The 42,911-nt window shown below is 58.8% G+C and carries 40 protein-coding genes, 1 pseudogene and 1 riboswitch (1 of these 42 only partly in view); of the genes and pseudogenes, 30 read left to right on the top strand and 11 right to left on the bottom strand.

All coding sequences use genetic code 11. The features are described 5' to 3' along the window. Positions 1-95 precede the first annotated feature (95 nt). From PHU01S_RS11790 to PHU01S_RS11780, 3 genes and pseudogenes are all read left to right on the top strand, one after another. Entirely contained in the window at positions 96-476 is a 381-nt protein-coding gene (locus PHU01S_RS11790; RefSeq protein ID WP_048747660.1) for a phBC6A51 family helix-turn-helix protein, read from the top strand. Between the two features lie 774 nt (positions 477-1,250). Further along, positions 1,251-1,361: pseudogene (locus PHU01S_RS11785) on the top strand (iron-sulfur cluster assembly accessory protein); the annotation flags it as partial. 407 nt (positions 1,362-1,768) lie between these two features. Continuing rightward, the gene (locus tag PHU01S_RS11780) at positions 1,769-2,200 is read left to right on the top strand and encodes a hypothetical protein (RefSeq protein WP_164763057.1); all 432 of its coding nucleotides are present in this window, start codon (positions 1,769-1,771) and stop codon (positions 2,198-2,200) included. A 150-nt stretch (positions 2,201-2,350) separates the two neighbouring features. Here the strand turns inward: PHU01S_RS11780 and PHU01S_RS11775 are convergent, their stop codons facing one another. The 3 genes from PHU01S_RS11775 to PHU01S_RS11765 all read right to left on the bottom strand — a co-directional run bounded on the left by PHU01S_RS11775 (position 2,351) and on the right by PHU01S_RS11765 (position 3,842). Then, a complete protein-coding gene (locus PHU01S_RS11775; RefSeq protein ID WP_048747654.1) occupies positions 2,351-2,665 on the bottom strand; it encodes a DMT family transporter in 315 nt (104 codons plus the stop codon). Between the two features lie 66 nt (positions 2,666-2,731). Further along, positions 2,732-3,106: a DMT family transporter gene (locus tag PHU01S_RS11770; protein ID WP_049867949.1), complete on the bottom strand. Its 375-nt coding sequence runs from the start codon at positions 3,104-3,106 to the stop codon at positions 2,732-2,734. 166 nt (positions 3,107-3,272) lie between these two features. Continuing rightward, complete coding sequence (locus PHU01S_RS11765; RefSeq protein WP_049867948.1) at positions 3,273-3,842, bottom strand: TetR/AcrR family transcriptional regulator; 570 nt, start codon at positions 3,840-3,842, stop codon at positions 3,273-3,275. A gap of 198 nt (positions 3,843-4,040) precedes the next feature. Here PHU01S_RS11765 and PHU01S_RS11760 point away from each other — a divergent pair, with 198 nt between their 5' ends. After that, positions 4,041-4,499, top strand: coding sequence for a DinB family protein (locus PHU01S_RS11760; protein ID WP_049867947.1), 459 nt, complete (start codon positions 4,041-4,043; stop codon positions 4,497-4,499). Between the two features lie 294 nt (positions 4,500-4,793). Here the strand turns inward: PHU01S_RS11760 and PHU01S_RS11755 are convergent, their stop codons facing one another. After that, positions 4,794-6,449 (bottom strand): FAD-binding dehydrogenase, encoded by a 1,656-nt coding sequence (locus PHU01S_RS11755; protein WP_127507721.1) that lies wholly within the window; start codon positions 6,447-6,449, stop codon positions 4,794-4,796. Positions 6,450-6,658: 209 nt separating this feature from the next. On the opposite strand from PHU01S_RS11755, the gene PHU01S_RS11750 reads away from it, so the two are divergent. The 4 genes from PHU01S_RS11750 to PHU01S_RS11735 all read left to right on the top strand — a co-directional run bounded on the left by PHU01S_RS11750 (position 6,659) and on the right by PHU01S_RS11735 (position 11,299). After that, a complete protein-coding gene (locus tag PHU01S_RS11750; protein WP_048747645.1) occupies positions 6,659-7,414 on the top strand; it encodes a response regulator transcription factor in 756 nt (251 codons plus the stop codon). Then, the gene (locus PHU01S_RS11745) at positions 7,411-8,487 is read left to right on the top strand and encodes a sensor histidine kinase (protein WP_049867945.1); all 1,077 of its coding nucleotides are present in this window, start codon (positions 7,411-7,413) and stop codon (positions 8,485-8,487) included. The genes PHU01S_RS11750 and PHU01S_RS11745 overlap by 4 nt, the downstream gene beginning before the upstream one ends. 114 nt (positions 8,488-8,601) lie before the next feature. Next, a complete protein-coding gene (locus PHU01S_RS11740; protein WP_021880094.1) occupies positions 8,602-9,378 on the top strand; it encodes an ABC transporter ATP-binding protein in 777 nt (258 codons plus the stop codon). Beyond that, positions 9,353-11,299 (top strand): ABC transporter permease, encoded by a 1,947-nt coding sequence (locus PHU01S_RS11735; protein WP_127507719.1) that lies wholly within the window; start codon positions 9,353-9,355, stop codon positions 11,297-11,299. Before PHU01S_RS11740 ends, PHU01S_RS11735 begins: the two co-directional genes overlap by 26 nt. Before the next feature lie 193 nt (positions 11,300-11,492). Here PHU01S_RS11735 and PHU01S_RS11730 read toward each other — a convergent pair whose 3' ends face one another. After that, a complete protein-coding gene (locus PHU01S_RS11730) occupies positions 11,493-11,999 on the bottom strand; it encodes a hypothetical protein (RefSeq protein ID WP_048748687.1) in 507 nt (168 codons plus the stop codon). 464 nt (positions 12,000-12,463) lie between these two features. Between PHU01S_RS11730 and PHU01S_RS11725 the strand changes: the two genes are divergently transcribed. Continuing rightward, positions 12,464-13,114 (top strand): YheC/YheD family protein, encoded by a 651-nt coding sequence (locus PHU01S_RS11725; protein ID WP_048748686.1) that lies wholly within the window; start codon positions 12,464-12,466, stop codon positions 13,112-13,114. Positions 13,115-13,415: 301 nt separating this feature from the next. Further along, complete coding sequence (locus PHU01S_RS11720) at positions 13,416-13,559, top strand: sporulation histidine kinase inhibitor Sda (protein WP_021880090.1); 144 nt, start codon at positions 13,416-13,418, stop codon at positions 13,557-13,559. Positions 13,560-13,975: 416 nt separating this feature from the next. Here the strand turns inward: PHU01S_RS11720 and PHU01S_RS11715 are convergent, their stop codons facing one another. Next, positions 13,976-14,977, bottom strand: coding sequence for an NAD(P)/FAD-dependent oxidoreductase (locus PHU01S_RS11715; RefSeq protein ID WP_021880088.1), 1,002 nt, complete (start codon positions 14,975-14,977; stop codon positions 13,976-13,978). A 203-nt stretch (positions 14,978-15,180) separates the two neighbouring features. On the opposite strand from PHU01S_RS11715, the gene PHU01S_RS11710 reads away from it, so the two are divergent. Both PHU01S_RS11710 and PHU01S_RS11705 read left to right on the top strand, forming a co-directional pair. Further along, positions 15,181-16,374: an NAD(P)/FAD-dependent oxidoreductase gene (locus PHU01S_RS11710; RefSeq protein WP_048748684.1), complete on the top strand. Its 1,194-nt coding sequence runs from the start codon at positions 15,181-15,183 to the stop codon at positions 16,372-16,374. Continuing rightward, positions 16,374-16,646, top strand: a complete 273-nt coding sequence (locus PHU01S_RS11705) for a hypothetical protein (RefSeq protein WP_021880086.1) — start codon at positions 16,374-16,376, stop codon at positions 16,644-16,646. Before PHU01S_RS11710 ends, PHU01S_RS11705 begins: the two co-directional genes overlap by 1 nt. Before the next feature lie 113 nt (positions 16,647-16,759). Here PHU01S_RS11705 and hemQ read toward each other — a convergent pair whose 3' ends face one another. Next, on the bottom strand, positions 16,760-17,506 hold the full coding sequence (gene hemQ / locus PHU01S_RS11700) for a hydrogen peroxide-dependent heme synthase (protein ID WP_049869691.1): 747 nt from the start codon (positions 17,504-17,506) through the stop codon (positions 16,760-16,762). Between the two features lie 185 nt (positions 17,507-17,691). On the opposite strand from hemQ, the gene PHU01S_RS11695 reads away from it, so the two are divergent. From PHU01S_RS11695 to PHU01S_RS11645, 11 genes are all read left to right on the top strand, one after another. Further along, on the top strand, positions 17,692-17,979 hold the full coding sequence (locus PHU01S_RS11695; RefSeq protein WP_083436575.1) for a YuiB family protein: 288 nt from the start codon (positions 17,692-17,694) through the stop codon (positions 17,977-17,979). A gap of 265 nt (positions 17,980-18,244) precedes the next feature. Beyond that, positions 18,245-19,762: a replication initiation and membrane attachment family protein gene (locus tag PHU01S_RS11690; RefSeq protein WP_127507717.1), complete on the top strand. Its 1,518-nt coding sequence runs from the start codon at positions 18,245-18,247 to the stop codon at positions 19,760-19,762. 63 nt (positions 19,763-19,825) lie between these two features. Beyond that, positions 19,826-20,806: a primosomal protein DnaI gene (gene dnaI, locus PHU01S_RS11685; RefSeq protein ID WP_021878071.1), complete on the top strand. Its 981-nt coding sequence runs from the start codon at positions 19,826-19,828 to the stop codon at positions 20,804-20,806. A gap of 298 nt (positions 20,807-21,104) precedes the next feature. Further along, complete coding sequence (locus PHU01S_RS11680) at positions 21,105-23,171, top strand: Ig-like domain-containing protein (RefSeq protein WP_164763056.1); 2,067 nt, start codon at positions 21,105-21,107, stop codon at positions 23,169-23,171. 159 nt (positions 23,172-23,330) lie between these two features. Further along, a complete protein-coding gene (locus PHU01S_RS11675; protein ID WP_048744697.1) occupies positions 23,331-23,660 on the top strand; it encodes an ArsR/SmtB family transcription factor in 330 nt (109 codons plus the stop codon). Continuing rightward, positions 23,657-24,079 (top strand): SRPBCC family protein, encoded by a 423-nt coding sequence (locus PHU01S_RS11670; RefSeq protein WP_021878068.1) that lies wholly within the window; start codon positions 23,657-23,659, stop codon positions 24,077-24,079. The genes PHU01S_RS11675 and PHU01S_RS11670 overlap by 4 nt, the downstream gene beginning before the upstream one ends. A gap of 230 nt (positions 24,080-24,309) precedes the next feature. Continuing rightward, entirely contained in the window at positions 24,310-26,565 is a 2,256-nt protein-coding gene (locus tag PHU01S_RS11665; RefSeq protein WP_127507713.1) for an ATP-binding cassette domain-containing protein, read from the top strand. A gap of 409 nt (positions 26,566-26,974) precedes the next feature. Continuing rightward, complete coding sequence (locus PHU01S_RS11660; RefSeq protein ID WP_048744693.1) at positions 26,975-28,090, top strand: sulfate ABC transporter substrate-binding protein; 1,116 nt, start codon at positions 26,975-26,977, stop codon at positions 28,088-28,090. 32 nt (positions 28,091-28,122) lie between these two features. Further along, complete coding sequence (gene cysT / locus PHU01S_RS11655) at positions 28,123-28,956, top strand: sulfate ABC transporter permease subunit CysT (protein ID WP_021878064.1); 834 nt, start codon at positions 28,123-28,125, stop codon at positions 28,954-28,956. A gap of 12 nt (positions 28,957-28,968) precedes the next feature. After that, positions 28,969-29,853 carry a sulfate ABC transporter permease subunit CysW gene (gene cysW, locus PHU01S_RS11650; RefSeq protein ID WP_127507710.1) on the top strand — a complete coding sequence of 295 codons (885 nt, stop codon included), beginning with the start codon at positions 28,969-28,971 and terminating at the stop codon, positions 29,851-29,853. Positions 29,854-29,856: 3 nt separating this feature from the next. Beyond that, on the top strand, positions 29,857-30,045 hold the full coding sequence (locus PHU01S_RS11645; RefSeq protein WP_021878062.1) for a YezD family protein: 189 nt from the start codon (positions 29,857-29,859) through the stop codon (positions 30,043-30,045). A gap of 358 nt (positions 30,046-30,403) precedes the next feature. Here PHU01S_RS11645 and PHU01S_RS11635 read toward each other — a convergent pair whose 3' ends face one another. Next, positions 30,404-30,556: a hypothetical protein gene (locus PHU01S_RS11635; RefSeq protein WP_021878061.1), complete on the bottom strand. Its 153-nt coding sequence runs from the start codon at positions 30,554-30,556 to the stop codon at positions 30,404-30,406. A gap of 256 nt (positions 30,557-30,812) precedes the next feature. Here PHU01S_RS11635 and uvrC point away from each other — a divergent pair, with 256 nt between their 5' ends. Together uvrC and PHU01S_RS11625 are read left to right on the top strand one after the other, a co-directional pair. Next, entirely contained in the window at positions 30,813-32,783 is a 1,971-nt protein-coding gene (gene uvrC / locus PHU01S_RS11630; protein WP_048744690.1) for an excinuclease ABC subunit UvrC, read from the top strand. A gap of 247 nt (positions 32,784-33,030) precedes the next feature. Beyond that, the gene (locus PHU01S_RS11625; RefSeq protein ID WP_164763055.1) at positions 33,031-33,549 is read left to right on the top strand and encodes a VanZ family protein; all 519 of its coding nucleotides are present in this window, start codon (positions 33,031-33,033) and stop codon (positions 33,547-33,549) included. 67 nt (positions 33,550-33,616) lie between these two features. Here the strand turns inward: PHU01S_RS11625 and PHU01S_RS11620 are convergent, their stop codons facing one another. Further along, positions 33,617-35,257, bottom strand: coding sequence for a CPBP family intramembrane glutamic endopeptidase (locus PHU01S_RS11620; protein ID WP_049867943.1), 1,641 nt, complete (start codon positions 35,255-35,257; stop codon positions 33,617-33,619). Between the two features lie 237 nt (positions 35,258-35,494). Beyond that, positions 35,495-35,662, top strand: a riboswitch (cyclic di-AMP (ydaO/yuaA leader). 117 nt (positions 35,663-35,779) lie between these two features. On the opposite strand from PHU01S_RS11620, the gene PHU01S_RS11615 reads away from it, so the two are divergent. Further along, positions 35,780-37,132: a TrkH family potassium uptake protein gene (locus PHU01S_RS11615; RefSeq protein WP_048744688.1), complete on the top strand. Its 1,353-nt coding sequence runs from the start codon at positions 35,780-35,782 to the stop codon at positions 37,130-37,132. A 21-nt stretch (positions 37,133-37,153) separates the two neighbouring features. Further along, complete coding sequence (locus PHU01S_RS11610) at positions 37,154-37,831, top strand: potassium channel family protein (protein WP_021878056.1); 678 nt, start codon at positions 37,154-37,156, stop codon at positions 37,829-37,831. Between the two features lie 92 nt (positions 37,832-37,923). Here PHU01S_RS11610 and PHU01S_RS11605 read toward each other — a convergent pair whose 3' ends face one another. Then, the gene (locus PHU01S_RS11605) at positions 37,924-38,898 is read right to left on the bottom strand and encodes a LysR family transcriptional regulator (protein ID WP_048744687.1); all 975 of its coding nucleotides are present in this window, start codon (positions 38,896-38,898) and stop codon (positions 37,924-37,926) included. A 334-nt stretch (positions 38,899-39,232) separates the two neighbouring features. On the opposite strand from PHU01S_RS11605, the gene PHU01S_RS11600 reads away from it, so the two are divergent. From PHU01S_RS11600 to sdhB, 3 genes are read left to right on the top strand one after another with little or no spacing between them, the layout of a single operon-like run. After that, positions 39,233-39,898, top strand: coding sequence for a succinate dehydrogenase cytochrome b558 subunit (locus PHU01S_RS11600; RefSeq protein ID WP_048744686.1), 666 nt, complete (start codon positions 39,233-39,235; stop codon positions 39,896-39,898). A 28-nt stretch (positions 39,899-39,926) separates the two neighbouring features. Next, positions 39,927-41,675: a succinate dehydrogenase flavoprotein subunit gene (gene sdhA, locus PHU01S_RS11595; protein WP_048744685.1), complete on the top strand. Its 1,749-nt coding sequence runs from the start codon at positions 39,927-39,929 to the stop codon at positions 41,673-41,675. Between the two features lie 18 nt (positions 41,676-41,693). After that, positions 41,694-42,464 carry a succinate dehydrogenase iron-sulfur subunit gene (sdhB, locus tag PHU01S_RS11590; RefSeq protein ID WP_021878053.1) on the top strand — a complete coding sequence of 257 codons (771 nt, stop codon included), beginning with the start codon at positions 41,694-41,696 and terminating at the stop codon, positions 42,462-42,464. A gap of 216 nt (positions 42,465-42,680) precedes the next feature. Here the strand turns inward: sdhB and PHU01S_RS11585 are convergent, their stop codons facing one another. Further along, positions 42,681-42,911, bottom strand: partial view of a glutathione peroxidase gene (locus tag PHU01S_RS11585; protein ID WP_127507706.1) — the 3' end only. Its footprint extends 264 nt past the window's final position; 231 of the gene's 495 nt are visible here — the last part of the coding sequence; its start codon lies off the right edge, out of view; it ends in the stop codon at positions 42,681-42,683.

Genomic DNA, 42,911 nt, shown 5'->3' with positions numbered 1-42,911 from the left:
GAAAAAGAAAAAAGGCGGCGCTGAGGATCAGCAGTACGTAGATGTTATGAACGGGAAAACTCCTGTAAGAGATTAAACGAAGGGGGAACGAGCATATGGCATTGAAGCCGGAACAATACGTAGCTATCGAATGGCTCGCGCAAGTAAAGAACGGCGGTAAGACGCTGGAGGAGGTCGCAGCCGAGGCGGGAGTATCGCGTAAATGTTTATGGCAATGGCGCCGCGATGACGAGTTTCAACAGGAGCTCAGGCGCGAGATGGTCCGTCATACGATGAACCGGATGCCCGAAGTAATGGCGGCTATGGTAGATAGCGCGGTTACGCTCAAATCCGCAGCGGCCGCGAAGCTGCTCATGCAGGCTAACGATATGATCGTCGATCAGGTCCGTATCGAGCGCAAGATTAGCGAACAGGATTCGGTTGATATCGAAGGATTGAAAGCGCGATTAGATGCGCTGAGAAAAAGAGAGGCGTAACCTTAACGCGCAGGTTCCGGTGTTACCACGCTAGCTAATTCGTTAATCCTACGATTATCTAACGCGTGCTCATCCGGAGCCTGCGTTTTCTTTCGTTTATATAGCGCAGGGCAAGGTAACGAACGGTTACATACGAATACATACGAAGGGTTACGCAAGGATTCCGCCAGTGCGAACGTAAGGGGATCGGAAATTACGAGTTCTTACGACTATTACGCGAAAAGTCTGCACGAGGCGCGGGATGCGAAGGGGTCCGAAAACTCAGGGGGGTCTACCGAATACTTCCGATTTCACGCTGCATAAACGCCTGCATAACCGCCGTCCGTCCGGACTTCATCGCGATAAAGCGGATGGCGTAACGGTGCGGTTTTCTCGCGTTGCATAATCATACATAATCGTACACTGGCGCCTATGTCGCAGGAATGGCGTAGTGGCGCGGATTATCCGTATGCTGGAGGGATTGCGGATCACATATCATCAATCCTCGCGTATGCAGTCGGGTGCATAAACGTCAGGACGATTTAGTACGGTAAAGCGTCGACCCCCCATGGCGGCCCCCTCGAACCCCCTTGACAGCCCCTCGGAGTTTCCACGCAACAAAAATATATCGGGGTGTTTGTCCGCTGGATTGCGGATACGCGTTCAATTGGATACAATAGTATCAGCGGCTATTAACGTATCCTTTACCGAGGACACCGCAATCCATACGGCATGTCCGCAATCCACGGACGCGCTATAAAACGTTGATCTGACGGGGTTTTAACCTTGCGCAGGCTTAACGATAGCTTCACGATCCACAACCCCAACGCCACCGTTACCTGCGGCTGCGGATCAAGCTTCCGCACGGCGAGCGACGCCGGCAAGCCGAAGCCGGACGAGTGCTGAGGCCAGCGCCTCTGAGAAGGTTTTAAGGCGGCGCAGAGTCGGGAGTTTACCTTAGGGTCCAATTCGGAATTCTTACAACCGAAATACAAGGGCTGTGAATTGGGATTAGAAAATACACAATCGTCGAATTGATTATGATCAACCGGCAATACGGCAGTTATGGGTTGTAAATCCGACCTTCCGAACGTTGTATGTTGACATACAACGTTCGGAAGGTTTTTTTGTGTTGAACAGGAAACAGCGAAAAGTTCCAACCCGAAGATGAGCTTATAGCTGCAAGTTAGATTCCGAAAAAGGAAATCCTCCGGCGTAGAATATTTTATTGTTCTTTCCAAGAATCCATTAATGGATATATTTATATCATTCATATATATGCTGTATACTCTTTAGGCAAAAGGGAAAGGAAGATGCGCTTGAAGAGAAAAGGAATAAATGCTCTGCTTGCTCTGCTGCTCCTGGTTGCTTTTACCGCCCAACCGCTATTGGCGGCCCCCAAAGCCACAAGCGTCAAAGTCACCTTCGTAAGCGCGAAGCTGGTCGAGAACAATCATGTCGGCAACGAGTGGCGGTATGAAGCACGGGCTGGCAGCAAGGAGATTGAGGAGGGCCATTCGGTCACGCTGACAGTAAAGGGCAGCGAAACCATCAAGCTGGAAGTGGACGTCGAGGAACAGGACAAGATTCCTGACATCGGAAAAGGAAGCTCAACAATCAAGTTGTCCGCTATCAAGGGCACCGTGACGAAAAAAATGAAAGTGACCGTCGTCGAGAATCGTGGCCGCTATTCCGGAAATACTGCAACATGGGAGTTCGCTTTTAAAATCTCGAAAGCTTCATAAAATCGCATTCAAGCTTTGAGTCCCGCAACTCCGAAGTCGAATAAAAATAGGATGTTCAACCTTGATGGTAAGTAATCAGACCAGCACGGTCTCGAGAACAATTGGAGCCCCCGGAACGAGTCCTCTCGTTCCCGGTTTTTTCAATCGGTTTCAAGATACGGCCTTCAGTCCGCTCACGCCGATTACGATCAGCAGCAGGCTGAGCATCCGCATCCTGCTTTTCGATTCGCCGAAAAAGATCATGTTCGTCACGACGGCAAGAGAGGTTCCGAGACCGATCCATACCGTGTAGGCAATGCTAAGCTGGAGATATTGGAACGAAGCGTAAAGCAGGATGAACGACGCCGCGAAGCCGCCGGCGAACAGCAGGGCGTTCAGCCAGCTTTTGCGCCTGGAGAAGCGGCTGAGTCCTACGACTCCGGTCACTTCGCAGACCGCTGCGGAGAAAACAAAGATCCAACCCATGATGATAACCTCCATGTTGTCTTTCTAAATTGGTTGAACCGGCCATTGGCTGCTTGCCGGTTTATTTCAGCTGTTAGGCGAGGAATCGGCGCTTTTGCCGTCCGCCAGCTTCAGCATGACGATCCCGATCAGCAGCAGAATCATGAACAGGCTTTTGGCGATGCTGAAGGTGCCCCCGAACAGGGTGGCGTCCATCAGAGCGGTGCCGATGGTTCCCGCTGCCGCGAACAGGGCGTAGACGGTGCCGGTAGGGATGGACTGGCAGGCCCGATAAAGGAAGTAGAAGTCGATGACGATGAGAACGGCGATCAGGACGAAGTGCCAAGGGAGATTCGCGGTATGGAAGCCATACACCCAGATCCATTCCATAAGGCAGGTCAGTCCGACGAACAGCCAGCCTAATTGCGGTTTGGCGGGTTTGTTCTTTTGTTGCGCATGCATGAGAGACACACCTTTCGAGATGAAGGAAATCATATAGGAATGAAACGGTTAAACGAAAAAAGGTTAAAACGAATGAATCGTCCTATGAAATGAAGTCCTGCTAATGAATAAAATCACCTTATGAATGAACGTCAGTCATAATTAGCTGTAAAAAGACGGACAGCCGTCATTTCAATCCAAGCCCGGCGACAAGAAACGCTTTAAGCTCCGCGACATGCTCCTCCACGACTGCGCTGTCCGAAGCGGCGTACAAATAATTCTGCTCGGCGGCGGTTTCGATAAGCCCGAGCACCAGCTTGGCTGCGTAAGCGGTCGCGATGGACGGGCGTATTTCGCCGCGTTCCTGGAACTGGACCAGCCTTCCGTTGATCCACTTGTAAATCGGGTCGTAGATCGCTTCCCATTCCCGGACATGCTCCGTCTGGGTGATGCCGGAGTAGATCAGCGCGGACAAATCCCGATGCTGCTCGGTGACCTCGAAGATCGCTTCGACCATGCCGTCCAGCTGCTCTCTGGCGCTGCCGCCGTCATCGATCGCATGCAGCCGGACGAGAATGTTCTGGACCATGACTTCCGCGATCGCCGGCATGACGGACAGCTTTGAAGGGAAATACAGATAGAAGGTGCCTTGGGCGATTCCCGCCTCTTTCACGATGTCGGAGATTTTGGTTTTTTCCATGCCCTTCTCCTGCAAGACCGCAATGGCGGCATTGATAATCAGCTGTCGTTTATCCATGGGAAGCACGATCCTTTTCGCATATGAATGAATGTCAGTCATTTATCTTCAGTTTAATTGTTCCCTTGCAGGATGTCAAGATGCAGAGCCGGTGCCGCTCTGTCTGGCTCCAAGATGAAATGCCCCCTGCTGTCCGATATAATGAGGGATGCCGTTATACCTATCGGCCCATCCCATCCACCAAAGGAGAACCATGAGATGACTGACATCAATGGATTTATCGCCGAGTGGCGCAGCCACCGCAACGTTTTGCCTCAAATGCTGGAACAGGTAACAGATGAGCAGCTGGGCATGAAGCCTTGGGAGAAGGCCATGTCATTGTCCGAGCTCGTCGTCCACATCGCCGGCTCGATGGTCATGTTTGCCGCGACGGTTGCAAACGGCGCCTACATGCCGGGAGGCAAGCCGGCTTCGGTCCATACGGCCGATGAGCTCCGGGCTTTTGTCGCTTCCACGACCGAGCGGGCGGAGGAGCTGCTTCGCTCGATCGGCGGGGAGCAATTGGAGCGGCAGATCGATTTCTTTGGAAATGCGATGCCGGGTCATGTCCTGCTTCAGAATGCGAAGGACCACGAGATCCACCATAAAGGCCAGCTGTTCGTCTACTTGCGTCTGGCAGGCATCGAGCAGCTGCCTTTCTTCGTCAGCCGCGGCTAAGAGCGGACGTTCAATTGACGTTCAATGAATGAGGCTGAGGCATCCGGCTCGAGGCCGTCTGCGTGCAAGAGCACAGCAGCCTGGGCGGATTTGCAGGTTGTCCGGAAGCATAGGGAAGCCCGGTGTCGGACTCGACAGCCGGGGCTTTCTGCTTTCAGGAGGACGAATGGGAAGCCCCGGCGTCGACTTCGATCGCCGGGGCATTTTTATATTCAAGAGGATAACGGGAAATGCCAAGCCAGAGCACTGTCAGCTGAAATCCGTGCGCCAGCTTGATCTGGAGCTGCGGCTCTGTTAATGGAGCTGCTCGGAGAGCGCCCGCCCCGCCTGACGTCCGGTGAACAGGCAGCCGCCGAGGAAGGTGCCCTCCAGCGCGCGGTAGCCGTGCACGCCGCCGCCTCCGAAGCCGGCCGCTTCGCCCGCTGCGTACAGGCCGGGAACGGGAGCTCCCTCGGTGCCGAGCACCCGCCCGGAAAGATCCGTCTGGAGGCCTCCCAGCGTCTTGCGGCTGACGATCCGCAGCCGGACGGCGATGAGAGGACCATGGGCCGGGTCGAGGAATTTATGGGGAGCCGCGGTGCGGATGAGCTTGTCGCCGAGATAGCTTCTCGCTCCGCGGAGAGCTACGATCTGCAGGTCTTTGGAGAATTTGTTGTCCATTTCGCGGTCTCTGGTCAGCAGCTGCCGCTCCAGCTCGGCCGCTTGGATAAGGGAGCTGCCGGCGATCCGGTTCATGCCTGCAGCCAGCTCGGCTGCGCTGCCGGCCGTGACGAAGTCCTCGCCGCGGTCCAGGAACGCCTGGACCGGACCTGGTACGGAAGAGAAGGCCCGTCCCAGGACGCCACGGATGCTCTTGCCCGTCAGGTCCGGATTCTGCTCCGAGCCGGAGAGGGCGAATTCCTTGCCGATGACCTTACGGGTGAGAATGAACCAGGAGTAATCATAACCTGTATCCTGGATGGCCTTCAGCGTGCCCAGCGTATCGAAGCCGGGAAAGTTCGGAGCGGGAAAACGCCTGCCTTCGGCATCCAGCCATATCGAGGAAGGGCCGGGCAGAATCCGGATGCCATGGCGGTCCCAGACAGGGCTCCAGTTGCGGATGCCCTCGGTATAATGCCACATCCGGTCCCGGTTGACGATGCGGCCGCCGGCTTGCTCCGCGATGCCGAGCATCCGTCCGTCGACATGGGCCGGGACGCCGGACAGCATCGTCGCGGGCGGCCGTCCGAGCCGCTCCGGCCAGTTTTGCCGGACCAGCTCGTGGTTTGCTCCAATGCCTCCGCTGGCCACGAGCACGGCTGAGGCATGGAATTCGAACTCGCCGACCGGCTCCCGCGAGCTTGCTTCGCCGCGTCCTGCACGGCTGGGCTCGAGCACGACGCCATGCACCCCGGCGATGGAGGCGCCTTGCGTGATGAAGCCGTCGACCCGGTGGCGGGGACGATAGTCGACGAGCCCCGAGTCTATTGCAGCCCGGACGCGGGCCTCGAACGGCTTCACGATGCCAGGTCCGGTGCCCCAGACGATATGGAACCTCGGCACGGAGTTGCCGTGGCCTTCAGCCAGATAACCGCCGCGCTCGGCCCAGCCGACAACGGGAAAGAAGGAGATGCCGAGGGAGCGCAGCCATGCCCGCTTCTCTCCGGCGGCGAAGTCGACGTAGGCTTCCGCCCATCGGCGGCCCCAGCGGTCTTCGTCCTCCGCACGGTCGAAGCCGGCGGACCCGAGCCAGTCCTGCCAGGCGAGCTCGCGGGAGTCCTTGATGCCCATCCTCCGCTGCTCCGGAGAATCGACCAGAAACAGCCCTCCGAACGACCACCAGGCTTGACCGCCCAGCGACGCTTCCGGCTCTTGATCGACAAGCAGCACCTTCTTGCCGGCTGCGGCCAGCTCGCATATGGCCGTGAGTCCAGCGAGCCCGGCTCCGACCACGATGACGTCGTAATTCATGGATGGCCTCCTTTTATCGGCATAATATGAACATAAAAGCGTTTTCAACAACTTGGGCGGAAAGAAGGCCTGAACACGATTCGGATGCAAAATGATCTTAAATCACCAGGGGGCAAGGGTCAATCGCTAGTGGAGGTTTCTCCCGACCTAAGCCCGGCTCATGGTTTTTCCCCTTTGTGGTAAACTTTCCTTATATGGAGGGGAATTCTATGTACCGAATCACGATCGTCGAGGACGATGACAAGATCGCCGAGCAGCTGGCGGGGGCGCTGGAGCGCTACGGCTTCCAGCCGCAGCGGGCGGCCAGGTTCAAGGAGCTGAACGAGGATTTCCGCGAGCATGCGCCTCATCTGGTGCTGATGGACATCAATCTGCCGTATTTCGACGGCTTCTACTGGTGCCGCCAGTTCCGCCAGCATTCCAAAGCTCCCGTCCTGTTCATCTCCGCTCGATCGGGCGAGATGGATCAGGTGATGGCGATTGAAAACGGCGGGGACGACTATATTACGAAGCCGATCCATCTGGATCTGCTCATGGCCAAAATCAAAAGCGCGCTGCGCCGCGCTTACGGTGAGTACGCGTCCACTGCGGGTTCTGCATCCCACGCTGCCGATCAAGCCGTCGCCATGGGAGCTCTCCGCCTGGATGCGAGCCGCAGCCTGCTGGAATGGCGGGGAGGCTCCGTCGAGCTGACCAAAAACGAGCGGCTGCTCGCGCAAAGCCTGCTTGAGTCGGGGGGCCGGATCGTTTCCCGGGACAACCTGCTTGAAAGCCTGTGGGACGACACGAGCTTTGTCGATGACAATACGCTCACGGTCAATGTGACCCGGCTCCGGCGCAAGCTGGAGGAGATCGGACTAAGAGGCGTGCTGGAAACGGTGCGCGGCCAGGGCTACAGGCTGAATGAAGCTCAACTGGCCGAAGAAGGGGGCGGCCGTTCTTCGGCGCCGGAGAGCCGGGCATGAAGCGGCACTCGGCTCTGCTGCTTTATTTGCGCGGGCAGCTGTTCAGCCTTTCCGTCGTGGCTTCCTCCCTTCTGACCGGAGCGGCGATCTGGTACCTGGAAAGGGTGATGTCTTCCGCCGGCGTCGATTGGGCGGTTCTGGGCTATTTCCTGCTCTTGTCGCTCTGCATGACGGTTGCCGGATTGATGCTCGGCTACTTGCGCCAGAGGGCTTACCTGAAGCAGCTGCTCCGCATGACCGGGCAGCCGGCCGGCTGGAAGCCGCTGCTGTCGCCGGTAACGGCCGAACAGAAAAAAACGGCCGAGCTGATCTCGGTGCTCGGCCATCAGAGCCAGGACCGGCTCGAGCAGCATAACCGCGAGCGGGAGCTGCACCGGCATTTCGTGTTCCAATGGGTGCACCATATGAAGACGCCGGTATCCGTCATCGATCTGATCGCGCAGAACGCGGCCAGCAAGCCGGGCCTTGTCGGCCAGGAGCTTCAGGATGCCTCGGCCAGCCTCCGGGAGGAAACGGACAAGCTGGCCCGCGGCCTCGAGCAGATGATGCACACCGCCCGCCTGGACGAGTTCGCGATGGACTTCCATCCAAGGCGCGTCTCTCTTCACGAGGCCGCCCGCACGGCGGTCAACGCGCACAAGAGGCTCATCATCGCCGCCGGCGTCTATCCCCGCATAACGGGGGAGGGCTGGGTAGAGACCGATGAGAAATGGCTTCATTTCCTGCTTGGGCAGCTGGTGGCCAATGCCGTGAAATATTCTCGTCCCAAGCCCGGCAGCAAACAGCTGGCCATCGCGATCGTCAGCCAGACCGGCGGAGGGACAAGCATCTCCGTCCGGGATGAAGGCATCGGCATTCCGGCGCAGGATATTCCCCGAGTGTTCGATCCGTTCTTCACCGGAGAGAACGGACGCAAGACGGAGGAGTCGACGGGCATGGGCCTCTATCTGGCCCGGGAGGTCGCCTCGCGCATGGGCGTCGGCCTGGAGCTGGAATCCGCGGCGGGAGAGGGGACGACCGCGACACTGTCTTTCCACGGGAAAGCCATCCATAAGGATCTCCAAGTCAGGTGACAATGTTGTAAGGCGGGCTGTAAGCTGAATCAATGGGCCGGCCGCGGCCTCCCGGCTATACTTGGAACCAAGCCAGACAGAGAAACAAGATAGAATCGGGAGGATCCAAACGACATGAACATTCTGGAAGTCAACTCGCTGGGCAAAATCTACAGCACCAAAGGCGAGGTCAGCTATAAAGCGCTGGAAAGCATCGATCTCAACGTCGGCGCCGGAGAATTCGTCGGCATCATGGGCCCGTCGGGCAGCGGCAAGACGACCCTGCTCAATCTGCTGTCGACGATCGACAAGCCGACATCCGGCACGATCCAGGTGCGCGGCATCAATCCGGCCGGCCTGTCCGAACGCAAGCTGGCGCTGTTCCGGCGCCGCGAGCTCGGATTCGTGTTCCAGGATTTCAACCTGCTCGACACGCTCAGCCTGAAGGAGAACATCGCGCTGCCGCTCGTGCTCGACGGCGCATCCCCGTCCAAGATCGAAGCGGCGCTGGAGCCGGTGGCGGCTCTGCTCGGCATCGCTCCGATATTGGCGAAGCGCCCTTACGAAGTATCGGGCGGCCAGAAGCAGCGCGCCGCCATCGCGCGCGCCATCATCCACCAGCCGTCGCTGCTGCTGGCCGACGAGCTGACGGGCAATCTCGATTCCAAGTCGGCCAAGGACGTCATGGAGTCGCTGAAGGACCTCAATGAACGGCTCGGCGCGACCGTGCTCATGGTGACGCATGACCCGTTCAGCGCCAGCTACTGCCAGCGGATCATTTTCATCAAGGACGGCCGCTTCTTCTCGGAGATCCGCCGCGGGGACAACCGGCAGGCGTTCTTCCAGCAGATTCTGGACTCGCTCAGCGTGTTGGGAGGGAATTTCGATGACGTTCCGTTCGCTCGCGCTTAACAACATCCGGGGCAGCTGGCGCTCCTACGCCGCTTTTTTCCTCAGCAGCGTGTTCTCCGTCATGATTTTCTATTTGTACGCCTCCTTCCTCATGCATCCCGATGTGGCCAGCGGCCATATCGTCCATGCCAACGAGGTCAAGCCGATGATGAAATTCTGCGAATATCTGATCGTCATCTTCTCGTTCTTCTTCGTCCTGTACTCCAGCTCGGCCTTCCTCAAGACGAGGAAGAAGGAGTTCGGCCTGCTGTCGCTGTTCGGCACGACACGAGGCCAGCTCCGCAAGATGGTCGTCTACGAAAGCATGGCCATCGCGGTGCTCTCCATCGGGGCGGGACTCGGTCTGGGCATCCTGCTCAGCAAGCTGTTCCTGATGGCGCTGGAGGTGCTGCTGCAGAGCGATGTGCCGATCCGCTTCGCCATTCCCGGCCAGGCGGTGCTGCTCACCGGCGGAGGCTTCCTGCTGCTGTTCCTCGCGATCGCCCTCATTACGGCGATGACCGTAGGGAGGCAGCAGATCGTCGAGCTGCTCGGCGGTGCGAGGCGTCCCAAAAAAGCGCCTGCCGCATCGCCCTGGCTGTCCATTCTCGCTGCGGCATCCCTCGTGGCGGGTTATGGGCTGGCCTGCTGGATGACGCCGATGAACTTTCTGATTTTCGCGCTTCCGGTCATCGGACTGACGACGCTCGGAACGTATTTCCTTTACACGCAGCTGAGCGTGGCCGTGCTGAATCGGCTCAAGCGGAGCAAGGGCATTTTCTACAAGCGCACGAACATGCTCGTCATCTCCCAGATGTCTTACCGGATCAAGGACAACGCTCGGGTGCTGTTCGTCGTCACGATTCTGAGCGCGGTCGTCATGAGCGCGGCCAGCACGGTGTATGTGTTCCAGAAGCTGCAGCGCGATCAGATCCTGGAGCATACTCCGTTCACGGTCGGATATGTGGAGCGCGGCGACGGCCATCCGGTCATGGACCCGGCGCAGGCCCGCAAGCTGCTCGAAGACGGAGGAGGCCGCATCGCCGAGCAGGCGGAGCTCCAGGGCGTCGTGGCGAAGGGGCTAACTTCGGCGGCGGCGGGCTGGAAGCCCGAAGATTCCCGCAAGGCGATGGCGGTGTCGGCTTCCGACTACAACCTGCTGGCCAAGCGGGCCGGGCTCGATGCGGTCAATCCTGCCGAGGGCGAGGCCGTCATCAGCTTTCCTTATAAGGAAATGAAGGGAAGCAAAACGAAGCCGAACGAAACCGTCTCGGGCAAGGCTGGCGGAGCGAGCTTCGAGCTGAAGCTGCAGAAGCTCGTGTACGGCAGCGTCTTCAGCCCCGTAAATGACGCGACCTATCTGCTGGTCGTTCCCGATTCCACGCTGCAAGCATGGAAGGACGGGGCTCCATCGGCGGAGCGCCTGCGTGCGTACGGCTTCGAGCTTAGCGATTGGGAGCGTGCGCTGCCTGCCGTCCAAACTTTCGAAAAGGCGCTCGCCAAAGAGCAGAAGAGCTTTGTCCAGAGCTACAGGGTCGAGAGCTACCGCGACATGAAGCAGTCGATCGGCCTGACCATTTTCGTCGGCCTCTTCATCAGCGTCCTGTTCTTCGTCGCTGCTGGCAGCCTGCTTTACTTCAAGCAGTTCACCGAGCTGCAGGAGGATCAGAGCCAGTTCCAGGCGCTGCGCAAAATCGGCCTCACCGCCGGCGAGCTGCGCCGCACGGTAGCGGCTCAAGTCGGCATCCTGTACCTTGCGCCCTGCCTGCTCGGCATCGTCCACAGCGTATTCGCGATGTTCGCCTTGGGGACGCTGATCGGAACGCCGGTCTGGATGTACGGCCTGATCATCATGGGCATCTACATTCTGCTCCAGGGCGTGTATTTCCTGATCTCCTGCACGGCATACACGAGAAGCATTCTGAAGCTGCCTGCAAGCTGAACCCGATAGTCTATTGATCGGGAAGGGAAGGGCTGATAGGCCTTGCACGCCTTCGCAAGAATCAATAGAAGGGCGAGTGATCCCGTACGGGCAGCAGGAATCGTGCGAGGGGCAATGGAGCCATAAACTCGTCAAAAAGAGCGGACCCCCGGAAAAAGTTCCGGAGGTCCGCTTTTTTTGGATTCGGCTTTTCTCAAGCGCGGCTTCGCGAGAGCAGCAGGAACGAGCCGCCGATAATGAACAGCAAAGCAAGGAACGGGAATACGGAGGCGAAGCCGCTGAGCAGCGCGCTGATCGAGAAGACGGCGCTGAACAGCAGGCCGATCACGAGCAGGATATTGATCGGGATAAGCAGCCAGCGGTTCCGGTTTCCGAACCAATAGAATTCCCACAGGCCGAACGGAACGGCCAGGATGAAGCCGGGCCAGATCGAGCCCCAGTTGTCCAGCAGCATGGCGAACTGGCAGACGAGGCCGGCCGCCAGCAAAATCCCGCCGGGAATGAGAAGTCCAGGAGCGCGGCGTCCGAGCAAGGAGAAGTACATCCAATGGAAGAAGATGCCGAGCGGGATCACGAACAGGCTTGGCCAGAAATGGCCGAAGATGAATCCGGGACCGACGCTGCGGCCTTGCTGCAGCATCATATAGACCCCGAGGAGGATGAGCGCCGCTCCGAGGACGGCTTTTGCTTGGCGAGTCATGATTCCACCCTTTCGGCTGTAGGCCACCTGCAGAACGCGGTTGATGGCCGTTTTTTTCCACTATACCAAGGCTGCGGCCTGCTGTCCTCCTGCCGGAGGGAAATCAGATCCCGGACTTAAGTCCAGGTCGAGGCTGTCTCAGGCTCTCATCCTTCCCCGGCGTCTGCCTGGAAGGCTGCAGCGGGCAATAGAGGCCATAAGCCTCGGACAATCATCCAAGAGAACGAACGCCTGAAAGCATAGAATAGAAGAGAAAGAGGAAAGGAGAACCGATCCAAATGGAAGAATTCGCAGCAGATTCGGCCTTCCCGGCGGATGAAGTGCCTGCGGCTGCCGTTGCGGCTGCCCAGGACGCTCCCGTTCAAGGAGAGGCAGTCCCCGAGACGGCGAATGCCGAGGATGAGCTGGCCTATGTGCAGAAGGCGCTGTCGCTGCCGCTTCATGCGGGGAAGGGCGGCGGACGCATGCTCTCGAGCAAGATGGCCAAAACCGCCGCGCTTCTCTCCCATCCGTCCATCGCTCCCCATATTCCCCCGACCCGGCCTTACACGGAAGCCAATCTGAAGAGCATGCTGGAGCAGCACGGGATGGTCGTCATCAAGCCGGTTCGCGGGACCGGGGGAATCGGAGTCATCAAGATCGAGCGCAGCGGAAGCGGATACAGCTATACGCACAGCTCGAGGACCCGCTCGGCCTCGTCGGTCCCATCCCTCCACAGGGCTCTGAAGCCGCTGCAGAAGGGGCGCGCCTACATGATCCAGAAAGGCATCCAACTGGCGACAGTTGGAGGAAGGCCGATCGACTATCGGGTCAAATACGTGAAAAACGGAAGCCGCTGGGAATTCCGCTCGATGGTCGGGCGCGTCGCCAGGCCGGGATTGTTCGTCACGAATCTGTGCCGGGGCGGCAGCCAGCTGACGGCGGCCCAAGGAATAAGCCGCTCGCTGTCCTCGAAGCTGGTGAGGAGCAAAAAGCAGGAAATGCGCAGCCTGACCCGAATTTCAGCGTCGGCGCTGGAAGCCCGCTTTCCCGGCATCGGCCAGCTCGGCTTTGATTACGGCCTCGACAAAAGCGGGAAGATATGGATTTTCGAGGTCAACACCCGTCCTAAATAGGCATGCAGCCGAGCATTATCATTACCCTCCCCATCTCCCGCTCAACCTTGCTGGAGCCTGCAAAATCTTTATCGGAAATAAAGTATTCATCAAACTTTTTTATTGAATTTCCCTCCCCTCCGGTTGTGTATAACTCTGTCCACAGTAAGCATGAAGAGTTTCCTCAAGATTTTCCAAATACCCACAATTTGTGCACATCTTGTACACCGTTCCATGTGGATAACGGAACGCTTGTTCCTTGAAAACAGCCCATGCTAAGATTGGGAAGAAATAGAAATTCAATTCGAAAGGAGGCTGAAATATGGAGTTGTTGTCTGATGAGCTGCTGATCGAGACTTACTTCAGCGCGGTCCAGTTCAATCTGGATTACGATTTCATCAAGCTTTTGAAGGGTGAGCTGAAGCGCAGACAACTGAGTCCCGAATCCATACTTTTAGGCGCTTGATGACTTCTTGGCCGCGCTTGTTGTTCCACGGCCATCCGGATGGAAATCAGGGATGGACGATCACAGCTCAATGCGGACGCTGACTCCGCAGCTGCTGGAGCAGGCGGGACAATACACCATATGATAACAAGCCTGTTCCAATCCGCCGGACAGATCGTCGGTCTGTACTGGCGAGTACGGCGAATACGGGCCTGCATAATCCGCCGCGGGACCGCAGTCTTCGGCCGGTCCTGCGCAGTGCGGGCATGCCGCATAGAGAAGCCGGATTCCATTGCATACGGGACACATAAAATAGGGTACCCTCCCAAGACATCGTTTGCTGCCGCTCAATCGGAAGCATGGCGCATGTCGAGGTAGGATACCCTTATTTTTTCGGTTCTAACGGGTCTGATTCGAGGATCTTCTTCCGTTATGGCCTACAGCTTGAGATTGCTGCTATGTCCAGGCGAGAGCTTGGCGGAAGGATCGATATAGACTTTGGCGTTGTTGACGGCCGTCGGCGCTTCGCCGAAACCGACCGCGATCAGCTTCAGCTTGCCCGGATAAGTCGTGATGTCGCCGGCAGCGAAGATACCGGGCACGCTCGTCTCCATCCGGGTGTCGACGACGATGCTGCCTCCCTCGATATCGAGGCCCCACTCGGCGATCGGGCCGAGAGACGATACGAAGCCGAAGTTGACGATGACCGTATCCGTATCCAGCACGGTCTCCTCGCCGGTCTTCACATGGCGCAGAGTGACCCGCTCAATGTAGACCTCGCCCTCCAGCTTGGCGATCTCGGTCGGGACAAGCACCCGGACGGTGGATTCCTGCAGCTTGGCTACGCTGTGCTCATGAGCGCGGAATTTATCCCTTCTATGGATCAGGGTGACGCTTTCGGCGATCGGCTCGAGCATGAGCGCCCAGTCGACGGCGGAATCGCCGCCGCCGCTGATCAGCACCTTTTGGCCCTTGAACTGATGCAGATCGCTGACGAAGTAATGCAGGTTCTTCTTCTCGTACAGCGCCGCCTCCGGCAGCTCGAGCCGGCGGGGCTCGAAGGCGCCGACGCCTGCCGTGACGATGACGGCGCGGGCCCAGTGGACAGCTTTGTCGGTACGAATCTCGAACAGCCGCTCCCCGTGCTTGACGAGAGAGGTTACCTTCTCCTCCAGGCACACTTCCGGCGCGAAATGATCCAGCTGCCGCCGCAGCGAATCGACGAGCTCCTGGGCGGTAACCTTGGGAAAGCCGGCGACATCGTAGATGTGCTTCTCGGGATACAGGGCGGCGAGCTGGCCGCCCAACTGCGGCATGCTTTCAATGATCTTGACGGATGCCTGGCGCATGCCGCCGTAAAAGGCGGCGAACATGCCTGCCGGCCCGCCGCCGATAATGGCGATGTCGACCGGTTCCGCATTGGATTCCAATCCTGTCATTTCCGCACCTCCAGAACATGGGCTACAGGATCATTATACGCCTGCCCGGGCGTCCAAGGGAAACGGCGCAATTGTACGTTCTTCTAATTATTTTCGTAGGAAATGACCTTGATGTGCCAATCCTTATTTTGATATCATGGCAGGAGTATATTTGGATCATTAGATAGCAGGATGTCAAGAGATGGATTGGAAGGGAACGCCATATGAGCAATATACCGAAGATCGTCATACTGGGAGCAGGCTACGGAGGCATTCTGACCGCGCTGAAGCTCCAGAAGCAGCTGAACTACAACGAAGCGGACGTCACGCTTGTCAACAAGCACGACTACCATTATATTACGACCCATTTGCATATGCCGGCAGCGGGAACGGACAATCCCGAGAATGCCCGCGTCAATATTTCCAAGCTGATCGATGAATTCAAGATCGACTTCGTGAAGTCCACGGTCGTGCAGATCCGGACGCAGGACAAGAAGGTCATTCTGGAGGACGGAACGCTGTCCTACGACTATCTGGTCATCGGCCTCGGCGGAGAGCCGGAAACGTTCGGCATCCCGGGCCTCGCCGAGCATGCGATGAACATCCGCAGCATCAACTCGGTCCGCCTCATCCGCGAGCATATCGAGTACCAGTTCGCGAGGTACAAGCGGGAGCCGCATCGCACCGATTACCTGACGTTCGTCGTCGGGGGAGCGGGCTTCACCGGCATCGAGTTCGTCGGCGAGCTGGCCGACCGCATCCCGCAGCTATGCCGCGCGTTCGACGTGGACCGCTCGCTCGTGAAGCTCTACAACATCGAGGCGGCGCCGTCCGCGCTGCCGGGCTTCGATCCGGAGCTGGTGAAGTACGGCATGGACGTGCTGGCCAAGAAAGGCGTCATCTTCCGCATCGGGACCGCGATCAAGGAATGCTCGCCCGACGGCGTCATCGTCGGCGACGGCGAGGAGATCCGCTCCAAGACCGTCATCTGGACCGGGGGCATCCGCGGCAACCGGCTGATCGACGAGGCCGGCTTCGAGACGATGCGCGGCCGCGTCAAGGTCGACGACTACCTGCGGGCTCCGAACCAGGAGAACATCTACATCATCGGGGACAATTCCCTGATGTTCAACGAAGAGGGCCGTCCGTATCCGCCGACCGCCCAGATCGCCATGCAGCAGGGCGTCACCTGCGCCCACAACCTGGTCGCGGCGATCCGCAGCCAGCCGCTGAAGACATTCGCCTTCAGCAACAAGGGCACGGTCGCCTCGCTCGGCAAAGGCGAGGGCATCGGCGTCGCCTTCGGCAAGAAATACCAGGGCCGCAAGGCCGCCTGGCTGAAGAAGATGATCGACCTGCGCTACCTGTTCATCATCGGGGGAATCCCGCTCGTCCTGCGCAAAGGGAAGTTCTTCTAATGCGCCACTGCAGCGTGCAGGTGCGCGGCCTGCTGACGAGAGACGAGCTTGACCGGTACAACGCGCTGATGGAAGTGGGCTCCTATCTGGAGTCCCAGAACCGCCACGACTTGGCCTATACCGTCCAGAAGGAAGTGGACAGGCTCATCGAGCCGGGCATCGAGCGGCTCAAGGAGAAGGGCCGGCAGCGCGACCGGGACACCGAGGAATATCTGAATGCCAAGAGGCTGGCCGCCGAGGCCGGTCTCGAGGATGACGAAGACGAGGATTGAAGCGAAAAAGCCGCAGGCTGAAAGGGGAAAACCCTTCCGCCTGCGGCTTTACTTCTGCTGCCATGCGCCTGCTGCGCAGAGCCTGCCTCGACCGGGATATCCCGGTCAGGGCATCAAACGGACAGCAGCTGCTCCAGCTTGGCGCCGTCGAGCAGATTGCCGATGAAAAACTCGCCGAAGTCGCCGTAGCGAGCGCTCACCTCGTCGAACCGCATCTCGTAGACGAGCTTCTTGAACTGGAGGGCGTCCTCCGCGAACAGCGTCACGCCCCATTCCCAGTTGTCGAAGCCGACGGAGCCGCTGATGATCTGCTTGACCTTGCCGGCGTACTGGCGGCCGATCATGCCGTGGCTGCGCATCATCGCGCGCCGCTCGTCCATGCCGAGCATATACCAGTTGTCGCCGCCGTCGCGGCGCTTGTTCATCGGATAGAAGCAGATGTGGCGGGCTTTCGGAAGCGTCGGCTTGAGGCGGGCCACGATGTCCGGGTTCTGCATCGGATCCTCGCCCGGCTTGCTCATGTAGTTGCTGAGCTCCACGATGCTGACATAGGAGTAAGCGGGCTTCGTATAGTCGCCGAGCGGACTCTTGTTGAAGCTCGTCTCCAGTTCGCTGAGCTCCTCAAGCGTCTCGCGAAGATGCATGATGACGAAGTCGGCTTTCTGGCCGACGACGGAATAGAACGCCGTGCTGCCCTTGCGGTCCTGCTCGTCGCGTGTCCACCCGGCCAGCATGGATTGGATGGAGTCCAGCGCGGAAGCGCGGTCTCCGGCGCCGGCCGCTTTCCAGGCCTGCCAGTCGATCGTGCGGAAATCATGGAGAACGTACCAGCCCTCCAGCGTTTGTGCTGCGTCACTCATTTCCGTTGTTTCTCCTTCCATAAGAAGGGCATGCCTGCACCCCTCCTGCCATGTCTCCCATTGTATCGAATCGCCTCAAGCAGAGCAACCGGAGCGGGAAGCTGCAAATTGACTTGCGGGCAGGCTTGGCATAAACTTAGAAGGAACCGCGTTTGGTATGCGAGAACGGAAGGATGATAGGCGGCATGCTTCAAATTATAATTGCGACGGTGCTCTTTTTTGTGATGATGTTTGGAATCGGATTCATCCTGAACATGCTCATGAAGACAACCTGGTTTCCGATTTATCTGTTCCTGATCGTACTGGTGCCGATCTACATATGGTCCACCTGGGACCACAGCGTCTCGGTGGCCGATAATATAGGAGAGTTCACGTTCATCGATTGGATGCCGGTCATCGGCGCCCTTGTCGGAGCCTATGTAAGCGGGTATGCCATCCGCAAGCTCCGCATCGGCGGCTTCAAGATGTTCTAGGCTTTTGCCGGAGTTTCAAAAAGGAAAGCGGCCGACATGCGGCGCTTTCGCGGCCTGCTCGTTCCATAGGCTGCGGGCGCTGCCATGTCTTTTTTTTCTCTCCCGCCCAAGGAGATCCCGGCTCGGCTCCGCATGGGGCCGGCCGATGAGGGCGGCGCCATAAAATGGTCGGGCAAGAAGGCTGGACCGGCTTCCCGAATGGTGTCGGATAGGCTCGATTCTATGATACACTAGTAGGACGAAGAAAGAAGGGGTGGAAGAAACGATGCGCATAGACAGCCGGCTGCAATTCACCGAACATCACCGGTTCTGTGTGTACCGGAGCTTCTCGCTAAGTCCGCTCGACCAGCGGATGCTGACGCTTATCTACCAGCCGATGACGGGAGCGGCAGCCGCTTCCCTCTATCAGTTCCTTTATTATCAGGTCGCGGAGGGCTACAGCGGGTATTCCTCTCTCGACAGCCAGCGCAAGCTGTTCCTCGGTCTAGGCCTCGACATGAACGATGCCGGCCGCCGGGAGCTGGCCGCATGCGCTTCCGTTCTGGAGGCGCTCGGCTTGCTGACGACCTGCCGGCTGTTCCTGCCGGGCCAGGAGGACGTCATGTACGAATACGAGCTGACAGCGCCGCTGTCGCCGGCCGAGTTTTTCCAGAACCAGCATCTGAGCATGCTGCTGCGGGACAAGGTCGGCAAGTACGGCGTCGTAAGCCTCCAGGAGTCGCTGTTCCAGCGGGAGCCGGACGAGCTCGCCCAGCATGAGCTGGTCAAGGAGAACATTTCGATGCCGTTCTACGAGCTGTTTCGTCTGAACGCCGCCGTCGATCTGGAGCTGGAGCAGGCTCTCGAGGAAACGTCGCCGGTCCGCAAGGCTCCGGTCCAGCCGGAGCAGCCGAGTGCCGGAATCCAGTATGGCGACCTTATCTACCGCTTTCCGCGGGGATCGGCGAACCGCCCTTACGTGGAGAGGCTGCGGGGGGATCAGGACCGGATGGCCCAACTGAATTACGTCGCATACAAATACGGTCTCGGGGCTGCCGACCTCAGCAGGCTGCTGGACGAAGAGGATGTATTCGACGGACGCGGGGAGCTGCAGCTCGACGACTTGCAGCTCAAGGCCGCCCAGATGTACCGGCAGGACCGCAAGCGCGAGAGCGACCGGGCGCGCCAGACTTCTCGGATGCAGGAGGAGACGGAAGCCGAGCAGCCGGAGCACGGCGTGCTCGCGGAGCATTATTTGCCGGTTCCGTCGCAGCTGTCCGGACGATGCGACATTCAGCAGTACAACATGCTGATGCGCAACGAGCCGCATACCCGCTTCCTGCGCCGGTTTTTCCCCGGCGCCGTGCCGGACTGGATCGAGCGGCAATTCGAGCGGATCGACCTTCACTACAAGCTGCCGGGACCGGTCATCAACGTGCTCGTCCATTATGTCTTCGGGATGAAGGGATCGTCGCGCGTCACGAAAACGTTCATTGAAGCGGTCGCCTCCAATATGCTCGTGCAGCAGGTGGACGAATTCGAGAAGGCGGTCGGTTATGTGAGGGAGCAGATTGAAGTGGAGCGCTCCCGCGAAGCCCAGCAGGCCGGCGCACCGGGCAGGGGGCAGGCTGCTTCCCAGCCGCGGAGCGCCCCGGCTGCCGGCGGCAGAGGCGGCTACCGCCGGACGGGAGCGTCGCGCAAGCCGGTGCTGCCGGTCGTGGGGGATGACGCCGCCGCTCCGGAGGTATCGCCGGAGGAGCTGGAAGAGATTTTGCAGCTTGCGCGCAAGCTGGACGGCAAGTAGAATTTGAGCCCATCGGGCTTTTTGGATAAACGGCCAGCATGAGAAAGAAAGGAGGAGGCAGCTATGGAATCCCTGAAGGATTTGCTCAAGACGATGCCGGGAGGAGCCCAGATTCGGGCCCGGGCCCAAAAGCAGCTGCAGGAGCTGCTGGACGATCCGGGCGTCCGCAAGCTGCGGGAGCAGCATCCCGATATTGACGAAGGCGTGGTGCGGCGCAATTCCAATCTGGTCTATCAATACGTCAAGGAGCATCGCAACTGCTCGGCCTGCCCGGGACTGGACGAATGCCCCAACGACTTCCAGGGCCATTATACGCTGCTGTCCGCGGACGGCTCCAGCGGCGAAACCCGCCTGATCGACCGGAAGACAGCCTGCCGCAAGTTCATCGCCCGCCGCAACGAGGAGCTGATCCGCAGCCGCATCCGCAGCTTCTACGTCAGCGACAAGGTGCTGGCCAAAGCGTATTCCTTCGAAGACATCGCGAGGAAGGACTCGGCCCGCCTGCCGGCGGTCAAGCAGATTCTTCAATATATCGACCGGACCAAAGAGCAGGGCCTACAGACGGACGGACTGTACTTGACCGGCCAGTTCGGAACGGGCAAGACGTTCCTGATGGGCTATATGATGGGAGAGCTGGCGAAGCTCGGCTACTCGGGCGTCATTGTCTACATGCCGGATTTCGTCGAGGATCTCAAGGCGATGTTCGGCGAGCCGGGCCGTCTCAAGGAGACGATCGATCTGATGAAGGAAGCCGATATTCTGATCTTCGACGACATCGGCGCCGAGAACCTGAGCCCGTGGGTTCGGGATCATGTCATGGGCTCGATTCTGAACTACCGGATGGAGCGCAAGCCGACCTTCTATACCTCGAACCACGCTCTCGACGATTTGGAGCAGCATTTCAGCTTCACGAGCAAGGACGGGGAGGAATACCACAAGGGCCGCCGGATCATGGACAGGATCCGCCCGTTCGTGGAGGTCATCATGGTCAAGGGAAGCAACAAGCGCGGATCCCGGGGAGCTAATCCGGGAGCGGAAACCTGAACATCTCAAGCCATAACGTCCCGATCGAGACTTCCGTCTCGCATCGGGGCTTTTTTTCGTTTTCTTCCCCTGCTTGACCGATTCTAACCAGCTTGCCCATGACGCTTTGCCGGAACAAGCCCGCGGCGAATTACCGGAAGTTTGCTCGAAACGTGACTTGTTTTGGATGAGACCGCCTTCGACAGAAACATTTCCTCCATAGTGCCGTTAAAGAGGGTACATTCGCTGGCCCGCATCCGCGATGCGGTTTTTTCTTCTTCCGCGGTTCCGGCAGAAAACCCTTAGGAGGACTGCAAAGATGAGGAAAATCGCTCTGGCATTGCTCGCGTTATCGTTGCTGCTTGGATTAGCCGTCCCAGCCGCGGGAGCGGCGACGCTGACGACGGAGGAGAAGTTCCAAGTGCTGAAGCGGCAAGGTATTATGACCGGTTTCGAGGACGGATCGTCTCGCCTGAACGAACCCATGTCCCGCGAACAGTTTGCTTCCGTGCTCTATAAGCTTCTCGAATTGCCTCATTCCAGTTCCACAGTCGGCTTCGCGGATGTTCTGAAGACACGCTGGTCGTTCACAGCGGTCCAAGCGGTGCGAAGCGCAGGCATCATGGTCGGCAAAGGAAATAATCGATTCGAGCCGACCGCCGCGGTGAAGGTCGAAGAGCTGGCTGTCGTGCTGCTGAAGGTCAACAGCATCCCTGCCGATCCGAAGTCCGGATTCGTTGGCAAAGCATCGGCCTGGGCGAAGGATGCGGTCGGAACCTCTCTTAACAAAGGCTGGATCGCCCCGAGGAACGACTACACGGTCAACGCTACGCGAGGTGTGCTCGTGGAGGCTGTCTACGCGGTCTATGCGGGCTGGGCCAGTGCGCTCGACGTGAAGTCGGTCGAAGGACTGAGCGTCCAGTCGGTGCGGGTGAATCTGAAGGCGAAGGCCGACTCGGCGGATATCGGACAATTCTCCCTGAGGGACGATCTCGGCAACGTCGTGCCGATCCTTCTCGCGACGGTCGGAGGAGACGGGATGTCGGTATTGCTTACAACAGGCTACCAAATCGAAAACCGCAAGCATACCTTAACCATCGAGAGCAAGGCGTGGGCGTACACTTCGGCGAGATCGGACATGGTGAAGCCGACGATAACTGCGTTCGACCGGTCAACAGCCCGCAGCTATGTCCTGACGTTCTCAGAGCAAGTTGACACCAAGACGGCAACGAGTCCCGCGAACTACTTGTTCTCCGGCGGATTGAAGATAACGACGCTGCAGCTCTCTTCGGACAAGAGGCAGGTCACGTTCTCCACGTCGGATCAGTCGGACAACACTCGGTACTGGCTGACCGTCAAGAACGTCAAGGATCTCGCCGGCAACGTCATGGACACGCGATCGGATTTGTCTATCGTAGGCAACGACGACACGACAAAGCCGGCGATCATCGATTCGGAATTTAAGGTGAATGCGGATGCTTCTTTGACCGTCAAATTCAGCGAGAAGGTGAATCGGGACATTGCCGTGCAGACCGGACGGTACAGCATCGACGGCTTGGCGATCGTATCAGCGAGTCTGGACAACGAGGGGCGCACCGTCACGCTTCGGACATCGGCCCAACATGACAAGACCGTGTACAGCCTTGCCGTATCCGGCATTCCCGACCTGGCTGGCAACATGATGGATAAAAAATCCGGCCTTCTGTTCGGGGGCATCTCCAATCCGATCCTGCCGGTGAAGCTTCAGAGCATAGCCGCGGTTAACGAGAACACCCTGGAGATCGCGTTCGACAGAGATATCAAGGACGCAGACGTCGGTTCCTTAGCAGCAACGATTCTCAAGGATAACGGTGCCAACGTCTCGATGTCCGGCTGGAGCAAATATGTCGTCCGCAAGCCGGGAACGAAAAGGATCGTTGCGGTCCAATTCCGCACGGGAACCGATTCGAATCCGAGCTTGTTCGATCCTGGCCACGTATACACGGCGAGGGTAACAGGCGTGTCGTCGCTCATCTCGCGGGACGGCGCGAACGAATCCGCGTTCGCGGGAACCATAGCCGCCAACGAGGCTCCTTATGCGAAACAGGTGATTGTCTTGAACCGAACGACGATTAAGGTCGTATTCAGCGAACCGGTGAAAAACGTGAACGAGCCATATTTCGTGATGAAGGAACAGGGAGGAGATGCTGTCGGCATCTCCCATGACGAATTGAACAACACGGGCGCGGTTGTCACCGAGGTGACGCTGAAGCTGTCCAAGGATATGACGCCGGGCCAGGTCTATGTTCTCACGTTCAAACCGGGCATAACCGATGCGGCAGCCTTCAACGGATGGAAGACGAAAAACGGCAATGAGGACATCAGCCTTCTGTTCACAGGTGTTTAATTTTCCAGCACTCATTGACGGCTGCCGAAAGAATGGACCGTTCTCACCCGAGAAGTACAACCTCTTTTATTGACGAGACACCTAATGGTGTCTTATGATTGAAATGTCACCAATTGGTGTCCGGTTATCGGTTCAATTGAATACGTAGGAGAGGGTGTTGTGAGCGAGAACAGCCCGCTGCGGGATGTATATGACGCGATTGCGGACCCGACCAGGCGTAGGCTGATCCGTCTGCTGGCAGAGGCGGATGAGATGCCGCTTCATGAATTGACGGCTCAGTTCGAGATGGGCCGCACAGCCGTATCCAAGCATTTGAGCATTTTAAAGGAAGCTGGACTCGTGCGCGACCGCAAGGTCGGCAGGGAAACGCGGTTCAGGCTGCATGCCGCTCCGCTAAGAGAAATTCAAGATTGGGTCGCTTTCTACAGCAAGTTCTGGAGCGCGAATATGTCGCGCCTGAGTCGACTATTAGAGGAGGAAGAAGAATGAGTTTAACCTTATCCTTGGATTTCCAGTATACGGCGTCGATCGAGAAGCTTTGGTCCGCCATAACCGATTCCGGCAAGCTTGCCAAGTGGGTCGTCGATATTCACAACGGCCAGCCGATGGAAAATGATTTCAAGCCCGTCGTAGGACACCGTTTCCAGTTCCGCACCCAGCCGTCCGAATGGTGGGATGGAATCATCGATGGCGAAGTGCTTGTCGTGGAAGAGCCCGACAAGCTGTCCTATACCTGGGCAAGCGGCGCAGAGAAGCACACGGTTACGTGGACGCTGCAGGATTTGGGGGACGGAAAGGTCAACCTGCATCTCGAACAAGTCGGATTCACAAATGCCCAAGGACTCGAAGGCGCTAAATACGGCTGGAGCAAATGGTGCGGGGAGCTTGAGAAGGTGTTGGCGCTATAGGCAATTTCATTCCGTATGGCGGGAGCTTACCCGTCCTGAATGCTGTACGATGGGGTTCGACAGGGGAACCTGCTCAACCCGAAACAGACCTAAACCGGCTGCATGCAACCTGCAGCCGGTTTAGGTCTGTTCGGATCATCGGACAAGCTCTTGCCGTTTCTTTTTTGTACGCATGAATTCATCCGGAAATGCCGGAAGGAAAGAATAGAAAAATCGGGAGGCGTCAAGCCATGAGCGAATCGAATCAGGAGTACATCGTCATCTCGGGTGCGAGGGAAAACAATCTCAAGGGCGTATCCTTGCGCATTCCCAAGCGGAAGATTACGATCTTCACCGGAGTATCCGGATCCGGCAAGTCCTCGATCGTTTTCGATACCATCGCCGCAGAATCCCAGCGTCTGCTGAATGAAAACTTCAGCATGTTCGTCCGCAGCTTCCTGCCGCGTTTTCCGCAGCCGGACGCAGACGCGATCGAGAACCTCAGCATGGCCGTCATCGTGGATCAGAAGCGGCTGGGCGGCGGCTCCCATTCCACGATGGGCACGATCACCGATATCTCTCCCATTCTCCGCCTTCTATTCTCCCGCGTGGGACAGCCCTATGTTGGAAAAGCGAACATGTTCTCCTTCAATGACCCGCAAGGCATGTGTCCCGAGTGCAACGGGCTCGGCCGCAGCCTGTGCGTCGACCTGAGCAAGGCGGTGGACATGTCGAAGTCGCTGAATGAAGGGGCCGTCATGCTTCCCGGCTATGCGGTGAACAGCTGGGATTGGAATATGATCGTCCAGTCGCGGCCCTTCGATACCGACAAGAAGCTGAGCGAATATAACGATGAGGACCTGGAGCAGCTGCTGTACGGCAAAGCCAGGAAAGTGAAGATGGATTTTGCGGGCAAGGCGACGAACATTACGGTGGAAGGCGTCATCGAGAAGTTCACGAACAAATACATCAAGCAGGATGTGAAGACGAAGTCGGAGCGCACCCAGCAGACTGTCGCGCCTTACATCACCGAGGGCGCCTGTTCCAGCTGCCACGGCGCGAGGCTCAGCCGGGCCGCGCTCAACTGCCGAATCAATGGATACAACATCGCGGAGCTGTCTTCCATCGAGGTCGGCCGTCTCATCGCCGTCATTCGGGAGATCGACGATCCGGCCGCCGCGCCGGTAATCAAGTCGCTGTCGGATCGGCTGCAGCATCTGGTCGATATCGGGCTCGACTATTTGACGCTGGACCGGGAGACGGATACGCTGTCCGGCGGCGAGTCGCAGCGCGTCAAGATGGTGAAGCATCTGAGCGGCAGCCTGGTGGATGTCACCTACATCTTCGATGAGCCCAGCGTCGGCTTGCATCCCCGTGATGTGCACCGGCTGAACGGGCTGCTTCAGAAGCTTCGCGACAAGGGCAATACCGTGCTGGTCGTCGAGCATGATCCCGATGTCATCAAGGTGGCGGATCATATTGTCGACGTCGGGCCTTATGCCGGCAGCCGCGGCGGCTCCATCGTGTATGAAGGAAGCTTTCAACAGCTGCTGGAGTCCGGCACGCTGACAGGCACCCATATGAAGCGCCCGCTCCAGCTGAAGAGCGATTGCAGGCAGCCGACCGGCAAGCTTCACATCAAGGAAGCCACGCTGCACAACCTGCGGAGCTTGAGCGTGGATATTCCAGCCGGGGTGCTGACCGTCGTTGCGGGTGTCGCCGGCTCGGGCAAGAGCACGCTGATCAACGAAGTGTTCCTCGGCCAGCATCCGGATGCGATCGTCATCGACCAATCGGCGATAGGGGTGTCGACGCGCTCGAATCCCGCGACCTACACAGGCATCATGGACGATGTGCGCAAGGCGTTCGCTTCCGCGAACAAGGTGAGCCCGAGCTTGTTCAGCTTCAACTCCAAGGGGGCCTGCGAGAACTGCCAAGGGCTGGGAGTCGTGTACACCGACCTCGGCTACCTCGACAGCGTGAAGCTGCCCTGCGAAGTCTGCGGAGGCAGAAGGTTCAAGGAAGAGGTGCTCACGTACAAGCTGAACGGCAAGTCGATCGCAGAAGTTCTGGAGATGACGGTGGAGCAGGCATTGGATTTCTTTAAGCTAAAAGAAGTTGCGCGCAAGCTCCAGGCGATGAGCGATGTAGGGCTGAACTATGTTACGCTCGGCCAGCCGCTCAGCACGCTCTCTGGCGGAGAATGCCAGCGCATCAAGCTCGCAAGCAAGCTGCACAAGCAGGGCAGCATCTACGTGATGGACGAGCCGACGACCGGCCTTCATATGTCCGATATCGGTCATCTGCTGGAGATCATGAACCGTCTCGTGGATGCCGGCAACACCGTCATCGTCATCGAGCACAACCTCGAGGTGATCAGCCAAGCGGATTGGATCATCGATATGGGACCGGACGGAGGCAGCAAAGGCGGCCGGATCGTGTTCGAGGGCACGCCGGCGCAGATCGTCCGGGCGGAGCAGTCGATCACGGGAAAATACTTGAGGTAAGCAGCAGAACAGAGCATGTGAAAACGGGTTGAGCCCGCAACCGGCGGAGAGCTGGACTGGCGGGAACGACATGAATGGCGGCAAAGGCAAGGGCAGCTGAGGGCTAATCGCAGCTGCCCTTTTCCATTCAAGCGGCGCCATGGGGATGAATATGAACCTGCCCGCATCCGGGAGAGATGCCTTCGAGGCGTCTAGACTTTCCGGAACGCGGATCAACATGAGCACCGCATGGGAACGGTATCAGCGGCAGTTATGGACGCTATAAGGGTTATTGAAAAATCCGTTGACACCAATGGGAATAGGCTGGTATTATTTGATCCATAAACCAACTAAACAACTAGGAATTATCTCACTTGTTACCGGACCACCGGAACAGGCGGACTTATCTTCCATGAAGGGGTGCTCGTCCATGACAAAGAAAAAGCTTCGCACGCTGCCTCTCCTGTTGCTCTCGGCTTCTCTCGCCTTCACCCTTACCGCCTGCGGCTCCGGCAACAACAGCAAGAATGGAAATGCAGCGTCCGGCAATGCCGGAGGCGCGGCCAACGCCGCAGCCAATGACGGCGGCGCCAAGGCAGAGCCTAAAGGGCCTGTCGAGCTGCTCAACGTATCCTACGATCCTACCCGCGAGCTGTATGTGGCGTATAATGCGGCATTCGCGAAATACTGGAAAGACAAGACAGGCCAGGAAGTAACGGTGAAGCAGTCGCATGGCGGCTCCGGCAAGCAGTCGCTCTCCGTCATCGGCGGCCTCAAGGCCGATGTCGTCACTTTGGCGCTCGGCTACGATATCGACGCCATCGCCGAAAAAGGACTGATCAACAAGGATTGGAGCTCGAAGTACGAGGACAACAGCGCTCCATACACGTCCACGATCGTCTTCCTCGTCCGCAAGGGCAATCCGAAGGGCATCAAGGACTGGAACGATCTCGTGAAGCCGGGCGTGGAGGTCATTACGCCGAATCCGAAAACATCCGGCGGCGCCCGCTGGAACTATTTGGCGGCATGGGGCTACGCCTCCAAGCAGGACGGCGGCGACGAAGCCAAAACGAAGGATTTCATGAAGCAGCTGTTCAAGAACGTTCCGGTGCTCGACTCCGGCGCGCGCGGCGCGACGACGACGTTCACGGAGCGCGGCATCGGCGATGTCCTGCTTGCGTGGGAGAACGAGGCTTTCCTTTCCCAGAAGGAGCTAGGGGACAAATTCGAGATCGTCTATCCTTCGATCAGCGTGCTGGCGGAGCCTCCGGTAGCCGTCGTCGACAAGGTCGTGGACCAGAAGGGCACCCGCGAGGTCGCCGAGGAATATCTGAAGTATCTGTACAGCGACGAAGGCCAGAAGATCGCCGCCGACAATTTCTACCGTCCGATCAACAAGAGTATCGCGGAGCAGTACAAGGACAAATTCAAGGAGCTTGACCTGCTCCAGATCGACAAGGACTTCGGCGGCTGGGCCGAAGCGCAGAAGAAGCATTTCGCCGACGGCGGAACGTTTGACGAAATTTACACGCCGGGATCCAAGTAAAAGGTTCTGGACGATACAGGAGCTGACTTCACATGAAAGGTTCCCGCACTCGGAGCATTTTACCCGGATTCGGATTGTCGATGGGCATCACCGTGTTCTACCTTTGCATCATCGTGCTGATTCCGCTGTCTTGCGTTCTGCTCAAGACGGCGGAGCTCAGCTGGGGAGAGTTCTGGTCGACGGTGACCGCTCCCCGCGTCATGGCTTCCTACCGCATCAGCCTGCTGACTTCGCTGGCGGCGGCGGTCATCAACGTCGTGTTCGGCTTCATCGTCGCATGGGTGCTGGTACGCTATTCGTTTCCGGGCCGCAAGTTCCTGGACAGCCTCGTCGACCTGCCGTTCGCGCTTCCGACCGCAGTCGCCGGCATCGCCCTGACGGCCATCTACGCGCCTAACGGCTGGGTCGGAAAATGGCTGGAGCCGCTTGGCATCAAGGTGGCCTTCACGCCGCTCGGCATTACGATCGCCTTGATCTTCATTGGTTTGCCCTTCATCGTCCGGACTGTCCAGCCCGTATTGGAGGATCTGGACGCAGAGGTCGAGGAGGCGGCCGTCATGCTTGGAGCCGGAAGATGGCGCACGATTCTGCGCATCGTGCTGCCGGAGCTGACGCCGGCGCTCCTGACCGGCTTCGCGCTTGCGTTCGCCCGGGGCATCGGCGAATACGGCTCCGTCGTCTTCATCTCCGGCAACATGCCGATGCGCACGGAGATTACTCCGCTGCTGATCATGACGAAGCTGGAGTCGTTCGAGCTGGAGCAGGCGACGGCGATCGCTCTTGTGCTGCTCGTCATCTCGTTCGCCATGCTGCTTCTCATCAATTACATCCAGTGGCGGGCCGGCAGGCGCGCGCTGTCGCGATAGGAGGATTGCCCTGTGGCCGGTACCGTAACTTCCCGATTGTCCGCCAAGGCCGTTGTCCGGGCGAAGCCCGTAAGCGAGCCGCGTGCCGTCAAATGGCTGCTCATCGGCATCGCCTTCGTCTTTCTTGCGCTGATCGTCCTGCTGCCTTTGCTCACCGTCTTCATTGAAGGAATGAAGCGGGGCTGGGATGTGTATATCAGCGCCTTGACTGATCCCGACGCCGTGTCTGCCCTCAAGCTGACGCTGCTCGTAGCCGTCATCGCGGTACCCTTGAACGCCGTCTTCGGCGTGGCTGCCGCCTGGCTCGTAACCAAGTTCAGCTTCCGCGGCAAAAACCTGCTCGTGACGCTGATCGACCTGCCGTTCTCGGTGTCGCCCGTCATCGCGGGCTTCATTTTCCTGCTGCTCTTCGGCGCCCAGGGTTATCTCGGCCCATGGCTGGATGAGCATAATCTGCAAATCGTATTTGCGACTCCAGGCATCGTGCTCGCGACGATGTTCGTGACCTTTCCTTTTGTAGCCCGAGAGCTGATTCCCCTTATGCAGGCCCAGGGCACGCAGGAGGAGGAAGCAGCCGCCACGCTTGGGGCGAAGGGATTACGAATCTTCTGGAACGTTACGCTTCCCAACATCAAATGGGCCCTTCTGTACGGCATCGTGCTCTGCAACGCGAGGGCCATGGGAGAGTTCGGCGCCGTATCGGTCGTATCGGGACATATCCGCGGAGAAACGAACACCCTGCCTCTGCATGTGGAAATACTGTACAACGAGTATCAGTTCTCGGCATCCTTTGCCGTGGCTTCGCTGCTGATGATGCTGGCGCTTGTTACGCTTGGCGCGAAAAGTCTCGTGGAATGGAAAACCGCGCAGCGGAATAAAGAAACACTGGAGGGATAACGGATGGCGAAACCTGTGGAATTGGATGAAGCCTGGCTGGAGCGCATCGCCGACCAGGTCAACGGGCTGGAGTACGGAGCGGTGGTCATTACAGTTCATGACGGACGCATCGTGCAGATCGACCGTACGGAGCGCAAGCGGTTCGATGCCGCCGCCCTTCGGCAGCAGGGTGCCGCCGCGGCACAGGGATGAATTCAATGCAAGCCGAGCAGGGATAAAAGGACGGGATAGGGGTTGCCCCTATCCCGTCCTTTTTGGTTCTGCCGGCCGGCCTTGCGCCTGGAGTCATGCGCGGCAAATCAAGTGCCCGATCTGGATTCAGTTGGCGTCATCCCATTCCAGATCCTCCATGCCGGCGCCTGCGGCCATGGCGAGCTGGGGCACAGAGCTGTTGAGGCTCGGCATCATGCTTGCAGCTCCTGGAGCGTGCGCGATGAGATGGTACTGCTGAGTCGGTCTCGACGACCAAAGAGTAAATAGGCCGATAAAAATGAATACCCTCCTGGCCGGAGCCGGAGGGTTGAATTGGATGTGTGGGTGGAACGGATGCCTAGGAAATAATGTATTTGACAACCACCATGATAATATAGGCAACGGTCATAAAGCCAAGCATGCCGCCGAATCCGACCATAAGATCCATCAGGTCGTCACGCGGTTCCTCGTTCAGATGCTCGCGCGGATCTCTTACATTGACGCTTTCCATTGTTCGCCCTCCTCGCTTCAAGACTCAGGTATCGCCGTCCCGGCCCGGAGGCCGTTATGTATCCGGACAAGACGTTATCGCATCAGCTTGTAATAGTATACCCAACCTGGCGGAGTTATGTAAAGGTGAAATTTGGCTTTTGGAACCGCTGCCGAAAGCGGGATCCGGCCGCGGCTGACGGGTGTCGGCTCCCTGTGCTACAATAGAGAATACGGCAAAAGGCCAGCGGGGCCGAGCCGCGAAAGGTGGATTGTCCATGGATCCCATCAAGGGGAAGCTAGCGCTCCTTCCCGACCAGCCGGGCTGTTATCTGATGAAGAACGGCGAAGGCACCATCATCTATGTCGGCAAGGCCAAAGTGCTGAAAAATCGTGTCCGTTCCTATTTCAACGGAACCCATAACGGCAAGACGCAGCGTCTCGTCTCGGAAATCCGGGATTTTGAATATATCGTCACGGCAAGCAACATGGAAGCGCTCATTCTGGAGTGCAACCTGATCAAGCAGTATCACCCCCGGTACAACGTGCTTTTGAAGGATGACAAGTCCTTTCCTTATATCAAGATTACGAATGAGAAGCATCCGAAGCTGGAGGTTACCCGGCGGATCGTGAAGGACAAGGGCAAATATTTCGGTCCGTATCCGAACGCCTATGCGGCGCAGCAGACCAAGAAACTGCTGGACCGCCTGTATCCGCTTCGCAAATGCAACACGCTGCCCGACAAAGTGTGCCTGTACTACCATCTCGGCCAGTGCCTCGCCCCTTGCGAATTCCCGGTGGAGCAGGCGACGTACGACTCCATGGTGCAGGAGATCGCCCGCTTCCTGAACGGCGGCCAGGACGAGGTCAAGGCGGAGCTGCAGCGCAAAATGCTGGAGGCTGCGGAATCGATGGAGTTCGAGCGCGCCAAGGAATACCGCGATCAGATCACGGCGATCGATGCCGTCATGGAAAAGCAGAAGATCACGCTCGCCGACGCGCTCGACCGCGACGTGTTCGGCTATGCCACCGACAAGGGGTGGATGTGCGTGCAGATTCTGTATATGCGCAGCGGCAAGCTGATCGAGCGCCATACGACGACCTTCCCTTATTACGGCGAGGCATATGACGACTTCATGACGTTCGTCACCCAGTACTACAGCGACAACCCGGCTCTGCCGAAGGAAATTCTGCTGCCGGTGCCGCCGGGCGAGCTTCATGCCGGTGCGCCGGAAGAAACGGCAGACTCCGGGCCGTCCGCCGGCCGCGAAAATCAAGCCGCCGCAGCGGCGGCATCTGCGTCTGAAGTGGAGATGGAAGAATCTGAAGCGGCGGCATCATCTGCGAAGATTGCAGAGGTCGCAGCGGACGACGGCGGCGAGGCTGCCGCGGGATCCCATGCGGAGGAGATCCGCACTTCTCTTCAGAGCTGGCTCAAGATCAAGGTCCACATGCCGCAGCGGGGGCGCAAGCGCGAAGTCGTCGGCATGGCGGAGGGCAACGCAAAGGTGACGCTCGACGAGAAATTCAAGCTGATCGAGCGCGATGAGGAACGCAGCGTCAAAGCCGCTTCGGGCTTGGCAGCTTCCATCGGCTTGACGACGATCCGGCGCATCGAGGCGTTCGACAACTCCAATATCCAGGGAACGAATCCGGTATCGGCCATGGTCGTCTTCATCGACGGCAAGCCGGACAAGAAGGAGTATCGCAAGTACAAGGTCAGGACCGTCCAAGGGCCCGATGATTACGAGACGATGCGCGAGGTCATCCGCCGGCGGTACGAGAGGGTGCTCAAGGAAGGGCTGGAGCTTCCCGATCTTATCGTGGTGGACGGCGGCAAGGGGCAGATCAGCGCGGCGGTCGACATCCTCGAGAACGAGCTCGGCCTTCAGGTGCCGGTATGCGGACTCGTGAAGGATGCCAAGCACAAGACGGCGCAGCTTATGGTCGGCGATCCGCCGGAGCCGGTCATGCTGCCGCGCGACAGCCAGGAATTCTATCTGCTGCAGCGCATCCAGGACGAGGTCCACCGCTTCGCGATCACGTTTCACCGAGAGCAGCGGGGCAAGTCGATGGTTCAATCGACGCTGGATTCCATTCCCGGCATCGGGGAGAAGCGGCGCAAGCAGCTGCTGAAGCATTTCGGCTCCCTCAAGAAGATCCGCGAAGCGACCGCCGAGGAGTTCAAGCCGCTCGGCATCGGCTCCGCTCTGGCGGAGCGGATCGTGGCGGCGCTCAAGGAAGAGTAGCGTTCCCCTGCCGCGAGACCGGCAAGACACGGAATGAAGCCTGCTTGGCAGCAGCGCCGCGATCGGCGGAGGCTGGCCGAGCAGGCTTTTTTGACGGCTTCTTCTTGACTGCCCCGCCTGACATGCCGGCAGAGTCCCGAACGGAGGTCCCGGAAAAGGCCGGACAAAGGTCCAGTTCATCCGCTGGATGACGTCATGCTATCATGGTGAAGCTGGAAAAAGGCTTCGGCGAGCATGGAGGGAATTCATGAACAAAAACTACGTTCCGATTCTGTTATGGAGCATGGCGGCGGTGTACGTGCTGCTGATGGCGGAGCTGCTCTTCCTGAGGGAGGGGGACGGCTTGAGAAGCTTCAATCTGATCCCATTCCATACGATTCAGGAATACATGAACGCCGACGGCGGCATGCGCAGGAATGCGGTGGACGTCAACATATGGGGCAATATCTTGCTCTTTGTTCCCGCCGGGATCTATGCCATGCTGATCGGCAAGTCCGGATCGATATGGCCCAGGCTTGCAGCGGTCGCGCTGCTCAGCGCAGGCGTGGAGGCCGGTCAGTATATTCTGGCCGTAGGGGCGGCGGATATCGACGATGTGATCCTCAACTCGACAGGCGGCTTGATCGGAATCACGATCTATTCCGTCCTGAAGCTGGGATTGAGAAAGCAGGAGCGGGTCAAGCTCTTCCTGTCTCTCTTGTCGGCCGGAGTCGGCGTGCCGGTTCTGCTCCTGTCCCTCGTTCTGTACGCCGTCAACCGGGTGTGAGCCCAAAGCAAAAAGCAGAGAATCCGGAGATTCTCTGCTTTTGTTCTGAAGCGCTGATGACTGGAGCTTAACCGGGCGCCAGCGGAATGCTGCTGCTCCGCCGCGAGCCGTACCATTTCATCGCCCAGGCCACGCCGGCAGGCGCGGCGATGTAGACGACGCCAGCAACGATATTGCCGGCTCCGCCGATCAGGAAGAGCGAGATCGACATCAGCACGGAGTCCATGATGGCATGGGCGAATACCGCCGTGAAAAATCCGAACCGGAGGAAGATGTATCCGAACAGAAGGCCGAGAATCGTCAGCTCGATCAGCCTCGTCGTAGACGGGTAGATCGGATAGGTCACATGCCCGAGCGCCCAGATGATCGTAGGGATGAGACAGGCGGCGAACGGGTTTTTCAGCCATTTCATCAGGAGGCCGATGCCGAACAGCCGGTATACGGCCTCCTCCTGGATGGCCGCGCACCACGCCAGCAGCGGCATCAGCAGCGGAGCGGCGAGGTTGTAGGGCGACTGGGTCACGTCGCTTGTCGACCAGGCTCCGGTAAATGCCGACAGGCCGACCAGGATAACGGTCTGCAGGCCGAGAAGGATGAAGCCGAGCACATAGGCGAGCTTCATGCTGCTCCATGCGGTCTCTCCGAAGCGGGACTCGCGGGAGGTCAGCCACAGCCGCCTGCCCTGCGCGCGCCATAACCCGTCCCCGGCGACGAGGGAGAAGTAGGCGGATAGGGCGAGCAGGAAGGTGAGGCCCATCGTGATGACGAGCTGGACCTGGACGACGGTCTCGGCGTTGGGCCGCGCTCCATACATGGCACGGAGGCCGTCGAGCATGTTCACGTTGTTGACGGCATAGAAGCCGAGGAACACGAGGCTGATCGCCCAGCCGCGGCGGAAGGAGCTGTACTTCCTCATGAGGACGGAATAAATGACGGCGAGAATGAACAGGATTCCGCTCGGCAGCAGATTGCCCAGCAGCGACAGGCTGGAGGCGATCCGGTCCTGATCCGCCGTGTAGGCGAGGTAATCCTTGGGCACTTCATAACGCGGCGTGAATTCCGCCAGGACGGTCTTGCCGCCAGACTCCGCTGCGGCGGCGGATGGCGGAGCGGCCTCGATGGTGAGGCGGGCCTGGCCGATCTGTCCTCCCTGCACGGCATACACCGTCTTGTAGCCCGCCGATTCTCCAACCCTCTCCAGCTTGCCGTAGCCGAGCTCGGCGGCTTGCTTGGCGGCGAGACGGTCGAGCTGTTCCGCGCTCGGGGCAAGGACGTCCGAGGATTCGCCGGCAGAGGGCTTGAACACCTGCTTCCAGCCGATCACCCGGCCGCTGGACATGCCGACCTCGACGAACATCTGCCCTTCGGGCAGGGAGAGGGACACCTGCCACGTATCGGTCGGAACGATCTTGCCGGGACCCTCATCGAATTTTTTGGCGAGCTTTTCTTTGCTGAGGTAACCGGTGATGTCCCGGTCGGATTGGTGGACCGTATGGGCGGTGAGAGGCTCGGAGCCGGTCAGCTGCCGGGCGAAAGCCATCGCTGCCTGCTGAGCGTCGGCCTTGGGAACAGGCTTGCCGGAAGCTTCCTCTCCCGACAGCCCTCCCGCGAAGGAAGGGATGATTTGCAAAATCAGGAAGATGGCGGCTCCAATGATTCCCGTCCAAAAGTACTTTCGATAGCTTTTCTCCAACTCGGAGCTGTTCATGATTGTCCTCCTGACGATGCCTGACTGCAGGGCGAGCTTTTATAACCTTACCACAGCGGCTTTCAAATTATCCATGCCGAGGCAGGGAGAGATCGAGATTTCGCGCAAAAGAAAGAGCAAGGGCAGGATTGCGCCTTGCTGCGCTTGTCCCAGCACTCTTTTCCGCCCCATATCGCCCAGCAAGCTTGGATTGGGACATTGGTAACCCGTCCTCTATCCTATATAATCAAATCCGACCATATAGAACAGCCGAATTTCCAAAAGAATACGGGGGAACCATATAGCTGCCTGGAGCAGCTTGGGGTGAATTCCGTTCCGGCGCAGGCGGCAGCCTGTCGGGAGCGGATAGGGCAGCCGTCATGCCCGAATCCGACAGCTAACCTCGGAGGCTGCTTGACCGGACTCGCAGGGCGCACAGGCACTTGGGTTTCCAGTGCTTTTTTTGTGCTTTCGAAGCGGCATGCGATGATGCCGGGACTTCGCGAACGGCAGGGATATGGAGGCAAAAGGAGAGTCGCCGGCATGCAATCATGGTCTTCCGTATTCAAGCAAGCTTTCAAATTGTCGCCTCCGCGCATTCTCGTCGCCGGATTCGCCGTCATGATCGCCATCGGCTCGCTGCTGCTGATGCAGCCGTTCGCCACGGCCGGCGGAGAGGGCACGAGATGGATCGACGCGCTGTTCACCGCCACCTCGGCGGCCTGCGTCACAGGCCTCGTCGTCGTGGATACCGGCACTCATTACTCGATTGCAGGCCAAATCATCATTCTGCTGCTGATTCAGGTCGGAGGGCTCGGCTTCATGACGATGGCGACGCTGTTCGCCCTCGTGCTGCGCAAGCGCATCTCGCTCAAGGACCGGCTGCTGCTGCAGGAAGCGATGAACCAGAGCTCCATGGAGGGAATCGTCCGGCTGATCCGCAAGGTTCTGCTGTATTCCCTCGTCATCGAAGCGGCGGGAGCGCTGCTGTACGCGGTCCGCTTCGCAGCGGACATGCCGATCGGCCGCGCCGTTTACTTCGGCATCTTCCACGGCGTATCCATGTTCAACAACGCCGGCTTCGACATCTTCGGCGACTACCGGAGCCTCACCGGCTATGTATCGGATCCGCTCGTCAATATCGTGACAATGGCGCTGATCGTTACCGGTGGCCTCGGCTTCATCGTGCTGTCCGATCTGATGGAGTGGAGGAACAACCGCAGGTTCTCCCTCCATTCCAAAGTGGTTCTGCTGGCCACGGGCAGCCTGATCGTCATCGGAGCTGTCGTCATCTTCATCTTCGAATATTCCAACGCCAAAACGATGGAGCCGCTCGGCTTCGGAGGCAAGGTGCTCTCGGCCTTCTTCCAATCCGTCACGACGCGTACGGCGGGAGCCAACACGCTCGACATCGGCGCGATGCGCCAGGCGAGCCTGTTCTTCATGATCATCCTCATGTTCATCGGGGCATCGCCGGGCTCGACGGGCGGCGGCATCAAGACGACGACGTTCATGACGCTCGTCGCCGCGATGGGCGCGATGATCCGCGGCAGGGAGGACATCGTCCTGTTCCGCTACCGTCTGGCCAAGGAGCGCATCATGAAGGCCCTGACGATCACGATGCTGTCGCTTGCGCTCGTGCTCGTCGTGACGATGGTGCTCTGCACCGTCGAGGACCGCGATTTCCTGCGGATTCTGTTCGAGACGGTATCGGCCTTCGGCACCGTCGGGCTCAGCACGGGAATTACAACCAGCCTCAAGGATGTCAGCAAGCTTCTGCTGAGCCTGACGATGTTCGCCGGCAGGCTTGGGCCGCTGACGATGGCCTACGCGCTGAGACCGAAGCAAGGCAAGGAATTATATAAAAATCCAGAAGGCAAGATTATTATCGGATAGGAAAGGAAATAAAGAGACACAATGGGAAAGGGTTCAAAAGGAGAGCAGTACTGCGTCATCGGACTGGGCCGATTCGGCTCCAGCCTGGCCAAGGAGCTCATGCAGCTCGGCTATGAGGTGCTCGGCATCGACCGCAGCGAGGAGCTGGTGGACGATATGAGCGCCCTGCTCACCCATACGCTATGCGCCGACGCGACGGACGAGGACGCGCTGCGCGCGATCGGCATCCGCAACTTCGACTGCTGCATCGTGGCCATCGGGGGAGACATCCAGTCGAGCATCATGGCGGCGATACTGGTCAAGGATTCCGGAGTCGGGAAGGTCGTCGTGAAGGCGGTATCGGAGCTGCACGGCCGGGTGCTGGACAAGCTTGGCGTCGACAGGGTCATCTATCCGGAGCGGGATATGGGAATCAGGGTCGCCCATCAGCTCGTGTCGCCCAATCTGCTCGACTATATCGAGCTGTCGTCCGAATACGCCGTCGCGGAGCTGGCTGTTCCGGGCTGCCTCAACGGCAAGGCGCTTTCCGAGATCGACAGCCGCCAGCGTTACGGCTGCAGCATCGTGGCGATCAACAAGCCCAAGGGCATCATCATCGCTCCCCAGGCGGATTCCATCCTGGAAGAGAAGGATGTCATGGTCGTCATCGGAACGAATGAAGGAATCGAGCAGTTTGAAAATGCGGTGAGCCGCGGCTGACACCAGCCGTGGAAGTACGGGGCGGGCCTGCCGGCGCAGCGGCGGCAGCTCCAGTCCAGGCATAGCGCATAGAAAGAAAGGCAGGAGGCGCGTCAGTCGACGCGGACTCCTGCCTGTTTGGTTTCAACGGCTTTCTGCTGCATGGCCTTCAAGCTTGCTGCCGGCGACGCCGAGCGGCGGAAGTAGTTCGCGGCCGCCTCGCGGATCCAGTCTCTGACGACAGGCTCCAGCCGGGCCGGGTCGCCATGGATGAGCGAGGTGGTCCGCTTGGTCTGCTCCAGCTCCAGCACAGGGACGACCATAAGGTCGTTGTCCGCCAGCATCTGCTGCCGGATATAGGAGTGCGGCAGCAGCGTCGCGGCTCCGCATGTATGGAGCAGCCGCAGGATGGCTTCGAACGAGTCGATTTCCATTTTGACATCGGGATGCAGCCTGTGGGTGTCGAACAGCTCGTCGGTCAGGTTCCGGTACCAGGTTCCTTTGGAGAAGAGGATCATCGGCAGCCCGCTGAGCGTCCGGATCGCCAGCTTTCCGTTCTCGGTGAGCAGATGGCAGCGGGGAAGCACCAGCTCCAGATGGTCGTCGAACAGCGGGACGCAGTGCAGCTGCGGGTCGTCGATGACGGATGCCACGAGGCCGAGATCGATTTTTTTGTCCCGGACGAACGATACGATCTCATGGGTCTTGCCGGTGACGGCCTTGATGTCGATCTCGGGATGGCTGGCGGTCAGCGCCTGGATGAGGTCCGGCAGCGTCGTCTGCAGCGTCGTCAGGCTGGCCCCGATCGTCAGGCTGGAGCGGTGAGTATGCTTGAACTCGCTCAAGGTGCTCATATATTTGCGGTGCAGCTGGCGGGCCTGGAGCGCGTAGTCGTAGGTCAGCTCGCCGATGCGCGTCAGCTCCAGCCTCCGTCCGACGCGGCGGAACAGCTGCGCTCCGAGCTCCTGCTCGAGCTTGGCGATCTTCCGCGACAGCGCCGGCTGGGAAAGGTTGAGCAGCGCCGAGGCTTTGTTCATGCTGGACTGCTCGACCACGGCGGCGAATACGTTGAGATCTTCGTTGAGCATTTCCTGCAGCCTCCGTTCCTTAGGAAGAGAATGGTCGAGCGAGACAGCCAATCTTATCCTGCCCATGCCGGCAGCTTCGCCGGGGGAGCTCGGGCTTATGGCGTCGTCTCTTATGCATATAGGTTATAACATTGTATAAGGAATAAACAATATCTTTATAAGGAAAAAAAGAGTACGATGGAGACTGTGGCTAAACTGTGACCGGAAAAAGCAGGGGAAAGCCGTCGGGATTTGTTGACGCTCCCATGCACGGGCTGTAAAATGGATAAGGTTTGCACAAAATTCGACGTATGATGACTGAAATCAAACGGCTGGAAAGGAGAACGCTTTATTTATGAATGGTAACTCGTACTTAACGCGCAAGATTCACTCGCTGCTCGGGGTGATTCCGCTCGGCCTGTTCCTCGTTGAGCATGCCATCACCAACTACTCGGCGTTCGAAGACGGGCCTGAGGGCTTCAACGACAGCGTCAGCTTCCTGAACGGACTGCCCCTTGTTCTCTTCCTGGAGATCTTCGGCATATTCCTGCCGCTTCTCTTCCATGGAGTATACGGCTTGTATGTCGCCTACCAATCGAACTGGAACAACTCCCGCTTCAAGTACGGACGCAACTGGGCGTTCACGGCGCAGCGCATCACCGGCGTGATCACGTTCATCTTCGTCATCTGGCATGTCTTCGAGACCCGCTTCCAGGTCGCCCTCGGCAACCTGACGCATGAGGAGCTCGGCGCCCGGATGCACGAGATCTTCACGAATCCGGTCTACATCGTGCTGTATGCGATCGGTGTCCTTTCCGCTGTCTTCCACTTCGCGAACGGCATGTGGTCGTTCCTCGTCAGCTGGGGCATTACGGTCGGCCCTCGCGCGCAGCGCGTTTCCGCCTATATCTGGATGGGCGTGTTCGTGATTGTATCGGCCCTGTTCCTGCTTTCCATCGTGGCCTTCACGGGCAGCGACTTCGCCGAATCGGCATCCGCCGTACGTACCTGGATCGGTTAATACGATAGACAAGGAGGACCTCAAAGTCATGGCTAAAAACAACATTATCGTCGTCGGCGGCGGACTCGCCGGCCTGATGGCTACAATCAAGGCGGCCGAGGCGGGCGTGCACGTCAACCTGTTCTCGCTCGTGCCGGTCAAGCGCTCCCACTCCGTGTGCGCGCAGGGCGGCATCAACGGCGCCGTCAATACAAAGGGCGAAGGGGACTCCCCATGGGAGCACTTCGACGATACCGTCTACGGAGGCGACTTCCTCGCCAACCAGCCGCCTGTCAAGGCGATGTGCGAAGCGGCCCCCGGCATCATCCACCTGATGGACCGGATGGGCGTCATGTTCAGCCGCACGCCGGAAGGCCTGCTGGACTTCCGCCGCTTCGGCGGCACGCAGTACCACCGCACGGCGTTCGCCGGCGCGACGACGGGCCAGCAGCTGCTGTACGCGCTGGACGAGCAAGTACGCCGCTGGGAGGCCGCCGGCCTCGTCAGCAAGCATGAGCATTTCGAGTTCATGGGAGCGGTCGTGGACGAGGACGGCGTCTGCCGCGGCATCACCGGCCAGGACCTGCGCACGATGGAGGTCCATTCCTTCCGCGCCGACGCGGTCATTCTGGCGACAGGCGGCCCCGGCATCATTTTCGGCAAGACGACCAACTCGGTCATCAATACGGGCACGGCAGCCAGCGCGGTGTACCAGCAAGGCGTCCACTACGCCAACGGCGAGATGATCCAGATCCACCCGACGGCCATTCCGGGCGACGACAAAAACCGTCTCATGTCCGAATCGGCGCGCGGCGAAGGCGGACGCATCTGGACGTACAAGGACGGCAAGCCTTGGTACTTCCTCGAGGAGAAATACCCGGCTTACGGCAACCTCGTGCCGCGCGACATCGCGACCCGCGAGATCTTCTCCGTATGCGTCGACCAGAAGCTCGGCATCAACGGCGAGAACATGGTCTACCTCGATCTTTCCCATAAGGATCCCAAGGAGCTCGACGTCAAGCTCGGCGGCATCATCGAGATCTACGAGAAGTTCGTCGGCGACGATCCGCGCAAGCTGCCGATGAAGATCTTCCCGGCGGTCCACTATTCGATGGGCGGCATGTGGGTCGACTACAACCAGATGACCAACATCCCGGGCCTGTTCGCCTGCGGCGAATGCGAGTACCAGTACCATGGAGCGAACCGTCTCGGCGCGAACTCCCTGCTGTCCGCCATTTTCGGCGGCATGGTGACGGGACCTAAGGCTGTGGAATATATCAAAGGACTTAAAAAGTCCGCGGAAGACGTGTCTTCCAGCATCTTCGACCGCGAAGTGAAGCTGCGCACGGACAAGTACGAGTCCATCCTCAAGATGGACGGCACGGAGAACGCCTACGTGCTGGCCAAGGAGCTCGGCGAGTGGATGACGAACAACATGACCGTCGTCCGCTACAACGACCGTCTGGAGCAGACGATCCAGAAGATCAAGGAGCTCAAGCAGCGCTACACCAACATCAACATCAACGATACGGCCCGCTGGAACAACGCCGGCGTCGCCTTCACCCGCCAGCTGTGGAACATGCTGGAGCTGTCCGAGGCGATGACCAAGGGCGCGCTGCTCCGCGACGAGAGCCGCGGCGCGCACTACAAGCCGGAGTTCCCGGAACGGGACGACGAGAAGTTCCTGAAGACGACCATCGCGAAATTCACGCCGGAAGGCCCGGAAATTTCGTACGAGGAAGTCGACACTTCGCTCATTACGCCGCGCAAGCGCGACTACTCGAGCAACAAGCACTAAGGAGGAGGGAGAACGACAATGGCAACCGAAACAGCTACCAAGACCGGTAAAATGGTCAAGTTCATTATTACCCGTCAAGATTCGCCGGATGCGGCTCCTTATACCGAAGAGTTTGAGGTTCCGTACCGCCCGAACATGAACGTCATCAGCGCCCTGATGGAAATCCAGCGCAACCCGGTAAAAGCCGACGGCGCGTCCACGACTCCGGTATGCTGGGAGTCGAACTGCCTCGAGGAAGTATGCGGAGCCTGCTCCATGGTCATCAACGGCAAGCCGCGCCAGGCGTGCAGCGCCTTGGTCGACAAGCTGGAGCAGCCGGTACGCGTCGCTCCGATGAGCACGTTCCCGGTCGTGCGCGACCTCGTCATCAACCGCGAGCGCATGTTCAATGCCCTCAAGCGCGTCAAGGCATGGATTCCGATCGACGGCACCTACGATCTCGGTCCGGGACCACGGATGGCCGAGACGAAGCGCCAATGGGCTTACGAGCTGTCCAAGTGCATGACTTGCGGCGTCTGCCTCGAGGCTTGCCCGAACGTCAACGACCGTTCCAGCTTCATCGGACCGGCGGCGATTTCCCAGGTTCGCCTGTTCAACGCCCATCCTACGGGCGAGATGAACAAAGCCGAGCGTCTGGAGACGCTGATGGACGACGGCGGCATCGAAGGCTGCGGCAACTCGCAGAACTGCGTGCGGTCCTGTCCGAAGGGCATTCCGCTTACGACGTCGATCGCCGCGATCAACCGCGACACGACGGTGCAGCTGTTCAAAAACTTCCTGGGCGTGTAATCGCCCCGCAATACGAAAGACCCCGTACCGGTCGCCGGTACGGGGTCTTTTTGTTCTTTCCTGTCTGGTCAAGAGCGGGTCGGTTTGCTTTAAAGCTTTTCGTCGCCGGCCTGGTTCCGGAGCTTGCCGGTACCGGTTCTGTTCCTGCGGGTTTTTCGTTCATGCGCGGAGCCGCGTATTTCCATCCGGCTCATGCTAGGTTCTGGGCAGAGGCGCTTATACGGGAGCCGGCGCACCGAGAAGCTTGGCGATATGGCTCTCGATCTTCTCCGGCTTGTCGGTCGGCGCGAAGCGCTTGACGATGCGGCCTTCCTGGTCGACCAGGAACTTGGTGAAATTCCACTTGATCGCCTTGGAGCCGAGGAAGCCTCTGGCGTTCTCGGTCAGATAACGGAAGAGAGGATGGGCGCCGCTCCCGTTGACGTCGACTTTGGCGAACAGCGGAAA

It is taken from the genome of Paenibacillus humicus NBRC 102415 (assembly GCF_004000905.1).
Taxonomy (GTDB): Bacteria; Bacillota; Bacilli; order Paenibacillales; family Paenibacillaceae; genus Paenibacillus_O; species Paenibacillus_O humicus.
This window is presented reverse-complemented; position numbering and strand designations above follow the sequence as displayed.

Excerpts from the sequence above, each read along its gene's own strand:
- PHU01S_RS11745 (WP_049867945.1), top strand. The coding sequence starts at position 7,411 with ATGAAGCGGCACTCGGCTCTGCTGCTTTATTTGCGCGGGCAGCTGTTC.
- PHU01S_RS11770 (WP_049867949.1), bottom strand. The coding sequence starts at position 3,106 with ATGCATGCGCAACAAAAGAACAAACCCGCCAAACCGCAATTAGGCTGG.
- PHU01S_RS11715 (WP_021880088.1), bottom strand. The coding sequence starts at position 14,977 with ATGACAGGATTGGAATCCAATGCGGAACCGGTCGACATCGCCATTATC.
- PHU01S_RS11625 (WP_164763055.1), top strand. The coding sequence starts at position 33,031 with ATGAACAAAAACTACGTTCCGATTCTGTTATGGAGCATGGCGGCGGTG.
- PHU01S_RS11750 (WP_048747645.1), top strand. The coding sequence starts at position 6,659 with ATGTACCGAATCACGATCGTCGAGGACGATGACAAGATCGCCGAGCAG.
- PHU01S_RS11645 (WP_021878062.1), top strand. The coding sequence starts at position 29,857 with ATGGCGAAACCTGTGGAATTGGATGAAGCCTGGCTGGAGCGCATCGCC.
- PHU01S_RS11695 (WP_083436575.1), top strand. The coding sequence starts at position 17,692 with ATGCTTCAAATTATAATTGCGACGGTGCTCTTTTTTGTGATGATGTTT.
- PHU01S_RS11790 (WP_048747660.1), top strand. The coding sequence starts at position 96 with ATGGCATTGAAGCCGGAACAATACGTAGCTATCGAATGGCTCGCGCAA.
- dnaI (WP_021878071.1), top strand. The coding sequence starts at position 19,826 with ATGGAATCCCTGAAGGATTTGCTCAAGACGATGCCGGGAGGAGCCCAG.
- PHU01S_RS11730 (WP_048748687.1), bottom strand. The coding sequence starts at position 11,999 with ATGACTCGCCAAGCAAAAGCCGTCCTCGGAGCGGCGCTCATCCTCCTC.
- PHU01S_RS11725 (WP_048748686.1), top strand. The coding sequence starts at position 12,464 with ATGCTCTCGAGCAAGATGGCCAAAACCGCCGCGCTTCTCTCCCATCCG.
- PHU01S_RS11710 (WP_048748684.1), top strand. The coding sequence starts at position 15,181 with ATGAGCAATATACCGAAGATCGTCATACTGGGAGCAGGCTACGGAGGC.
- uvrC (WP_048744690.1), top strand. The coding sequence starts at position 30,813 with ATGGATCCCATCAAGGGGAAGCTAGCGCTCCTTCCCGACCAGCCGGGC.
- PHU01S_RS11615 (WP_048744688.1), top strand. The coding sequence starts at position 35,780 with ATGCAATCATGGTCTTCCGTATTCAAGCAAGCTTTCAAATTGTCGCCT.
- PHU01S_RS11760 (WP_049867947.1), top strand. The coding sequence starts at position 4,041 with ATGACTGACATCAATGGATTTATCGCCGAGTGGCGCAGCCACCGCAAC.
- PHU01S_RS11680 (WP_164763056.1), top strand. The coding sequence starts at position 21,105 with ATGAGGAAAATCGCTCTGGCATTGCTCGCGTTATCGTTGCTGCTTGGA.
- PHU01S_RS11600 (WP_048744686.1), top strand. The coding sequence starts at position 39,233 with ATGAATGGTAACTCGTACTTAACGCGCAAGATTCACTCGCTGCTCGGG.
- PHU01S_RS11665 (WP_127507713.1), top strand. The coding sequence starts at position 24,310 with ATGAGCGAATCGAATCAGGAGTACATCGTCATCTCGGGTGCGAGGGAA.
- PHU01S_RS11660 (WP_048744693.1), top strand. The coding sequence starts at position 26,975 with ATGACAAAGAAAAAGCTTCGCACGCTGCCTCTCCTGTTGCTCTCGGCT.
- PHU01S_RS11620 (WP_049867943.1), bottom strand. The coding sequence starts at position 35,257 with ATGAACAGCTCCGAGTTGGAGAAAAGCTATCGAAAGTACTTTTGGACG.
- PHU01S_RS11740 (WP_021880094.1), top strand. The coding sequence starts at position 8,602 with ATGAACATTCTGGAAGTCAACTCGCTGGGCAAAATCTACAGCACCAAA.
- hemQ (WP_049869691.1), bottom strand. The coding sequence starts at position 17,506 with ATGAGTGACGCAGCACAAACGCTGGAGGGCTGGTACGTTCTCCATGAT.
- PHU01S_RS11765 (WP_049867948.1), bottom strand. The coding sequence starts at position 3,842 with ATGGATAAACGACAGCTGATTATCAATGCCGCCATTGCGGTCTTGCAG.
- PHU01S_RS11690 (WP_127507717.1), top strand. The coding sequence starts at position 18,245 with ATGCGCATAGACAGCCGGCTGCAATTCACCGAACATCACCGGTTCTGT.
- PHU01S_RS11780 (WP_164763057.1), top strand. The coding sequence starts at position 1,769 with ATGCGCTTGAAGAGAAAAGGAATAAATGCTCTGCTTGCTCTGCTGCTC.
- PHU01S_RS11605 (WP_048744687.1), bottom strand. The coding sequence starts at position 38,898 with ATGCTCAACGAAGATCTCAACGTATTCGCCGCCGTGGTCGAGCAGTCC.
- PHU01S_RS11610 (WP_021878056.1), top strand. The coding sequence starts at position 37,154 with ATGGGAAAGGGTTCAAAAGGAGAGCAGTACTGCGTCATCGGACTGGGC.
- sdhA (WP_048744685.1), top strand. The coding sequence starts at position 39,927 with ATGGCTAAAAACAACATTATCGTCGTCGGCGGCGGACTCGCCGGCCTG.
- cysT (WP_021878064.1), top strand. The coding sequence starts at position 28,123 with ATGAAAGGTTCCCGCACTCGGAGCATTTTACCCGGATTCGGATTGTCG.
- PHU01S_RS11735 (WP_127507719.1), top strand. The coding sequence starts at position 9,353 with ATGACGTTCCGTTCGCTCGCGCTTAACAACATCCGGGGCAGCTGGCGC.
- sdhB (WP_021878053.1), top strand. The coding sequence starts at position 41,694 with ATGGCAACCGAAACAGCTACCAAGACCGGTAAAATGGTCAAGTTCATT.
- PHU01S_RS11670 (WP_021878068.1), top strand. The coding sequence starts at position 23,657 with ATGAGTTTAACCTTATCCTTGGATTTCCAGTATACGGCGTCGATCGAG.
- PHU01S_RS11705 (WP_021880086.1), top strand. The coding sequence starts at position 16,374 with ATGCGCCACTGCAGCGTGCAGGTGCGCGGCCTGCTGACGAGAGACGAG.
- PHU01S_RS11775 (WP_048747654.1), bottom strand. The coding sequence starts at position 2,665 with ATGGGTTGGATCTTTGTTTTCTCCGCAGCGGTCTGCGAAGTGACCGGA.
- PHU01S_RS11635 (WP_021878061.1), bottom strand. The coding sequence starts at position 30,556 with ATGGAAAGCGTCAATGTAAGAGATCCGCGCGAGCATCTGAACGAGGAA.
- PHU01S_RS11755 (WP_127507721.1), bottom strand. The coding sequence starts at position 6,449 with ATGAATTACGACGTCATCGTGGTCGGAGCCGGGCTCGCTGGACTCACG.
- PHU01S_RS11720 (WP_021880090.1), top strand. The coding sequence starts at position 13,416 with ATGGAGTTGTTGTCTGATGAGCTGCTGATCGAGACTTACTTCAGCGCG.